Annotated in this window: 37 protein-coding genes and 1 tRNA gene; 10 read left to right on the top strand and 28 right to left on the bottom strand. The window is 59.8% G+C overall.

The window, feature by feature from the left end; genetic code table 11:
* The first annotated feature begins 331 nt into the window (after positions 1-331).
* Positions 332-3,457: a beta-galactosidase gene (locus HA46_RS16690; RefSeq protein WP_143807652.1), complete on the top strand. Its 3,126-nt coding sequence runs from the start codon at positions 332-334 to the stop codon at positions 3,455-3,457.
* On the opposite strand, the gene HA46_RS16685 is transcribed toward HA46_RS16690, so the two are convergent.
* Positions 3,342-4,613 (bottom strand): multidrug efflux MFS transporter, encoded by a 1,272-nt coding sequence (locus tag HA46_RS16685; RefSeq protein WP_084885488.1) that lies wholly within the window; start codon positions 4,611-4,613, stop codon positions 3,342-3,344. The genes HA46_RS16690 and HA46_RS16685 overlap by 116 nt on opposite strands.
* A 404-nt stretch (positions 4,614-5,017) precedes the next feature.
* Between HA46_RS16685 and HA46_RS16680 the strand changes: the two genes are divergently transcribed.
* On the top strand, positions 5,018-5,266 hold the full coding sequence (locus HA46_RS16680) for a biofilm development regulator YmgB/AriR family protein (RefSeq protein ID WP_033752774.1): 249 nt from the start codon (positions 5,018-5,020) through the stop codon (positions 5,264-5,266).
* Between the two features lie 144 nt (positions 5,267-5,410).
* Here HA46_RS16680 and HA46_RS16675 read toward each other — a convergent pair whose 3' ends face one another.
* On the bottom strand, positions 5,411-5,707 hold the full coding sequence (locus HA46_RS16675) for an I78 family peptidase inhibitor (RefSeq protein ID WP_084885485.1): 297 nt from the start codon (positions 5,705-5,707) through the stop codon (positions 5,411-5,413).
* A 265-nt stretch (positions 5,708-5,972) separates the two neighbouring features.
* Positions 5,973-8,567 carry a bifunctional diguanylate cyclase/phosphodiesterase gene (locus HA46_RS16670; protein WP_084885483.1) on the bottom strand — a complete coding sequence of 865 codons (2,595 nt, stop codon included), beginning with the start codon at positions 8,565-8,567 and terminating at the stop codon, positions 5,973-5,975.
* Between the two features lie 217 nt (positions 8,568-8,784).
* Between HA46_RS16670 and HA46_RS16665 the strand changes: the two genes are divergently transcribed.
* From HA46_RS16665 to HA46_RS16660, 3 genes are all read left to right on the top strand, one after another.
* Entirely contained in the window at positions 8,785-9,432 is a 648-nt protein-coding gene (locus HA46_RS16665; protein WP_033788745.1) for a CPBP family intramembrane glutamic endopeptidase, read from the top strand.
* Between the two features lie 118 nt (positions 9,433-9,550).
* Positions 9,551-9,721 (top strand): hypothetical protein, encoded by a 171-nt coding sequence (locus tag HA46_RS21170; RefSeq protein ID WP_094078501.1) that lies wholly within the window; start codon positions 9,551-9,553, stop codon positions 9,719-9,721.
* A gap of 109 nt (positions 9,722-9,830) precedes the next feature.
* Positions 9,831-10,070: a hypothetical protein gene (locus tag HA46_RS16660; RefSeq protein WP_033752778.1), complete on the top strand. Its 240-nt coding sequence runs from the start codon at positions 9,831-9,833 to the stop codon at positions 10,068-10,070.
* Positions 10,071-10,186: 116 nt separating this feature from the next.
* On the opposite strand, the gene yniD is transcribed toward HA46_RS16660, so the two are convergent.
* The 5 genes from yniD to HA46_RS16640 form a co-directional block, all read right to left on the bottom strand.
* A complete protein-coding gene (yniD, locus tag HA46_RS21365) occupies positions 10,187-10,294 on the bottom strand; it encodes a small membrane protein YniD (protein ID WP_096072666.1) in 108 nt (35 codons plus the stop codon).
* Between the two features lie 115 nt (positions 10,295-10,409).
* The gene (locus HA46_RS16655) at positions 10,410-10,838 is read right to left on the bottom strand and encodes an OsmC family protein (RefSeq protein WP_033752779.1); all 429 of its coding nucleotides are present in this window, start codon (positions 10,836-10,838) and stop codon (positions 10,410-10,412) included.
* 44 nt (positions 10,839-10,882) lie between these two features.
* On the bottom strand, positions 10,883-12,070 hold the full coding sequence (lldD, locus tag HA46_RS16650; protein WP_084885481.1) for an FMN-dependent L-lactate dehydrogenase LldD: 1,188 nt from the start codon (positions 12,068-12,070) through the stop codon (positions 10,883-10,885).
* A gap of 18 nt (positions 12,071-12,088) precedes the next feature.
* A complete protein-coding gene (lldR, locus tag HA46_RS16645) occupies positions 12,089-12,856 on the bottom strand; it encodes a transcriptional regulator LldR (RefSeq protein ID WP_084885479.1) in 768 nt (255 codons plus the stop codon).
* Positions 12,857-13,097: 241 nt separating this feature from the next.
* On the bottom strand, positions 13,098-13,310 hold the full coding sequence (locus HA46_RS16640) for a hypothetical protein (protein WP_033752782.1): 213 nt from the start codon (positions 13,308-13,310) through the stop codon (positions 13,098-13,100).
* Positions 13,311-13,717: 407 nt separating this feature from the next.
* Between HA46_RS16640 and dbpA the strand changes: the two genes are divergently transcribed.
* Entirely contained in the window at positions 13,718-15,100 is a 1,383-nt protein-coding gene (gene dbpA, locus HA46_RS16635) for an ATP-dependent RNA helicase DbpA (RefSeq protein WP_084885477.1), read from the top strand.
* A gap of 63 nt (positions 15,101-15,163) precedes the next feature.
* Here the strand turns inward: dbpA and HA46_RS16630 are convergent, their stop codons facing one another.
* A complete protein-coding gene (locus tag HA46_RS16630; RefSeq protein WP_033788741.1) occupies positions 15,164-15,556 on the bottom strand; it encodes a YgiW/YdeI family stress tolerance OB fold protein in 393 nt (130 codons plus the stop codon).
* A gap of 177 nt (positions 15,557-15,733) precedes the next feature.
* On the opposite strand from HA46_RS16630, the gene HA46_RS16625 reads away from it, so the two are divergent.
* Together HA46_RS16625 and HA46_RS16620 are read left to right on the top strand one after the other, a co-directional pair.
* The gene (locus HA46_RS16625; protein ID WP_033788740.1) at positions 15,734-16,696 is read left to right on the top strand and encodes a chemotaxis protein; all 963 of its coding nucleotides are present in this window, start codon (positions 15,734-15,736) and stop codon (positions 16,694-16,696) included.
* A 449-nt stretch (positions 16,697-17,145) separates the two neighbouring features.
* Positions 17,146-18,714 (top strand): methyl-accepting chemotaxis protein, encoded by a 1,569-nt coding sequence (locus HA46_RS16620; RefSeq protein WP_033788739.1) that lies wholly within the window; start codon positions 17,146-17,148, stop codon positions 18,712-18,714.
* A gap of 104 nt (positions 18,715-18,818) precedes the next feature.
* On the opposite strand, the gene HA46_RS16615 is transcribed toward HA46_RS16620, so the two are convergent.
* The 15 genes from HA46_RS16615 to proB all read right to left on the bottom strand — a co-directional run bounded on the left by HA46_RS16615 (position 18,819) and on the right by proB (position 32,395).
* Positions 18,819-19,814: a glycosyltransferase family 2 protein gene (locus HA46_RS16615; protein WP_084885474.1), complete on the bottom strand. Its 996-nt coding sequence runs from the start codon at positions 19,812-19,814 to the stop codon at positions 18,819-18,821.
* 16 nt (positions 19,815-19,830) lie between these two features.
* Complete coding sequence (locus HA46_RS16610; RefSeq protein WP_084885472.1) at positions 19,831-21,120, bottom strand: oligosaccharide flippase family protein; 1,290 nt, start codon at positions 21,118-21,120, stop codon at positions 19,831-19,833.
* 2 nt (positions 21,121-21,122) lie between these two features.
* Positions 21,123-22,112 (bottom strand): glycosyltransferase family 2 protein, encoded by a 990-nt coding sequence (locus HA46_RS16605; protein WP_084885470.1) that lies wholly within the window; start codon positions 22,110-22,112, stop codon positions 21,123-21,125.
* A gap of 725 nt (positions 22,113-22,837) precedes the next feature.
* Complete coding sequence (locus HA46_RS16600) at positions 22,838-23,227, bottom strand: acyl-CoA thioesterase (RefSeq protein WP_033788733.1); 390 nt, start codon at positions 23,225-23,227, stop codon at positions 22,838-22,840.
* A gap of 131 nt (positions 23,228-23,358) precedes the next feature.
* Positions 23,359-24,366 carry an alpha/beta hydrolase gene (locus HA46_RS16595; RefSeq protein ID WP_084885468.1) on the bottom strand — a complete coding sequence of 336 codons (1,008 nt, stop codon included), beginning with the start codon at positions 24,364-24,366 and terminating at the stop codon, positions 23,359-23,361.
* 355 nt (positions 24,367-24,721) lie between these two features.
* A tRNA-Thr gene (locus tag HA46_RS16590) sits at positions 24,722-24,797 on the bottom strand.
* A 186-nt stretch (positions 24,798-24,983) separates the two neighbouring features.
* Positions 24,984-26,732, bottom strand: coding sequence for an amylovoran biosynthesis protein AmsF (locus tag HA46_RS16585; RefSeq protein ID WP_084885466.1), 1,749 nt, complete (start codon positions 26,730-26,732; stop codon positions 24,984-24,986).
* 42 nt (positions 26,733-26,774) lie between these two features.
* Complete coding sequence (locus HA46_RS21460; protein WP_280174261.1) at positions 26,775-26,900, bottom strand: hypothetical protein; 126 nt, start codon at positions 26,898-26,900, stop codon at positions 26,775-26,777.
* A gap of 28 nt (positions 26,901-26,928) precedes the next feature.
* On the bottom strand, positions 26,929-27,222 hold the full coding sequence (locus HA46_RS16580) for a hypothetical protein (RefSeq protein WP_033788730.1): 294 nt from the start codon (positions 27,220-27,222) through the stop codon (positions 26,929-26,931).
* The gene (locus tag HA46_RS16575; RefSeq protein WP_033788729.1) at positions 27,219-27,566 is read right to left on the bottom strand and encodes a DUF7940 domain-containing protein; all 348 of its coding nucleotides are present in this window, start codon (positions 27,564-27,566) and stop codon (positions 27,219-27,221) included. The genes HA46_RS16580 and HA46_RS16575 overlap by 4 nt, the downstream gene beginning before the upstream one ends.
* Positions 27,563-28,030 carry a lysozyme family protein gene (locus HA46_RS16570; RefSeq protein ID WP_084885464.1) on the bottom strand — a complete coding sequence of 156 codons (468 nt, stop codon included), beginning with the start codon at positions 28,028-28,030 and terminating at the stop codon, positions 27,563-27,565. The genes HA46_RS16575 and HA46_RS16570 overlap by 4 nt, the downstream gene beginning before the upstream one ends.
* Positions 28,031-28,231: 201 nt before the next feature.
* The gene (locus tag HA46_RS16565; RefSeq protein ID WP_071997375.1) at positions 28,232-28,510 is read right to left on the bottom strand and encodes a transcriptional antitermination N peptide; all 279 of its coding nucleotides are present in this window, start codon (positions 28,508-28,510) and stop codon (positions 28,232-28,234) included.
* Between the two features lie 423 nt (positions 28,511-28,933).
* Positions 28,934-29,665, bottom strand: coding sequence for an XRE family transcriptional regulator (locus tag HA46_RS16560; protein ID WP_084885461.1), 732 nt, complete (start codon positions 29,663-29,665; stop codon positions 28,934-28,936).
* 361 nt (positions 29,666-30,026) lie between these two features.
* On the bottom strand, positions 30,027-31,280 hold the full coding sequence (proA, locus tag HA46_RS16555; RefSeq protein ID WP_033788726.1) for a glutamate-5-semialdehyde dehydrogenase: 1,254 nt from the start codon (positions 31,278-31,280) through the stop codon (positions 30,027-30,029).
* An 11-nt stretch (positions 31,281-31,291) separates the two neighbouring features.
* Positions 31,292-32,395 (bottom strand): glutamate 5-kinase, encoded by a 1,104-nt coding sequence (proB, locus tag HA46_RS16550; protein ID WP_033788725.1) that lies wholly within the window; start codon positions 32,393-32,395, stop codon positions 31,292-31,294.
* Positions 32,396-32,649: 254 nt separating this feature from the next.
* Between proB and ompC the strand changes: the two genes are divergently transcribed.
* The gene (gene ompC / locus HA46_RS16545; protein WP_033788724.1) at positions 32,650-33,762 is read left to right on the top strand and encodes a porin OmpC; all 1,113 of its coding nucleotides are present in this window, start codon (positions 32,650-32,652) and stop codon (positions 33,760-33,762) included.
* Between the two features lie 253 nt (positions 33,763-34,015).
* Here ompC and HA46_RS16540 read toward each other — a convergent pair whose 3' ends face one another.
* The 4 genes from HA46_RS16540 to gpt all read right to left on the bottom strand — a co-directional run bounded on the left by HA46_RS16540 (position 34,016) and on the right by gpt (position 42,896).
* On the bottom strand, positions 34,016-39,982 hold the full coding sequence (locus tag HA46_RS16540; protein ID WP_084885459.1) for an autotransporter outer membrane beta-barrel domain-containing protein: 5,967 nt from the start codon (positions 39,980-39,982) through the stop codon (positions 34,016-34,018).
* A 487-nt stretch (positions 39,983-40,469) separates the two neighbouring features.
* On the bottom strand, positions 40,470-40,868 hold the full coding sequence (gene crl, locus HA46_RS16535) for a sigma factor-binding protein Crl (RefSeq protein ID WP_033788722.1): 399 nt from the start codon (positions 40,866-40,868) through the stop codon (positions 40,470-40,472).
* 58 nt (positions 40,869-40,926) lie between these two features.
* The gene (gene frsA / locus HA46_RS16530; RefSeq protein WP_084885457.1) at positions 40,927-42,174 is read right to left on the bottom strand and encodes an esterase FrsA; all 1,248 of its coding nucleotides are present in this window, start codon (positions 42,172-42,174) and stop codon (positions 40,927-40,929) included.
* Between the two features lie 260 nt (positions 42,175-42,434).
* On the bottom strand, positions 42,435-42,896 hold the full coding sequence (gene gpt / locus HA46_RS16525) for a xanthine phosphoribosyltransferase (protein ID WP_033752804.1): 462 nt from the start codon (positions 42,894-42,896) through the stop codon (positions 42,435-42,437).
* Positions 42,897-43,149: 253 nt separating this feature from the next.
* Here gpt and pepD point away from each other — a divergent pair.
* Positions 43,150-44,409, top strand: a 1,260-nt coding sequence (gene pepD / locus HA46_RS16515; RefSeq protein ID WP_084885490.1) for a beta-Ala-His dipeptidase, incomplete at its 3' end; no start/stop codon positions are given.

The following is a 44,409-nucleotide window of genomic DNA, read 5'->3' as shown; positions in this document are numbered from 1 at the left end:
GGGAAAATACAGCCGCTCAGCGCGGTCGCCAGCGCCACGACTGCGGCAAGTTTAACAATGCGTACCATAACAACCTCAGGATGGATGAAATCGGGCTGAGTGTATGAGCGGCAAACCGGGGCGACAAGAGAGAATTCTCTGACTCAGGGCGGTATTAACCCTTGTATACCAGGCTTAACAATTTACTGGCACGAAAGTGACACAAAACCGGCGTCCGGGCCGTTTACCCTGCCAGGACCGTTAAAAAATTGCTCCCTTCGTTAGCGTGTCGCTCTTTACAGTCCGCGGGAAACACTTCATTGTGAGCGCAATACAATTTAAGGATACTTCTATGCCGACGCCGCCGATTTCGCTGAGTCAACTTCTTGCCCGCCGTGACTGGGAGAACCCGGTCATCACCAGTCTGCATCGCCTTGACGCCCATCCGCCTTTCGCCAGCTGGCGCAGCGAAGAGCCGGCGCGCGACGAGCACCCCTCTGCCGCGCAGCGCAGCCTGAACGGCGCATGGAACTTTAGCTATTTTAACCGCCCTGAAGCGGTGCCTGAGAGCTGGCTGCAGCAGGATCTGCCCAACGCCGCTACGCTGCCGGTCCCGGCCAACTGGCAGATGCACGGTTATGACGCGCCCATTTATACCAATGTCCAGTATCCCATCGCGGCAACGCCCCCTTTCGTGCCGGAAGAGAATCCCACGGGATGTTATTCGCTCACATTCAACCTGGACGACCGCTGGCCTGAAACGGGGCAGACGCGCGTCATTTTCGACGGCGTCAGCTCCGCCTTTTACCTGTGGTGCAACGGCCGGTTTATCGGCTACTCCCAGGATAGCCGCCTGCCCGCCGAATTCGACCTTAGCGCGGCGCTGGTGCGCGGCACGAACCGACTGGCGGTGATGGTGCTGCGCTGGAGCGACGGCACCTGGCTGGAGGATCAGGATATGTGGCGCATGAGCGGCATTTTCCGCGATGTCTCGCTGCTGCATAAGCCGACGCCGCACCTGGCGGATATCCAGCTGGAGACGCAGCTGAGCCCGGAATACCGCAGCGCGGATCTGGTGGCGCGAGTACGCGTCACCGCTCAGGACGCCGCATTGCGTTTGCGGCTGACGCTGTGGCGAGAAGGCAAGCGGACGGGCGTCATCGAGCAGCCGCTCGGCAGCGCGATTATCGACGAGCGCGGCCACTATGCCGATCGCGCCGAGCTGCGCCTGCGCGTCGAGGCACCAGCGCTGTGGAGCGCCGAAACCCCGACGCTCTACCGCGCCACCCTGGCGCTGCTCGACGCGCAGGGCGAAACAGTTGAGGTCGAGGCGTATGATGTCGGCTTTCGGCGCGTCGCCATCGAAAACGGCCTACTCTGCCTGAACGGCCAGCCGCTGCTGATACGCGGCGTAAACCGTCACGAACATCACGCGGAGAGTGGCCAGGCGGTGGACGAAGCATTGATGCGGCGCGACATCGAACTGATGAAGCAGCATAATTTCAACGCGGTGCGCTGTTCGCACTACCCTAACCATCCGCTCTGGTATCGGCTGTGCGACCGCTACGGCCTCTACGTGGTCGACGAGGCCAATATCGAAACCCACGGCATGCAGCCGATGAGCCGCCTGGCAGAGGATCCCCGCTGGTTCGCCGCCTTTAGCGAACGCGTCACGCGCATGGTGCAGCGCGACCGCAACCACTGCAGCATTATTATCTGGTCCCTGGGCAATGAGTCGGGGCACGGCAGCACGCACGATGCGCTCTATCGCTGGGTGAAAAGCGCCGATCCGACGCGCCCCGTACAGTATGAAGGCGGCGGCGCCAACAGCGCGGCGACCGATATTCTCTGCCCGATGTACGCACGCGTCGATGAAGATCAGCCCTTCCCCGCCGTGCCGAAATGGTCGCTGAAAAAGTGGATCGGCCTGCCGGGCGAAAACCGGCCGCTGATCCTGTGCGAGTATGCGCACGCCATGGGCAACAGCCTCGGCGGTTTTGCAAAATACTGGCAGGCGTTTCGTCAGTTTCCTCGCCTGCAGGGCGGCTTCGTCTGGGACTGGGTCGATCAGAGCCTGACGCGCTACGATGAAAACGGGCAGCCCTGGCAGGCCTACGGCGGCGACTTCGGCGACAAGCCTAACGACCGCCAGTTCTGCATGAACGGGCTGGTGTTCGCCGACCGCACGCCGCATCCGGCGCTGTTTGAAGCGCAGCGCGCGCAGCAGTTCTTCCACTTTGCTCCGGACGCCAGCGCTCCCTTTAGCTTTACCGTCAGCAGCGACTACCTGTTTCGCCGCAGCGATAACGAGGTGCTGCGCTGGCGCGTCGAGCAGCAGGGCGAGGTGGTCGCGCAGGGCGAAACCGCGCTGGATATCGCTCCGCGGGGCATGCAGCGCATCTGCGTTCCGCCGGTGGCCAATCTTACCGGCGAGTGCTGGCTAAACGTCGCCGTACACCAGCGCGCCGCCACCGCCTGGTCTGACGCCGACTGGCGCGTCGCCTGGCATCAGTGGCCGCTACCCGCCGCGCTGGCGCTGCCGCCGCAGCCGAGTCCGGGCGAGCCGCCGACGCTCAGCATTGAGGAGGCAGCTATCGCCGTCACGCACCGCAACCAGCGCTGGCAGTTTAACCGCAAAAGCGGCGAGCTGACGCAGTGGCTGGTCGACGAGCAGGCGAGGCTGCTGTCGCCGCTGCAGGACTGCTTTATCCGCGCGCCGCTCGATAACGATATCGGCACTAGCGAAGCGGAGCGCGTCGATCCCAACGCCTGGTCGGAGCGCTGGAAAGCGGCCGGCTTCGACGCCATGACCAGCCGCGTAGAGCGAACAGAGGCGGAAAGGCTGTCGGACGCAGTACAGATCAGCGTGCTGCACGGCTGGTACGCCCAGGGCCGGCTCGCCTTTCTCAGCCACAAACGCTACCGGTTCGACGCGCAGGGCGACATGCATCTGGAGGTTGAGGTAGAGCAAGCCCCCGACGCGCCCGCGCCGGCGCGCATCGGCCTGCGCTGTCAACTCGCCGCCGCGCCGCAGCAGGTTGCCTGGCTGGGGCTGGGACCCCATGAAAACTATCCGGACCGCCAGCTGGCGGCGCAGTTCTCGCGCTGGCAGCTGCCTCTCGACGCGCTGCATACCCCTTACGTCTTTCCAGGCGAAAACGGCCTGCGCGGCGGCACGCGATGGCTGGAAGCCGAAGGCTGGCGCGTCAGCGGCGACTTCAGCTTCTCGCTGAGCCGCTACAGCCTTGAGCAGCTGCGCGACGCGTCGCACCGCCATCTGCTGCGCGCGGAGCCGGGATGCTGGCTGCATCTGGACGCCGCGCATATGGGCGTGGGCGGCGACGACTCTTGGAGCCCGAGCGTCAGCGCCGAGTATCTGTTGACTCAGCGTCGCTGGCGCTATGCGCTGCGCTTTTCCCCTTCGGCTCCAGCACCGTGCGCGGACGACGGTAAAAGCGCTTCAGCAGCAGCACGTTAACCAGCACCACCAGCGCGGTGGCGAAGAAGACCCAGCGGTAGCCGGTCAGCGCCGACACCGCCGCGCCGAGCAGCGGGCCGGCGACGTTGCCGAGATACATAAAGGACTGGTTGTAGCCGAAGATACGGCCGGTAATGTTGTCGCGCGAGTGGCGCACCAGCAGTGTCTGCACCGCCGGCATCATCGCGCCGTCGGCAAAGCCGAGCAGAAAGCGCAGCACGCCGAGCTGGGTGGCGCTGGTGACGAAAGACATGGCGACGAGCAGCAGCAGCGACGCCACCATGGTCGCCAGCAGAATTCGCTGGGTGCCGATACGGTCGCCCAGCCTGCCCAGGCGCGGCGCGGCAATCAGCGCCGAGATGCCCGGCAGCGCGGCGATCACCCCGCTGAGAAAGGCGATGTTATCCGCGGTCGGCGCCAGTTCGCGCACGAACAGCGTCAGAATCGGGTTAACCGAGCCGTTACACATCTGGATCACCATGGTGGTGACAAACAGGCAAAGCATGAGCCTGGGATTGTCGAGCGAAGCGAACACCTCGCGCCCGCTCAGCTTGTCCTTTTTACTCACCGGCGTATAGCCGGTCTCTTTGATCAGAAACAGCGTCACCAGGAAACTCACCAGCAGCAGCGCGGCGGTAACGATAAAGACCATGCGCAGGCCGACCCAGTCCGCCAGCAGTCCGCCGAGCATCGGCCCGAGGATCACCCCGCCGATCTGGCCGGTCGAGACGCAGCTCAGCGCCCAGCCGCTGCGGTCGCGCGGCACCTGCGCCGCCACCAGCGCCATGGCGTTGGGAATATAGCCCGAGGTCAGCCCCATCAGCGCGCGCAGCAGCAGCAATTGCCAGGCCTGGGTAACGAAGGCCTGCAGCAGGATCACCACGCCCATGCCGAAAGCCGCGCGCAGCAGCATCAGCTTGCGTCCTTTGCGATCGGCGAGACTGCCCCACAGCGGCGCGACGGCGGCCGAAATCACAAAGGTGATGCTGAAGGTGAGCCCTGACCAGAGGCTAAGCGCATCGCCGCCTTTGATGCCGAGCTGTTCGATATAGAGCGGCAGAAAAGGAATGATCTGACTGATGGCAAGGCCGGTGAAAAAACAGCCGAACCAGACTGAGATAAGATTGATTTTCCAGGATTCAATTGTGCGTGGCATGAGCAAACGGGCGCTGACAGAGGGAGGTCACAGTCTATCAACGGCGCTCTGTCGCTGAGCGACAAATGATGGCACGAAAAGAAAAAAACCGTTTTTTGCTGCGTCAGGCCTTTTTCACTGCCGTATATAGGCTGTTAGCGCTTTTTTGCAGTGAATGTCGATGGCGCAGCTGGCTGTGTGTCAGCAGAGATGAAAAAATATGTCAGCCTGTTACTGACAAGTTCTGACGTCGGTTGTATGTTTAAAAAAACGCCAGTTTCTCTGGCGCAGGTGCGGCTTTCCGGCTGCGCTAACGCCTCCGCCACTTCCCGTCGCGGCGAGGTCCACCGTTATCCATCACGTTGACTATCACGCTGCGCTGCGCAGACCGTGGCAGACGCGCCGTCGCCTTAGCGGAGGTGAATATGAGAGTTCAAAACAGTGCCAGCCGTGCGATTGTGGACTATTTCAACAGCCCCGCCTGGAGCGCCCCACAGGAGTCCGATCTGCTGGCGGTGATCCTGCGCGAGCTAATGGAAGCTGGCGAGCCCGCCACCAATAAAGCGGTGATCGCGCGGGTTATAGAACGGCTGGAGGTAGAAGGCGACGCGCGCCGTCTGGAAAATTATCGTCAACTGCTGGCGCAGTTAATGGAAACCGGTTCGTCGGAATAAGCGAAAAAAATTCCCGCCGAAGCGGGAATAAACAAGACGAGCATTGCATATTGAGAGTGACGAGGAAATCTCTGTTATCCGCGATCCATCCTCGCCCCCCTTGATGACCAGCACATGACAATGCGACGCTTTTTTTATGACGCCTTAGCCGCAGTAGACCTGGCTGATAACGTCGTTTTTGTCCGCAAGGAAGTTGAGGCGATGCAGATTGAAGTCCATCGTGACCGCGCTGTTCCAGCGAATGGCCCGCACCGGCGTCTCCAGACGCAGGCTGCTGGCGGCGCTAATCGGCTTGCCGACGTAGCTCTGATACTGCGAAGCGCCGCAGGTGTCGCTTGCCGCATCCGCGTTTGCTGCGGTGTTATCAGGTTTATTCGCTGACTGGCAGGCGGTTAAGGCGAACATGCCCAGCGCCAGCAGCGCTTTTCCATAATATTTCACGTTTTCTCCTCATGAACGTGGGGAACTCGCCCCAGAGAGTAGCAAAGGCGAGCGGCAGGCTTAAGCCTCAGGCGCTAAAAAGATTGCCGCAAACAGCCGGTTTACGGCGTTGCGCGCCGGATTTTTCGGATAAATCGCACTTACGGAACAAAACCTCCACGCTGGAGCGCTAAAATTATTAGGACTTTTCTGAGGAGGATCGTATGGAACTGGCAATTTTCGTGGGCTTTGCCGTTCTGATGACCACCGTGGCGGTCAAAGTGCGTTAAGCCCGAATCGGTTGAGATGGGGTTTCCAGAAGCGCAGCAAAGTCCGCCAGCGGCACGGGGCGTCCCAAAAAGTAGCCCTGCCCCTCTTCGCAAGAGAGCCGTTTTAGCTGGTCGAGCTGCGCTTCTGTCTCAATCCCTTCCGCCGTAATCGTCAGCGCAAAAGCGTGCGCCAGCGCGATAATGCCTGCCACCACGGACTCCGCCTGCTGCGACTCTGGAAAATCCTTCATCCAGGAGCGATCGATCTTCAGGCCGTTAAACGGAAAGGTCTTCAGATAACCCAGCGCCGCATAGCCGGTGCCGAAATCGTCTACCGTCAGCCTGACGCCGAGCGCGCGCAGCCCCTGCATCACTTCCAGCGCCTGCTGCGGATGCTCGAACGTTACGTTTTCCGTGATCTCCAGCTCCAGCCGTGTGGCGGGTAGCCCGCTGCTCGCCAGCGCGAGCGCGACGCGCTGCACCAAATCCTTCGTGCGAAATTCTACCGGCGAGATATTGACTGACACATAGCGATCCGCGCCCCAGGCGCTGGCGTCGCGGCAGGCGCGCCCCAGCACCCAGTCGCTGATGGCAACGATCAGGCCATTCTCCTCCGCCAGCGGAATAAAGCGATCGGGCGTAATCGGCGGCCCCTCCTCGGGCTGCCAGCGAATCAGCGCCTCCGCTCCCGCCAGCCTGCCGCTTTGCAGCTGATAGCGCGGCTGGTAATGCAGGCAAAACTCGTTATTGAGCAACGCCTGCTCGATGCGTTTCGCCATCTCGCGCTTATGCTCGCGCTGGCTGGCCATATTACTCGCGTACCAGACCCAGCGGTTGCGCCCCGCGGCGCGCGCTTCGTTCAGGGCGATATCCGACATGCGCAGCAGCGCCTCGGGGTGGCTGGCGTCCTGCGGCGCGCAGGCGATGCCGATGCTGGCGGTGAGATAGTGCGCATGCTGCCCGGTGTAGATTGGTTGCTGCACCTCCTGCAGCAGCCGGGCGCAGCGGTGCGCCACCACTTCGGCGTCGCCCTCCTGCAGCACCAGCACGAACTCGTCGCTGCCCAGCCGCGCCGCCAGCTCGTGCGCGTTGACGCCGCGCTGCAGCCGCTGCGCCAGCTGATTCAGCACCTGATCGCCCGCCGCGTGCCCCCAGTTATCGTTCAGCGGCCTGAACTGGTCGAGATCGAGGCTGACGATCGCCAGCGGCGACGCCAGCTGTGGCGGCTCCAGGTGGCGCGTCAGGAACTCCTGCAGCTGAATGCGGTTGGCGAGTCCGGTCAGCGCGTCGTGGCGCGACAGAAACTGAATGCGCGCCTCCGCCTCCATCCCCTGAGTGATATCCGACACCGTGCCGCGAAAGCCGGCGCGGCGCCCCTCGTGCCAGATGGTTTTCGCCACCAGATGCCCGATGCGGCGCTCACCCTGCGCGCTCATAAACTGGCAGCGCAGCGGCGTAGAGGAGCCGCTATCTTCCTGACGCATCAGCCAGGCCACCAGCGAGTGGCTGGAGTGCGTCAGCAGACGATCGATATGCTCGCCCGTCCAGTCGGCAATCTGATGGCCTGTCAGGCGATGGAAGCGGGAAGAGAGATAGATCAGCCGTCCATGCTCATCGGTTTCCCAGATCCAGTCTGAAGCCGCTTCTGCCAGGTCGCGGAAGCGCGCTTCGCTGTTGGCCAGCTCCTGCTGACTCAGGGTGAGCATGGCGAAACGCCGATCGGAGAGCAGAGCGTGATGCAACGCGTGGCGACTGACGCGGCGCGTAATCCAGCCGGTGAGCAGCGCCACTGCCGCCAGTATCGGCAGCAGCAGCATCAGCAGGCGCGTGCCCGGCATCTTGGGCTGCCAGCGCAGCGCCACGGTCCCGCCGTCTATCGCCTCCAGCGTCACGATCGGGCGCTGAGGCGCGTCGTTGTCCGCCGTGCCGCGCGGCGCCCAGACGTCGAGCATTTTGCCCAGCGCCTCTAATTTGGCCGGCGTGAACAGGTTGACGAAGACGAGCACCGAGGGGGCGCCCGGCTGCTCAGGGAGACCCGCCGCTTTGCCCCTTGAAATGGGCGCCGCCACGACAATGGCGGGCTGTCGCTCAATCACGGCGTTGCGCGCCAGCGCCGCGTTCTGCAGCCCCCGTGCGTCGCGCAGCAGCGAGGCGCTGTGCGCGCCGAGCCAGGCCTCCAGCGGCAGATCGGCGAGTTTTCCGTTAATCACCGCATAGCGCGTGCGGCCCGCATTATCTACCACGAACACCCCTTCGTAGTGATACTCGTTGTAGAGATCCGGCCCGATATTCTCCTCGTCCCATGCCCAGCGTTTGTTTAGCGTCTGATGCAGGTTGCGCCACGCTTCGCTCCAGAAGGCGTAGTCGCGCACGTCGGTCAGCATCGTCTCCTGTCGGGCGTCCCACGCCTGGCGCAGCCGCTGGCGATCGTGATCCGTCGCGTCGCGATTCTGCCGCTGGGCAATGGCGAGCACCATCAGCACGACGAGCAGCAGCACGCCGGAGAGCAGCAGCGAAAAGATGCGCAGACTGCGGCGCGTGCTGCGCAGAGTACGATCTTCAGCCACCGGCGCAGAGCGGTGCGACGGCGATTCCGGTGAGTCAAAAGTCATCAAGGGCGCTCACAGTAAAGCGATAAAAGAGGCCTGGGCAACAGCGCGCCGACGGCCGACGTCGCAGGCCCAAACAGGTTTAATCGGTTATCGGCGCGCGGCGTCGCGGTTTTAGCCTGAGGCGGCAATTTACTGCGTTAAGTTTGTACGCGCGCCTCCCTCGACAGGGATCGGACGCGTTGCTACTATGCGCTTTCCTTCAGTGGCTGGGTTGCCTATGAACACCAATCCCGACAGAGTGACGTTGACGCTGTTCTACGTCGGCAGCTTTGTGGTCTATTACCTCGTGACGATGCTGATTACGCTGTTTCCCAACTACGGCGTGCTGCGTAACGACGGTCTTCTGGTGCCGGTGCTCTGCCTGTTTGAATTTGCCGTGATCTATCCGCTTTACCGGTTTTATTGCCAGCGCCGCAGCGATCTGCCCCTGGGCGAGCTGCGCATTCGTCAAACGCTGCTGTTTATCCTTGCGCTGTTTGCGCTAATGGCAGCCCAGACGCAGTTTTTGCAGCCTGAAGGCTGGCTGGTAGAGCAAGCGCAGCAGGGCCGCAATTCGATGCTGATTCTGCTGCTGACCGCCGTGCTGCTGGCGCCGGTGTTCGAAGAAGTGCTGTTTCGCGGATTTCTGCTGCAGGGATTTCTGCTGTGGGCGCCGCGCAGCCGCTTCGCCTGCATGCTGCTGACGTCGCTGCTGTTCGCGGCGATGCATACCCAGTACGTGCACTGGGAAACCCTGGTGGCGCTGACGCTCTTTTCCCTGCTGCTCTGCTATGCACGCCTGCGCAGCAATAGCCTGGCATTGCCGATTTTCCTGCATACCTTCAACAACCTTATCGCCCTGCTGCCCGCCTGGTTTTTCTCCTGAGACGCAATACCGCTCAGGCTGATAATGCCGCGCCGTCACGTTTGTCTATACTGGATCGTAAAAAAGGAATCTAAGCATCACAGTCCGTACCAACGAGACCGTGTAAAGGAGTCGAGCCATGTTGATTGGATTTGTGTTGTTAGTGAGCGCCTGCGGCCATGACGCCTGCGATGCCCTGCCGGTGTCGGAGCGCATTTACCCGACCAAAGCAGCCTGTGAAACCATGGCCGATCGCATCCATAAAGTGCGACCTGGCGTGGTCCTGCTGTGTGGCGAAGTGCATCGCTAATTAAGGCCGCTGTAGGATGTGAGGAAAAAAGAAGCGGTTTAAACGTTGCAGCCTGCGGCAACAGCGTTCAAAATATAAGCTGTTTTAACCTATTATCGTTGTGATCCCCATGAAAACACCACGCCCCCGTCGTCCGACTGGACGCTGGGTTTATTACATTTTGTATGACGGCATTATCTGGCCCTGCCCGGTGCGCTGGGAGTGGGAAAGCGGCTTCGGCGGCTGGCTGCCGTTTTACTATTCGCCGACCTTCGAATTCGTCGCCGGCGATCCCGGCAAGGCGTATCGTATCGCCCGCAGCGACGTGCGCGCTAAACGGCGCGAGCAGGAGGAGCGTGAATATGTTTGATGCGGCTCAGCGGGAGTTCCAGGGCAGCCAGGATGAGGTCAACAGAAAATGAATCAGCTCCAGCGCCAGCACGATCATCACTAATACGCCCAGCTTGTGGCGACAAACCCACGCCTTCAGGCCCATATCATCGCCGCCCAGCGGATCAGCATCAACGCGCCGCAAATACAGAGCAGCACCAGCACCATTTTCCAGTGTCTTTTTGCCGGCAGATATTTCGCCACGCTTCCTCTCCTTCCGCAGAAAGAAAAGATGCGCCCCAGGGCGCATCCATCGCGGTTCATCAGAACCCGTGTCAGCCAGCATAGCGCGGTCGCCGACTGAGGGCGACCTGCTGGATCAATTATTCAGGGTATAATCGAGGGTGATCTCGGCATTCAGCACCTGCGAAACCGGGCAGCCCGCCTTCGCCTTTTGAATGATTTCGTCAAACGCCGCGCTGTCGATGCCCGGCAGGCTGATGGTGCTGTTCAGCGCCACTTTGGTGATGGCGAAGCCTTCACCTTTTTTATCCAGCGAGACGTCAGCGGTGGTGTCGATGCTCTGCGGCTTATGGCCGGCATTGCCCAGCATCAGCGACAGCGCCATGGAGAAACAGGCGGCGTGCGCCGCGCCGATCAGCTCTTCCGGGTTGGTCCCCTTCTCGCCTTCGAAGCGGGTGTTGAAACCGTAAGGGGTCTGGCTCAGCACGCCGCTTTCGGTGCTGATGGTGCCTTTGCCTTTGATATCGCCTTCCCAGTGCGCCGAACCTTTCTTGTGAATAGTCATTTTATTCCTCCTGTTGATGAAGAGTGAGTAAGTATAGACAAGCCTCAGCTAACGGCACGCGGACGCGGCGCGACGGCTGCATTTGTGAGCGCCGCGCCGGCATCCACCAGCGCGTCGCGCGTGATCTCGGCGATCGATTTCGCGCCGGTCAGGGTCATCGCCACGCGCATCTCTTTTTCTACCAGCGAAAGCAGGTTTTCCACGCCGCGCTGGCCGTGCGTCGCCAGCGCATACAGCCAGGCGCGCCCCAGCAGCACGCTGTCGGCGCCAAGCGCGATCATGCGCACCACGTCCAGTCCGTTGCGAATGCCGCTATCGGCAAGAATGGTGATATCGCCTTTCACCGCATCGGCGATAGCGGGCAGCGCGCGCGCCGAGGAGAGCACACCGTCCAGCTGGCGGCCGCCGTGGTTCGATACCACGATGCCGTCCGCGCCGAAACGCACGGCATCGCGCGCGTCTTCAGGATCGAGAATGCCTTTGATCACCATCGGGCCGTCCCAGAATTCGCGGATCCACTCCAGATCGCGCCAGGAAATAGAGGGGTCGAAGTTGTTCGCCAGCCAGCCGATATAATCTTCCAGCCCGGTCGGCTTGCCGAGATAGGTCGAGATATTGCCGAGATCGTGCGGGCGGCCGTGCAGGCCGACGTCCCACGCCCATTGCGGGTGCGTCGCCGCCTGCCAGTAGCGGCGCAGCGCGGCGTGCTGCCCGCTCATGCCGGAGTGCGCATCGCGATAGCGCGCGCCGGGCGTCGGCATATCCACGGTAAACACCAGCGTCGAGCAGCCGGCGGCTTTGGCGCGCTCCAGCGCGTTGCGCATAAAACCGCGGTCGCGCAGCACGTAGAGCTGGAACCACATCGGGCGGTTGATGGCGGGCGCCACCTCTTCAATCGGACAGACCGAGACCGTCGACAGGGTAAAAGGGATGCCTTTCAGCGCCGCAGCGCGCGCCGCCTGCACCTCGCCGCGACGCGCGTACATGCCGCAAAGCCCGACCGGCGCCAGCGCCACCGGCATCGCCAGCGTTTCGTTGAACAGGCGAGTTTCCAGGCTGAGATCGGACATATTCTTCAGCACGCGCTGGCGCAGCGCCACGTCGGCCAAATCCTCGACGTTGCGCTTCAGCGTGCGTTCGTTATAGGCGCCCCCGTCGATGTAGTGGAAAAGAAACGGCGGCAGAATACGCTGCGCGGCGGCGCGATAATCGGAAGCGGCAGAGATAATCACAGGTCAGTTTCCTTGCGGTTAAAAGGGGTCATTGCCTGGCAGACGCGTGATGCGCGCCTGGCGCGCTTCATCTTCATGCAGGCTTTTCAGGGTGGCGTGGACAAAGCCGAGATGATCCATCGCCGCACGGCGCGCCGCCTCGGCCTCGCCGGCGAGAATGGCGTCGAGCAGGCGCTGATGCTGTTCGGTGAGACGGGCGAAAATCGGCGGCTGGCTGTACATGCGCTGTCGGCTTTGCAGAACCGAGGATTGCAGCAGCGCAAAGAACCCGCGCATAGTCTGCAGCAGCACCACATTGTGCGACGCTTCGGCGATAGCGAGGTGAAAGCGCACGTCGGCCTGCGCGGCGAGATCGGGATCGTCGCTCTCTTTCAGCTTCAGCGTGGCGTCGAAAGCGAGCCGCAGCCGCTCTTTATCCGCCTCGGTGGCGCGCTGCGCCGCATACCAGGCGGTGCTCGCCTCGATGGCATGGCGCGCTTCGAGAATGTCGTAGCGATAGTCGGGGTCGTCCTGCAACAGCGCGCGCACCGGCGCGACGATGCGCTGTTCCGCCCAGGGGGCCAGCTGCTGACGCAGCCAGGTGCCGCCGCCGCGACGGCTGATCAGCAGGCCGCTGCTGATCAGCTGTTGCAGCGCTTCGCGCAGCGACGATCGCGACACGCCCAGCTCGGCGGCAAGCTGGCGTTCAGCGGGCAGCCTCATGCCCGGCTCCAGCTTTTGCTCCTCAATATAGCGCCGCAGCCGCACCACAAGATGCTCTGCGGCCGTCGATGTCGATTCACTCATGGCGTTATCCCAAAGCGGCGCGCCTTTTTGGTCGGACCAAAGGCGCGCTGCGCGACAATAAGAGTTCGAATGGTTAATCTTTTGTTAACCAGAGACAACCTCAAGGGCGGGATTTTTCCGCTTCTGTGACTAGTGCTAAAAAGCAGGCTGAAATTGGTAGGACCAATAAGGCGGTTCGAAGAAAGAGAGAGGCGTAAAAAAAGCCTCCGACTGGAGGCTTGGTTCAACCGAGACGATGATGTCAGGCGCTCTTCGCCCATTTCTGGGCCGTCATCATTTCCATCGCCAGCGCGAACAGCTGCTGCTGGTTCTGTTCCGCGCTTTCGGCATAGCAGCCGATCATTGAGACAACCTTGTCAGCAGATAAGCTTTCACCATGGACATGCAGCGTAAGCACCGCGCGGCCAACGATTTTCAGCACTTCTTCATGTGATCCCTGGGCAATATTACTCAATGGAGAACCCTCAAACTGTCGTTGTAATAGAAGTATGGCGCGCTAAATATAAAGCAATTGCGGTGATTATTTTATCGGCTGCATTGGTGACTTTATTTAATGATTAATTCTTTTTCTGGAGTAAAAAAAAGGGAATTATCTGATACAAAAAGAAATTAATTTTCTTATTCGTATAGTTATAAAGTTTCAAATGGCCTTGAAAAGCCACACGATATGCACAAACAGACTGCCGACGGGTAAAATCATTAGAAGATAACATCCATTCTCACCGATCTTCGGGTTATTCCTAAACGCCTGCAAAGCGAAGCAGTCATACAGGTTATCCTTTTCGCAGGTTGCCGCGCGACGCACATTCTGCCAGACTTGCCGCGCTATTTTTCGACCACCTTTTGCCGCCGAGGCCGCCCGTGACCGCATTTACTACCCTTACCGATCTTCCCGCCAGCCAGATCGCCAATCTGGCCGATATGGGCTACACCGAGATGACGCCTGTTCAGGCCGCCACGCTGCCTGCTATCCTGGCGCGACGCGACGTGCGGGCGCAGGCCAAAACCGGCAGCGGCAAAACGGCGGCGTTCGGCATTGGCCTGCTGCAGCATATCGACAGCAGCCGCTACGTTACTCAGGCGCTGGTGCTCTGCCCGACGCGCGAGCTGGCGGATCAGGTCAGCAACGTGCTGCGTCAGCTGGCGCGCTTTACCCGCAATATTAAAATCCTCACCCTGTGCGGCGGCCAGCCCATCAGCGCGCAGCGCGACTCGCTGGTGCATGCGCCCCACATCGTGGTCGGCACGCCGGGCCGTATCCTCGATCACCTGAAGCGCGAGACGCTAAAGCTCGATCAACTCGACACGCTGGTGCTCGACGAGGCGGATCGCATGCTGGAGATGGGGTTCCGCGACGATATGGAAGCGGTGGCTGCGCTTACGCCCGTCAGCCGCCAGACGCTGCTCTTTTCTGCCACCTGGCCGGAGAGCATCGCCTCGCTCAGCGCGCGCTTTCAGCGCGACGCGCTGCATGTCGCCACCGAAGAGGTGAGCGAGCTGCCGGCGATCGAACAGGAATTTATCGAAGCGAGCCCGAGCGAAAAGCTGCCGCTGCTGCAGGCGCTGCTGGCGCAGCGTCAGCCGGCCTCATGCGTGGTGTTCTGCAATACCAAACGCGAGTGCGACGATATCGCCGCCGCGCTCAACCAGCAGAACATCAGCGCGCTGGCGCTGCATGGCGATCTGGAGCAGCGCGATCGCGAACGCGTGCTGATCCGCTTCGCCAACGGCAGCGGACGCGTATTAGTGGCGACCGACGTGGCGGCGCGCGGACTGGATATTAAAGCGCTGGCGATGGTGGTGAATTATCAGCTGGCGTGGGATCCCGAAGTGCATGTGCACCGCATCGGCCGCACCGGGCGCGCCGGCGAACAGGGCAGCGCGGTAAGCTTTGTCGCGGCGGACGAAATGGCGCGCGCGCATGCGCTGGAAGATTTTCTCCAGCAGCCGCTTCGCTGGCTGGCGGCAAGCGCGCTGAAAAAAGGCGCGCGGCAGCCGCTACCCGCTGCCATGATGACGCTCTGCATCGACGGCGGCCGTAAAGCGAAAATCCGTCCAGGAGATATCCTTGGCGCGCTGACCGGCGACGCGGGCTTCCGCGCCGACCAGATCGGCAAAATCGATATTACTCCTACTCACGCCTATGTCGCCGTGGCGGCAAGCGAAGCCAAAGCGGCGCTGGTCAGGCTGAAGCAGGGAAAAATGAAGGGCAAGAGCGTGCGGGCGATTCTGCTGCAGGACTGAGCGTCGCGCTGGAACGGCGCGGAGCCTTAACCTGCCCGCGCCGGGAATAAAAGAGTCGGAGGGTTACGGCAGATCGATCTGCGTAACGTGCAGCACCGTTTTCTCGCCTTTGCCGTGTACGCGGCCGCTGACGCGCACCTGCTCGTCCGCTTTAAAGGTTTTGCCGTCGAAGGTTTTCTCCGGCGCGATAATGGTGATGGTGCCGGTGCTGTCACGGAACTGGTAGTTATCGCCCTGCAGCTTCTTCAGGATATAGCCTTCAAGCGTGACGTAACCGTCCTGACGAAAATCGCGGATCTGGTTGATGTGGGTCTGGCCGGTATCCTCTGAACCTTTATAACCTGCATCCTGTTTTTTCTGCGGCGGCGGCGTCGCGCCCGCTTCAAAACCGCCCTTCTCAGCCAGCGCTGGCAGACTCAAAACGGCCAACAGCGTAAACGTCATGACTTTTTTCATGGTGCGCTCCTTTAGTGAAATTTTTCCGTTGTTACCCACTAAGCCTGGCACAAGAATAGCTAACTGCTCGCGCGATCAAATTTGCGCGCCCGCCTCTCACTTTTTAGCCAACCGTGCCGATAACGCTCTTATCATTCACTTTCGCCGCGTCACAGGCGGCAGCAAGGCAGAGCAACGATGGATAATTTTCAAAAAGAGATAGATGAAAGAGCGAATCTGGCGTTATCGAACCGTTTTGAACTGCTGCTGTTCCGTCTCGGCACCGATCAGGCCAAAGGCAAATCGGAACTGTTCGGCATTAACGTCTTCAAGCTGCGCGAAATTGTGCCGATGCAGCCCATCACCCGCGCGGCCGGCATGCGCTCGCCGCTGCTGGGCATGACCAATATTCGCGGCCAGTTTATCCCGGTAATCGATCTGCCGGCGGTCGCGGGCTGTACGCCGGAAACCGGCCTGAACCTGCTGCTGGTCACCGAGTATGCGCGCAACACCCAGGCCTTCGCCGTGGAGTCGGTGGATAACATCGTGCGCCTCGACTGGAGCCAGGTGCATACCGCCGAGAAAGGGATCGGCGGCCGCAATATCACCAGCATCGCCTGCCTCGACGATGAAAAAGGCAGCAACAGCCTGGCGATGGTGCTCGACGTCGAGCAGATCCTCTATGACGTTATCCCTTCGGTGCGCGGCGTTGAGCCGGCGCCGGAGACCGTGCGCAGCTTTAAACTCAAGCCCGGCGCGGTCGCCATCGTGGCGGAAGATTCAAAAGTGGCGCGTCAGCTGCTGGAGCAGGGCCTGAAGAGCATGGGCATTCCTGCGCTGATGCACAACACCGGGCTTGAGGCCTGGCTGAAGATTAAAGAGATGAACGAGGCTGCGCAGGCGGCGGGCGAGTCGATCCACGACAAAATCGCGCTGGTGCTGACCGATCTCGAAATGCCGGAAATGGACGGCTTTACCCTGACGCGCAACATCAAGCGCGAAGAGACGCTGAAGCGCATTCCGGTGGTGATCCACTCTTCGCTCTCCGGCAGCGCCAACGAAGATCATGTGCGTAAAGTCGGCGCCGATGGCTACGTCGCCAAATTTGAAATCAACGAACTATCCGCCGTGATCCACAGCGTGCTGGAAAAAGCGCCCTGATAGACCCGGAACGCGCGACGCCCCGTCGCGCGTTCCTTTTCTGCCCCAGCTTTATCTTCTTTCTTGTCGCGTCCCCTCGCTCCTTTTCACCCTTTGTTCGCCCACGCCGATCGCCTCGCGGCGCGCTGCCGATCTCGGCCAAGCCCGCCCTTCGCTGCTTCTTACGCTGCCCGCCTTCATTTGATTGCTTAGCGTGCTTAATATTATCGCGCTCGCCCGCTGGGCGGCCGCTTGTGCCACTAATCATTGCTGTTCACCGCCATCCTTATCCCTGCTTTTTGTGCAGAAATAGCCCGGAAAAAATTAAAGTCAAAACAGAAACATCCGATAACCTGTGCGCCAGCTCTCATTTTTAACCGCTATCAGGCGGCCCGGGCTGGTCACGCACAGGCGTTAAAAAACTTAACTATTGCAGCAGCAACATATGATGTCATCGCGGGAGAACAGAGATGTGGAGTTTAAAAAATATGAAGGTCGGCGCCCGGCTCGGCGTCGCCTTCGGCATTGTGGTGGTGCTGATGGTAATCATCGGTTTCACTACCGTCAGCAAAATCCAGAGCATTAACAGCGGTATTTCCGCCATCATCGACGACCGCTATGTCAAAGTGCGCCTCGCCTTCGACGTGCGCGACGGCGTCAACGATCAGATTAAATACCTGCGCGGCCTGGTGATCGACACTGCGCATCCCGACCGAAACCTCAAGCGTTACGGCCAGCTGGAGGAGGCGACCCAGCGCACCAATACCGCGATGAACCGCATTGCCGCCATTCAGGTTACCGCCGTCGGCAAAAAGAAAATTCAGGGACTGATTGAGGCGGGTCAGCAGTTTGAAACCGCAAAAAACGCGCTGATCGCGCTGATCAAAGCCGGCGATTTTGAAAGTGCGGGCGTCTACGCGCTAAAAACCATGACGCCCAGCCAGAACGCCTTCCTTGAGGGCGCGGAGAAATTCGCCAACTCGCAGGATTCACAGCTGCGCGGCGAAGGCCAGAGCATTGTCAGCGCCGCCAGCACGGCGATTATGATTACGCTGGTGTGCGCCGCGCTGGCGATCCTTGCCTCAATCCTGCTGGGCGTTTATCTGACCCGCTCCATTGTGCGTCCGTTGACCGAAGCGGTCGGCGTCGCCGAACGCGTCGCCGCCGGCGATCTGAGCTCGAAAATCACCATCGACAGCCGCGACGAAACCGGCGTGCTGATGCGCGCGCTGCAGCAGATGAACGACAACCTGCTGAGCATTGTGACCGAAGTGCGCACCGGCTCCGACACCATCGCCGTCGCCTCGAATCAGATCTCCAGCGGCAACCTGGATCTCTCCACCCGCACCGAGCAGCAGGCCAGCTCGCTGGAGGAGACCGCCTCGGCGATGGAGCAGATGACCTCTACCGTGAAGCACAACGCTGACAACGCGCGCGAGGCCAATCAGCTGGTCGCGAGCACCTCAGCGGTAGCGCGCGAAGGCGGCGTGGTGATGGAGCAGGTGATTGAGAAGATGGAGGCGATTGCCCTCTCGTCGAAGAAAATCGTCGATATCATCAGCGTCATCGACTCTATCGCCTTCCAGACCAACATCCTGTCGCTCAACGCCGCCGTCGAAGCGGCACGCGCGGGCGAACAGGGACGCGGATTCGCCGTGGTGGCGAGCGAAGTGCGCAATCTGGCGCAGCGCTCGGCCTCAGCGGCGAAAGAGATCAAACTGCTGATTGAAGATTCGGTGGCCAAAGTAGAGGAAGGCAGCAAGCTGGTTTCTCATGCCGGCTCCACCATCGGCGAGGTCGTCAACAGCGTGAAAAGCGTGGCCGGCATTATGAGTGAAATCACTATTGCCAGCAGCGAGCAGAGCACCGGCATCAGCGAGATCAATATGGCGATTACCCAGATGGAAGCGGTAACGCAGCAGAACGCCGCGCTGGTGCAGGAAGCCTCCGCCGCGTCGCAGGCGCTGCAGGATCAGGCAGAGCGCATGGCGCAGGCGATGAGCGTGTTTAAAACCGGCGCGCTGCGTCCGGCGCAGTAAGCCGTTCAGCATCGGGCGCCCCGTAAGGGCCGCCCGATGTGATTAGCGCGGGTAAACCACAGAAACGTCAAACCTGTTCGTGTGTAGCGGATGAAACACATCCATTAAAATGCACGCGCCTTATACAGGGCGTAAAGGCAGTAGTAAGCCGCAAAGCTATTGAAATTCATAATAATATATTTCAGCTTTTCATTTCGGTTCAGCAGACTAAAAATCCCTTTCGAATATTTTCCGCGCTTGATCTCGTTGATTTCGCGCGAGATTTCGTTGTGCGTAAAAGAGTCGTGGTACATCGACGTCACAATCTGCATATCCAGCGCCAGCACCCTTTTCGACACCCCTTTGAGGAAGTAGTCGAGATCGCGATGCGTATATTTACTCATAATGGTGTCGTAAAGCCCGGTCAGAAACTGCTTGCGCGCCTTGAGCTCGTTGTACTGTACGCGCTTTTTTGACAGCGAATCCATCACATTTTCATAGTGATAGGCGGCGCTGTCGATCACCAGACAGTTGCTGATGTTATAGAAATATTTGAGATTGAAGAGCAGATCCTCGCTCATGGAAATCCCCTCGAGGAAATAGAGATTATTCACCTCAATCACCCGTCGGCTGTAACACTTATTGTGCAGATAGCCGATATTGTCGCTCATCTCTAGCTCGCCCAGCAGATAAGGCATCTCCTGCGTCGCAAAATAGCCATATTTACGAATGCTGCCGATTCGGTCGTCCACCAGGTTGCCGACAATTAAATCCACCGGTCGGCCGTGACTGTTATCCAGCGACTGCTGAAAGCTGGCGAGGAAAGACTCCTCCACCCAGTCATCAGCGTCGAGGAAAATAATAAAATCCCCTTGCGCCTGCTTCAGCGCGCGATTGCGCGCCGCGCTGACGCCGCCGTTCGGCTGGTTGATAACGCGGATCGTCGGCTGATAGCTAAACTCCTCCAGCAGCGCGGCGGTGCCGTCGGTGCTGCCGTCATTAACTACGATCACTTCATAATCATCGCAGGTTTGCTGCAGCACACTGATCAAGGTTCTTCTCAATGTTTTTTGCGCATTCCACGCGGGAATAATAATGCTGAACTTTGGTGCTGGAATCATTTTTCATTCCTCTTAACTATCTGAGGGTCTTGGCGTCGTTTAATAAAAACCATATTTTTTTGGGACTGAAAAAAGAGCGATGAATAGTGAACATCGGTTGAGCGGCAAAAAAGTAATTCAACAGCGTAAATGAGAGCAGCTCGGTCAAAATAACGCTAAAGGCAGCGCCGGTTAGCCCATAGAGCGGCACCAGCACGGCGGAAGAAACCAGGCAAATCAGCAGTACGAAGAAGGTTTTTTTCACCAGATAGGCGTAGCCGTTGTACTTGATAATAAAGCGATCCATTACGCTGCTCAGCAGGCCGAACATCGCGCCCAGGCAGAGCCAGACCGTGGGCGCGACCGCATCCTGGTAGGCCGGGCCGTAAAAGTAGTGAATAAAAGGCGGCGCCAGCAGCGCGACGGCGGCAATGACCAGCGCCGAAACGCCGACCACCAGCAGATGCAGCTGCTGAATCTTGACGATGGCGCGTTTAGGATCGCGCTCCGAGAAAAAGGCCGGATAGAAGGACGCCAGCAGCGCATTGGGCAAAAAAACCCAGGCGCCGGAGAGGGTTAAGGCCACGGAAAATACGCCCGCCTCTTTTACGCCAAGAAAATAGCTGACGCTGAACTGGTTGAGGCGCGTATAGAGCGCCACGGCGATCACCGAGAAGATTAATGTGCCGCCGGAGGCCAGCATATAGCGTGAGTAGGCTTTAAGCTGCTTACGGTTGGGCCTGTGCACCGCTCCTTCGTAGCGGCGGAAAAGCGCCAGCTTAATCACGAAGGGAATAAAGGTCGCCAGTACGATCGGCAGCGCCAGCCAGGCGGGGTCAAGCCCCCAGCTGGAGATAACGAAGCGTATCGTCAAACTGATGGTTAAGCCGATGACGTTGGCAATAACGTTCAGCTTCGCATTCAGCATCGCCTCGTTGAACACGTTCACCAGATCGATGGCGGAAAAGAGACAGGCGATGGCCGCAGCGACAATGAAGATCTGCGCCTGCGAGCTCATCTCTTCGTGCATGATGGCCATCCCGACCGACGCCAGCGCAAGGTAGAGCGTGAAGATCAGCACCGAGGCGGAGATCATCAGCCTGATGCCGGACCCTTTATTCTGCGACAGCCGTTTCAGCAGGATGACATCGCTGCCCATATAGGCCACGGTCTGCAAAAACTGAAATACCAGCAGGGAAATGGAAATAATGCCGAAGGTGGTCGGGCCGACATATTTCGCCACAAAAGAGGTGACGAAAATCAGGCCGAAAACCGCGATGATCTTTTCGGCGATCATCCACATCGAGTTCTTCAGTTTATCTTTCATGGTTATCCTTCGCGCCCCACGTTTTGCGCCAGCTTGCGCAGTTGCGAAACCAGGCGCGGCGAGCAGAAAAAGAGCGTGAAGTAGAGACTCCAGCCGTTAACGATGACGCCGGAAGAGAGATAGGCTTTAAAGGCCTTCCGATAGCGCCGAATATGGTCGTTGATAAAGGCGGCGTTAAATTCGCCGGAGGCGATGGCCTTGTATAAATAGGCTGAAGAGACTTTTAGCAGCAGAAAATAGAAAAACTTGTCGTTGCTGCGCGACAGCAGCCGCTGCATTTCGCTAAATGAACGGGCAAAGGAGAAGTGCTTTTCGCGCACCGACGAGCGCGTCGCCGAGTTCTCTGACTCAACGTAGTGATAAATCACGCTGTTGATGCAGATAACCCGCTGCGTACTGAGCAGACTGAGATACTGCATCACAAACAGCAGATCCTCGAAATTGGCGATCTGTTCGTTAAACCGCAGCTGATGCGCGCGAATCAGCTCGCCGTTAAAGAGTTTGTCGCAGATGCCGTGGCGCGGATGGAAATAGAGCAGATCGTTGACCGCGTCGCTGGCGCTGAGCACGCGCTGCGCCTCGGGCGGAAAGGCGCGCGCAATCGGCTGCCCCTGCGGCGTAAAGTGCTGTGACTCGCCGACAATCAGACCAACCTCGTCATTCATCAGCGCCAGGCAGAGGCTTAGCGCGTCGGCGGGCAGAAAATCATCCGCATCGACGAAGCACAAATAGGTGCCGCGCGAGGCGGCAATGCCGGCGTTGCGCGCCGACGAAACGCCGGCATTGCGCTGGGTGATCACGCGCACCTGAGGATGGTCGCTCCAGCTCTCCAGTATCAGCGGTGAACTGTCGGTTGAACCGTCATCCACCAGAATCAGCTCGACGCGCGGCGCCCGCTGCGCCAGCACGCTTTCAACGCAGCGAATAATCGAGTTTTCGGCATTATAGACCGGCACAATTACGCTAATTAACGGGTTGTTAAGCGTCACCATAGATCCTCTGGGAAAATTTTTACTTCCACGCTAAAAAGCGCGGCAATAACCGCAATGAAGTTTTCGTGCCGGGCTCACATCAGCGTTTTTATTTTTTCCCGGATAAGTGTTGTGCGACTACAGAAAAAAACAGGATTGAATGAGGAGATATTACGTGGCGCTTTTATTGCGTCAATGGGGCGAGCGCTAAACCGGATTTTCCGCACAGGAGCTCTGCTTATCCATCAGAATTAATGGATAAGCGGGCATTACGCTTATCTGTGAGATCTATCGCCTGTCAGAACAGGAACCATTAAAAGGCGGAAAACCCTAGAATAAAAATCGCGCTTCGGCGACGCCAGAAAACGCTTATCCATTAGGAATTATCCTAGTAGAAAAAAATAAAAACCGCAGTGCTTTCATGGCATCACAAAATTAAGCGTGCAATTTTGTTAATCGGGCTTAATAATTTTTATTTCTCGACAGCGCCGCTATTTATCAGCAGTCAATTATGCTCTCTTAAGGATAATAACAATATGCATTTAAAGCATAGCGCCGGGTTAAACAACGCTGATGTGAAAAAAGCGGGGGAAAAGAGGGGAAAAATTAAGGCGGTTAACGTGACGCAGGTCGCGTAAATTTTGCCGGTCGGACTAAGAATTGAGCGAGGCGTCAGGGCAGCGGAAAACAAGGCGCTGACGCCGCGCACTGCGTGAAGGGCTGGCTTTCGCCCTTCACGCAGAGGATTAAAGCGCATTCAGCGCGTTCATTACCGCATCCGGCATGCTGGGCCTGCCGTTGCTGAGACAGGTGCAGACGAAGGTCGCTTCGGCACAGGTGACGCCATCGACTCTGATCTGCTGAACGAAGTTTACGCGGTTGCGCTTGTCATTTTTCTCCAGCGCGCAGGTCACCTCCAGGCGGTCGCCTTTTTGCAGGCTTTTACGAAAGCGCAGGGAATATTCCAGTACCATATAAAGGCGTCCCTGCTTGAACTCCTCTTCGATGTCGATGCCCAGCGCTTCGCGCATGTAGGCATGGCGCGTCCATTCCATATAAAACGGATAATAGAGGCCGTCGACGATGCCCTGGAAATCGATATGCTTTTCATCAACATCATAATGCTTTGCAAACATGTCCGTATCCTGCAGTAGTAAGTAGATTAAGAGTATGATTTTACTAATCTAACCCAGGCCGGTCACGGATTCCTTGCATTTTTTGTGCTGCGGCAAAGGAAAAAAAGCCAGGCGTTTCGCCTGGCGCAGCATCACTTCAGGTGCGTTTTCAGCCCATCGGCCGCCTGGCGCAGCGCGGTACGCACCGCCGGCACGTCGCTCAGCCCGTTCAGCAAACCGTAGTCGTGGATCAGGCCATTGTAGCGCGTGACCGTGACGTCGACGCCTGCCGCGTCCAGCTTGCGGCCAAAGGCCTCGCCTTCATCGCGCAGCACGTCAAGCTCGGCGGTCTGAATTAAGGTTGGCGGCAATCCCTGCAGCTGTTCGCGAGTTGCGCGCAGCGGCGACGCCAGAATATTGTTACGGTCGCCTGCTTTGGTGGTGTAGTTATCCCAGAACCATTTCATCATATTGCGCGTCAGGAAGTAGCCTTTCTGGAACTGCTGATAGGAGCCGGTATCGAAGCGCGCGTTGGTCACCGGCCACAGCATCACCTCGTAGCGAATCGCCGGGGCATGCTGCTGCTTCGCCTGCAGCGCCACCGCCGCCACCATGTTACCGCCGACGCTGTTGCCCGCCAGCGCCAGACGCTTGCCGTCTACGCCAATATCGGCGCCGTGCTCCGCTACCCAGCGGGTAGCGGCGTAGGCCTGGTTGATGGCGACGGGATAGTGCGCTTCCGGCGACGGCGTATAGTTAACGAAGACCGCGGCGGCGCCCGACTCGACCACCAGGTCGCGCACCAGGCGTTCATGGGTCTGAAAATCCCCTAACACCCAGCCGCCGCCGTGAAAGAACATAAATACCGGCAGCGTGCCCTGCGCCCCTTTGGGCTTAACGATATTCAGCTTTAAAGGCTGGCCGTTCACCTCAATGGTTTTTTCCGTCACTTCGGCCTCAGGCAGTGTCGCCCCCTTTTGCGCGCCGATCAGCACCTCGCGCGCCGCCTGCGGCGAGAGCTGCTCAATAGGTTTACCGCCGCTGCTGTTCAGCGCGTTCAAAAAAGCCTGTACGTGGCGCTCCGGCTGTGGCGCGTCGGCGAAGCTGTTGGCAGACGCGGCGATCAGCGCCAGCGCTAAAACGGTATGTTTAATGCTCATCAGATGACTCCTTCAAGTATTTCGCTATTAAATCGCACGCTATTTAAATGTGCAGCTTTCGCAGCGGCGCATTCGGGATGGGCTGAATATATATAGCGCGCTATTTAATAGCAAACAAAAAAACACCGCGCTATGCCTGTAAGAAATTAACTATCTGATATTGCAGTAATTTAATTTTATCAGCCGGCACGTAACGTTAAGCGTTTGCAACAGGGATGACAGACAGGCTAACGATAAGGATGAGCAGGTAATCTTGAGTGGCCTGAGAGGAGCTGGACGGTACTGCTGCTGTCTCAACGCTCTCCCACCGCATCAGGGAAAAGAGAGAGAGATCAGAGTACAGGCTTGAAATGACTGGTGCCGGAAACAGGAGTCGAACCTGCGACCTTCGCATTACGAATGCGCTGCTCTACCAACTGAGCTACACCGGCATAGAGGTGAGAACTACGGAGCAATAAGTTAGAAAAAAGCGTCACTTCCGTCAAGAGCCGCAGCGCGCGGATGCTGCTTTTCTCGTCATCTGGCAAGGAAAACAGCACGCTCCTCTCCTTCCCGCACGTTTCAGACGCCAGAAACAAAAAAAGGCGAGGCCGCAGCCTCGCCAAAAGTGCCTTTCATCAATCGTAATAAGGAACCTTGCGGTCGGTACCATTGATATTGATCAGCACAAAGCCCGAAGGCGTGGTTTTATTTGTCGGCGTACCCGCGGTCGTCGCGAGCGTGACTACGCCTTTCTCGTTGGCGCCGATACCCGCCACTCCATTGTGCAGGCCAAAGCGCGCCGCCGGCTTCAGCGTCCCCATTTTGGTGGTATCCGTTACCATCGACAGATCAGACTGGAACAGCGAGCATGAACCGGCATCGAAGCGCGTCGGGCCGGTACATTTCAGGTTGAACATGGTGTCCCCACTGTTTGCCGCCAGCTTTACCCAGACCACCGCGTAGGTGGTGCCGACGCGGTTGTAGCGGATATCCAACACCGCCGGCTGCCCCATATGGTGGGCGTCGGCCCAGACGGTTTCCAGCCGCTGCAGGTTAATGATGGTTTTACCGGTGCCCACCATATTCACCGGCGAAGCGGCGGTGGTGGATGGCGAGGTGGCGTCGCCTTTGCCGATCATCTCGATAACCCACTGCTGGTTAGCGTTGGGGAAAAAGAACTGGCCGAGGCGATACCAGTTATCGGTAGCGGTATTGTTGGTCACCTTATAACCGCTGAAGTACCCTACCCGCAGCGAGCCGGTCATAAAGGTGCCGTGGTTTTCATCGCGGCGATAGCCATACTCGAAGGTAGAGAGCCAGCGGCCGCTGGCGGCGTCCTGAGAGATCCTCGCCCCGGACTGCAGGCCGATCTGACGCATCACCACGCGAGCATTGTTCAGATTGAACGGGCTGCCGCAATCTTCAATGTTCAGCGTGTCGATGGTCCAGCCGCCGTCGGAGAGATCGCCCGGGTTGCGCGTATGCTCAATCCAGACGTTGCGCAGAATCCCCTGGGTGACGCGCGGCATATAGAGCGTGGCGTCGCCGTAGCCGGTCTGGAAGTTGGCGTTGCTCAGCTCGATCGCCGTCGAGTGGTCCCAGACGCCGCGCGGTGAGTTTGACCAGCCTACATCGAATACGCGCGAATAGGTGTAGAGGGTGTAGATCTGGTCGAACTTACTGTCGAGCGTGTCCAGCAGCTTGAACACCGTGCCGCCGGTATTCTGCGCGCGGAAGCAGTGAATATTCACCGTTTCCCCCTCGATACAGGTGTTTTCGAAGAACGGCTGCTTGTTGCTCACCATATCTGCGGTGATGGTGCCGGTATTGGCAACGGTATCGGCGCTGGCCTGACCGTTCCACGCCATGCCGGCAATCACCGTGCGGCGCGCTTTCACCTTGAACACCGGCGTATCGCTCTTATCGGAGATGATGGTGGTGCGCGGCAGCGAGCCCAGCGGCGAATCGTCGCCGAGCAGACCAAAAAAGGTCGCGTCGGTGGCGCTGAGATCGATCGGCTTGATCAGGAATTTCCCGCCGGGAAAACGCACGGGCAGCGCGACGCAGTTGGCGTTCCAGGTTTTGGTCCAGTTGTACATGCGCATAAAGGCTTCCGTATCGTCGGCGTAGCCATCGCCTTTCGCCCCGAAGTGCAGCACGTTCAGCTCTGCGGGATCGTTGATGGTGCGCTTCCAGTAGAAACCGTCGCCAACCGCGATGGTGCCGCCGTCATCTTTGAGCGTGGTGGTGCCGAGATAGCCGACAAAATCGCCGCCGCCGCGGAAGGTGGAATCCTTATCGTAGTAACGGTTCAGACTGGCGACCTGGCCTGCTGTGGCGGGTTTGGTGGTACGCAGCTCGGCAAAAGAGTTCACTTCAATCATGGTATCCTCCTCAGGATTTAGGGTACTTAAGCACGTCGTTAATCAGGGTTTGGTCGGATGGCCGCAAAGCCGATCCCACATGTCGTTGTGGGTATTGATGGCGCGAACCGTGCGAACGTCCATGCGTTGCGCGTCGTCGCCGTGGGTGTAAATCGGTGAAAAAAGCACGCAGGCCGAATCGGTGACGGCCGTAGGCTCAGGGTTTGTTGTATTTCGACTGCTGCAGCTTGTCGCGAGCAGCAGCGTCATCAAGATTGCTGTTCTCGGTGGTAACACGGGTCGCCTCCTCGCGATGCTGTTGTTGTTTTTGCGCGACGGCAGCGGTTTGCGCCGCCTCTTTCTGCGCGCTTTTGGTATCGGCTTCGGCCTGCTGCTGCACCTTGCCGATCTTTTTGCCGCCGAAGTAGCTGGCGCCCAGCGCGGCGATCAGCGCGCCGATGACGGCGAGCCAGTGCCAGCCGCCGCTAAGCAGTGCGGTAAATAAACTCATGATTTTTTCGCCTCAAGCTGCTGCTTCTGCAGCACCAGGTTCTTTTGCCGCACAAACTGCGCGATCACGCCCATCGCCACCATAAAGGCGCCGATCAGGCCGAGGTAGTTGTGGGGCAGAATGGATTTCACGTCTTCCGGCAGGGCGTTCCAGGCGTCCAGCGAGGCGGAGGGAAAAGATTGCACCCAGGCGCTAAGCATCGACCCGAGCGACGCCAGCCAGACCGACCAGGTTTTGAATAGCAGGCGCGCATGCGCCACGAACTCCAGCGTGGTAAAGCGCTGCATGATCAGCAGCACGATCACCACCATCAGCACGGCGATGATAAAAAAGAGCCATCTCATAGCAGCCCCCTGTAGACGTCGTAGGTGCCGCTGCGCATCACTTCGGCATGACGACGGGCGCGTCCCGGCGTCTGACGCGCCCACAGGCTATTGAGCATGGCGTTGGCCGCGCTGTCGTAATCCTCGGCCGCCACCGCGGTCATCATGTTTTTAAACAGAGAGAGTCCATCGACGCCGAGCTGATAGGCCATGCTGTAGAGCACATCGCTGCGCGCGTCGTTGCACTTCGCCAGCGCCTGCTGCAGCAGCGGCAGGCCCTGCATCTGCTGGGCTTTGCCTTCGATAATGCACTTCTTCCAGACGTCGCCGACCTGGCGCGGCACGCGAAACACGTAGTTATTGAGCGACGCGCCTTTCGGGCCGATGCGTATGCCCCCCGCTACGGTGGGAAAACCCTGCGTGTCGAGATAAGGCGCTTCGACGTAACCCTCTTCAAAATTGAGAATCTCAATAATCTGGCTCATGACCATTCCTCTTTTCCGGGCATGGGAAGACGTTCTCCATGCGACAGCAACAGTTAAATTGCACTGATCAGTGCCAGGCATAACCCCAGCAAACCCGCAGGTGAAACCAGCAGCGTGACTAAACAGTGCGTTGAGAATTCCCGTCCAGACAAAACGGGAGAAAAGGTGAGATACAGCGGTACAGGCGGATAGAGAGCAGATTTAGCGCACGGCGTAGAGATGCACATGCGGCAAACAGCAGTTATCGAAACTGGCGGTTTCAGCACGGTTAACGGGCGTTGGGGCAATCGCCCGCTCAACACGTGAGGTCACCGGACGCTGAGCGATGCGTTCGGCGTGACGTAACGGGGGACTTTCGGGTTCGCAGCCCAGCGCCTGATCGATGCTGAGCTTAAGTCGACTGAGCGGCTGGCGCCGCCGATGCCTGCGGGTGCGTGCATTACCTACGAAGACGCTTTTGCCATAGTGTATTATCGCCATAACTCCTCCTGTGAATGAGTCTTTGGCGATGGGGTGGCAGGCATGGGTTTTCGGCAAGCCGAACCGTCCCGGATGCCGCGTTTTCCGCTCACGGCGCAATGCCCCGGCTGTAATAACAGCCAGGCTAAGCGCGAGTTGGGAGAAAAAGGCGGCATCTTACGACGCTGCATGTGCGCATCCACCCCATCCCAAAGTTCACTGACTTTGGATGGTTTGATTCGCGCTTGTGCAGCGCCTCGATTGTTTAAGAGCGGCTCATTCCGTGAGAGAAGGGCTTCGTTGGTCCACGCTCAAATTATTAACCTGTTCTTATGCTTTATCAAACACCAACAGTTAATTTTTATTTACCATTGGTTAAATTTTTGAATTCTGCTGAATTATTTTTTTTCAGCAGGTTGCAAATGGATGAATTTTAGCCAGCGGTTAACCCAGCAGCTGGTAGTGCCGCGCCTGACTCAGGATCACCTTGGCCATGACCTGCATGCTATCGACGTCCTCCCGATTAAGATACCAGGTTTCGTAACGCTTATTATCTGAAATAACAGCAATTTTCTTATGCTGGAGCTGCAAACGCTTGAGGTACAGCTGGTTATCAAGGGTAAAAATATAGATGCCGTCCCCGTCGAAAAACTTCACGCTGATGTCCACGAACAGCTGATCGCGCGGCGCGAAAGTCTCCACCATCGAATCGCTGTTGATCGCTATCAAACGGATATTTTCCGCCGGCCGACCGTTGAACAGCACGCGCGCCTCATCCACGCCATATTCAATGGCATGGATGGTCTCAACAAACTCATCGCGCGCGTGCAGCCCCGAGGCTGACTTCTGCCCAATATCGAGGCTTTCGATACGGAAAACGTTGCGCTGCGCCTTCAGGCTGTCAATCGTCAGCGATTGGGCGGGCTTTTCCATCCCGTACTGCAGCCACTCAACCCGTACGCCCAGCAGGCGGCTTAGCGCCAGCAAATTGTTATCATCAGGCACGGACTGTGCGTTGAACCACTTCCACACGCCCGGCGTCGATATTTTGCACCCCAGCTGCTGTAACGCTTTGGCAACCTGTTTATTTCGTCCATGTCCGACAATTCCCGCACTTTCGCACGCGGCAATCAGCCTGGCAGTGAAAGCTTGTCTCGTACTCTCTTTTTTAACCATTAGTTAATAATCTGCCATAGAGGAGATACTGGATGTTATTTTCATTATTGCTACCAGTTCATTTTATATTACCGTCCGTTTGCTACCCAATTGCTTTTGTAAAGCAACGCTAATTATCATTATCCTCCTCATACTCTGGGCAACCAGTCTCGATCGCGCCGCGCCCCGTTGCAGCGGGGCTTTCAGGAATGTTCCGTAGAAAAACGGGCAAAAAACAGACAGCCACCTTGTCGAAAAAAAAGTGGCGTCCAGAGGTGTCGAATGTCGCACCTGAAAACTCCAAAATTAACTGGATCGAAAAACAGGGGTTAAAAAAAAGGGCGCCCGCTCTGGGCACCCTTTTTGTTAAATAAAGTCGCAATCAGGGGCGCAGTGTATCGTCGCCCCACGCGACCCATTTGTAGGTCGTTAGCGCCTCCAGCCCCATCGGGCCGCGCGCATGCAGCTTCTGAGTGCTCACCGCCACTTCCGCGCCGAGACCGAACTGGCCGCCGTCGGTGAAACGCGTGCTGGCGTTGACGTACACCGCCGAGGAGTCGACCTGCTTCACAAAGCGGCTGGCGTTCTGCGTGCTGCGCGTCAGGATGGCGTCGGAATGCTGGGTGCCGTGCGTGCGGATATGGTCGATAGCCGCGTCCATGTCGTCCACCAGCTTCACGTTAAGATCGAGCGACAGCCACTCATCATCGTAGTCGCCCTGCCTGACTGGCGTCACGCTGGCCGGGCTATCCTGCAGCTGCGCCAGCAGGTTTTCGTCGGCGTGCAGCGGGATCCCCTCCTGCGCCATACGCGCCGTAAACGCCGGCAGGAAACGGTCGGCGGCGGCGCGATGGATCAGCAGGGTTTCCAGCGAGTTGCAGGCGCTGGGGCGCTGTTTTTTCGCATTGACGATCACCTCCAGCGCCGGCGCGACCTCCATAGTTTCATCAAGATAGATATGGCAGACGCCGATGCCGCCGGTGATCACCGGAATAGTGGAGTTTTCGCGGCACAGTTTGTGCAGGCCGGCGCCGCCGCGCGGGATCAGCATATCGACGTAGCGATCGAGCTTCAGCAGCTGATTCACCAGCTCGCGATCCGGATTTTCAATCGCCTGCACCGCCGCCGCCGGCAGCCCAAACGCCTGCAGCGCGTTCTGGATCACGCGCACCGTAGCGGCGTTGGTGCGCCACGTCTCTTTTCCGCCGCGCAGAATCGACGCGTTGCCGGTTTTCAGGCACAGGCTGGCGACATCCACCGTGACGTTGGGGCGCGCTTCGTAGATCACCCCGACCACGCCGAGCGGAACGCGGCGACGCTCGATGCGCAGCCCGCTGTCGAGCAGGCCGCCGTCAATCAGCTGGCCGACGGGATCGGCGAGCTGGCACACCTTGCGGACGTCGTCGGCGATGGCGCTCAGGCGCTGCGGATTGAGCATCAGGCGATCGAGCAGCGCGGCGCTCATGCCGCTGGCGCGCGCATCGGCGAGATCCTGCTCGTTAGCCGCCAGAATCGCCTCGCGTTCCGCGTCGAGACGATCGGCGATCGCCAGCAGCACCTGGTTTTTCTCAGCGGTCGACAGATCGGCCAGCTTATATGCGGCGGCGCGCGCCGCTTTTCCCATTTCTTCAAGCATTTGACCGCTCCTTAACTGACGATCATGTCGTCGCGATGCACGGCCACCGGGCCGTATTCGTAGCCGAGGATCTCCCCGATCTGCTGGCTGTGATGGCCGGCGATGATGCGCAGCGCATCGCTGTTGTAGCGTGAGACGCCGTGCGCGATATCGCGGCCCTGCAGGCTGCGAATACGGATTACCTCGCCGCGCGAAAAGTTGCCGCGCACCTCGCGGATGCCTTTCGGCAGCAGCGAGCTGCCGCGTTCCAGCATCGCCGCCAGCGCGCCATCGTCCACGGTGATCTCGCCAGCCGGCGGCGCGCCGAAGATCCAGCGCTTGCGGTTCTCCAGCGGCGACTGCATAGCGTGAAAGCGCGTGCCGACCGGCTTGCCGGCGATCACGTCGGCGATCACGCCGGGACGGCTGCCCGCGGCGATAATAGTGTCGATGCCGGCGCGACAGGCGACGTCCGCCGCCTGCAGCTTGGTGGACATGCCGCCGGTGCCCAGGCCGGAGACGCTGTCGCCCGCCAGCGCGCGCAGCGCATCGTCGATTTCATGCACGTCGGCGATCAGCTCCGCCTGCGGATTGCTGCGCGGATCGGCCGTATAGAGCCCCTGCTGATCGGTGAGCAGCAGCAGCTTGTCGGCGCCGCCCAGCATCGCCGCCAGCGCCGAGAGATTATCGTTGTCGCCGACTTTAATCTCCGCCGTGGCCACCGCGTCGTTTTCGTTGATCACCGGCACGATATGGTTGTCCAGCAGCGCCCGCAGGGTGTCGCGGGCGTTAAGGAAACGTTCGCGATCTTCCATATCCGCGCGGGTCAGCAGCATCTGGCCGATATGGATGCCGTAGATAGAGAACAGCTGCTCCCACAGCTGAATTAAACGGCTCTGCCCCACCGCAGCCAGCAGCTGCTTTGAGGCGATGGTAGGGGGCAGTTCCGGGTAACCCAGGTGCTCGCGCCCGGCGGCCATCGCGCCGGAGGTGACGATCACGATGCGATGGCCGGCCGCGTGCTGCTGCGCGCACTGACGAACCAGCTCCACCATATGCGCCCGATTCAACCGGCGCGAACCGCCGGTAAGGACGCTGGTCCCTAATTTGACCACCAGGGTCTGACTGCCGCTCATATTTCCTGCCGTTTAAGTAAAAAAAGAAAAAATTTCTGCGAAGGAACTTTTTATCAGGAGTCAGAAGCGAAGCCAACTCTCCGCCGGGGAAAAGCACGAAAAACCCGAGACAAGCGGGTAGACCAAAAGTTCGCACATCACAAGAAATCAGAAAAAATGTCATAAAACGTTCATCTCCAGACGGTAAAACGTCCCCTGTTTTATAAGCCCTTTTCAGGGGCATAACACATTTTACTCATCGGGATTGATAGCAAATGAAGAAAAGTACACTGGCACTCGTCGTCTCTGCTCTGGCGCTGACTTCTGCTGCTCACGCGGCGGAAGTGTATAACAAAGACGGCAATAAGCTGGACTTCTACGGCAAAGTAAAAGCGATGCACTATCTGAGCGACGCGGACAGCCAGGACGGGGATAAGTCCTATGTACGTATCGGCTTCAAAGGCCAGACCCAGATCAACGACCTGATGACCGGTTACGGCCAGTGGGAATATCAGTACAACGTCAATAACTCTGAAGGCTCCGACGCCAACAACGGCAACAAAACCCGTCTGGGCTTTGCCGGTCTGAAATTTGGCCAGTACGGCTCTTTCGACTACGGCCGCAACTACGGCGTGCTCTATGACGTCGAGGCCTGGACCGACGTGTTCCCGGAATTCGGCGGCGACGGCACCGCGCGTTCTGATAACTTTATGACGCAGCGCGCCACCGGCGTAGCCACCTATCGCAACAACAATTTCTTCGGCCTGGTTGACGGCCTGCGCTTCGCGCTGCAGTACCAGGGCCGCAACGACGCCAACGGCGCCAACTCGCGTTCCGATATCAACCGCCAGAACGGCGACGGCTACGGCGCGTCGCTGGGCTACACCATCGGCGATACCGGCATCAGCGTGATGTCGGCGATTACCTCTTCCGACCGCACCAACCAGCAGCAGGCGCGCGTTTACGGTCAGGGCGACCGCGCGGACTCCTGGGGTGCAGGCGTGAAATATGATGCCAACAGCGTCTATTTGGCGGCTATCTATACCGAAACCCGCAACATGACGCCGTTCAGCGGCACCGACCGCGCAACGGGCCTGCCGGCCGCGGGCGCGGCGAACAAGGCGCAGAACATCGAGCTGGTGGCGCAGTATCAGTTTGATTTCGGCCTGCGTCCGTCACTCGGCTATGTGCAGACCAAAGGCAAAGATATCGAAAACGGTATCGGCGATGCGGATCTGGTGAAATATATCGACGTGGGCGCCACCTACTACTTCAACAAAAACATGTCGGCGTTCGTGGATTACAAAATCAACCAGCTGGACGACGACAACCGTCTGAGCCTGAACAACGACGACGTGGTTGCGCTGGGCATGACTTACCAGTTCTAAAAATCTGGCGCCGCCGCGAAGCGACGCGCGACGGCATCAGTGTTTTCCCCTCAATGTGTCTGATAAACAAGGGCCGCCTCATCAGCGGCCCTTTCTTTTTCTTCTGCGGGCACGGCGCGGGTGGGACGGCCCGATCGCAAAGTCGCTCAAGGCTTCCCTGCGCGCTCGGCCCGCGACATCCCTGTCGCGGGACGCTTTGCTCTTCGTCCCGCCCCACCCGCGCTTTAACATCCGTGCGGTTTGCCATTCGCACTCAGAACGTCCAGCGTACCCCGGCGTTATAGCGCCACCCCTTCGCGCCGTTGCCGTCGATCTCCTTGCGGTAGTCCGCTTCGGCGTAGAGCGACACGTCGTTGCGGAAGCGTGTCGTGCCGCCGACGCCGACGTCCCACATCTGCCCGAACCTGCCGCTGTTGAAATCCTGGCCGATGTCGCTCCCCGCCGCGCCGACTTTTACCTTCGAGCCGCCGCCCCAGCCGCGGGAGTAGTTGGCGCGCAGGTAAGGCGTATATTCGCGCTGCGCGTCGTCCTGCCAGGTGCGATCCAGCCGCGCGCCGAGACGGCCGATGGTTTGATCGTCGTCGTTGAAATTCACGGTGGTGCCATCCTTATCGGTGGCGCCATCGAACTTCAGGCGCATCCAGGTCAGCTGCGCCTGCGGCTCAAGGCGCAGGCCGTTGGCGAAAACAAAGGGATACCCCGACTCCAGCGAGGCGCTCCAGCCGTCGGCCTTCAGCTTCGCCACCTCTTTTTGCCGCGCGATATCGGTGTCGCCGCGGTGCCAGCTCCAGCTCAGCGAGCCGTCCAGATAGAAGCCGCTGTCGCGCTGCCAGGTACCGTAGAACGAGACGCTGTCGCTGTCGAAGGTGGTTGAGCTAAAGCCGTCGGCCGCGTGCGGACGAATGCGCGTATTGCCGCGCGTATAGGCGACGCCGCCGCGCAGGCTGTCGCTCGTGCCGTCCAGCTGCAGCAGGTTGCCGCCGAGCTGCACCGCGCTGTAGTCGATGTCGGCGTCAAAGCCGTAGTCGCTAAAGTCGCGGTTGCTCTGGTAGGTCAGATTCGAGCCGAGATAGCGCAGGAACAGCTCGCCGCCCGCGCCGCTGCGCTGGCCGTCGCGCAGTTCGCCGAGACGCTTGTGCAGATCGTCGGTAATCGCCTGGGTGTAGTAGGCCAGGCCGACCGGCGCAGAGAGATAAGAAGGCACCTGCGGCGCCAGCGCCGGACGCGCCGCGCGCGATGCGGCACGCCCCGCCTGCGGCTGGCAGAGTGCCCCGTCCTCGCATATATAGCGGTTAGCGAGCCGGTAGTCCCAGCCCGCGCCGCGGCCGTCGGGCGCAAACGCATACAGCCCGTACTGCCAGGGCCCGGCGGCGAGGTAGCCGTTCTGCAGCACGAAGCTGTCGGCGCTGGCGTTGCCGGAAACCTGCGCCAGCGAGACCCCTTCACGGCCGTCGATCTGCCCGTCGCCGCTGGCGTCGCTCTGCGTCGCGGCGCTGCCTGCGAGAATGCGGTCGTCAATCAGCGTAGTGCCCGCGACGTCGCCGTTCACCCGCAGCGCGTCGCTCTGGCCGCCTGCGCCGCTCAGCCGCGTCGCCAGCCGCAGCGTGCCGCCGAGCGACGCCAGCGTGCCGTCGATGGTCAGCAGATTGTTGGCTGCGCCGCCGTTGCTCAGATCGAGCGTACCGGCGTTGTTCACCACCAGCGAGTCGTCGGTGGCGCCCGCCAGCAGCGGGTTGACGTTATTCCCGGCAAACAGCGTAGAGTCGCGGTCGATATTGATGGTGCTGTGCGCCAGCTTCAGGTCGTCGGTCAGCGTCCACTGGGTTTTGGTGAAGTTGAGCGTGCTCCAGCCCGCGCCGAGGTTAACCCCTTTGCTGAGGTCGTCGCTGCTAAGCGAGCCGCCGCTGGCGTCGATGTTGCGGAAGCTGAGGGTGCTGCCGACGCCGCCCGCGGTGGTGATATGGCGGGTATTCGCCAGGCTGACGTTCTCGATCAGCGCCTGGTTGTTTGCGCCGCTGCCCATGGTCAGGCTGCCATTCAGGGTGCCGCCGGTGACGGCAAGCGTGTCGCTGCCGTTGCCGGTATCGACCTCGCCGATGACGCTGCCGCCGATAAAGGCGAGCTGGTCATTGGTCGCGCCGCCCGCCACGATCGGCGTTTCCGGGTATTCCGCGCTGATATCGCCCTGGTTGATAAACACCGTCTGGCCGCCGCGCAGATCGATCACCGGCGCGACGCGGCTGTAGGAGACGATGGTGCCGCGGTTTATCACCTCGCTGGCGCTGCGGGTGACAATCGCCGATCCGCCCGTTTCGCTGCCCACGGCGATAAAGCCGTCGGCGAAGACGCGGCCGGTGGTATGGGCGCGAATGCCGTCACCGCTGCCGTTGACGATAATCGCGTAGCCTGGCGGCACCACCAAATCGTTAGCGGTGGCGGAGCCATCCTCGTTCTGGAACAGATAGCCGACGCCGCTGCCCTGCACGTCAATCGTCGCCTTGCCGCCGTAGTCGAACGACGTGGCGGAGCGGATGCCTGGGCCGTCGGTGGGAATGAGGTAGGCGTTATCCAGCGCAATATTCGCGGTTTCGGCGCGGTTGTTGATGGCGCTGCCGCCGCCTTCGGCGCTGAGGATAATCTCGCTCGCCTGCAGCCCCGCCGCGCCGCGATCCAGCAATACCGCGTCCGCCCCGCCTTTGACCCAGATACCGCTGCGGAACAGCTGATCGCCCTCAATGTTGAGGGTGGCGCTTTCCCCCACGCGCGCGCCGGCAATGCCGCCGTCGACCTGCACCGTGCCGTTGTAGGGCTGATAAAGGCTTGCTCCTTCGCTGGCGTCAATCCCGATGCCAGACGCTACGTGGATCCAGAGGTTGTTGATCAGGCGGCCGCCGTCCAGCAGCCGCACGCCGGTGCTGTTCTCGCCGTCAAGGATAATGGTGCCGTTGTTCATCACCGTCGCGCCGCCGGACGCCTGCAGCGCGGTAACGTTTTTGCCGCTGCCGATGATGTTGCGGTTGCTGAACACCGCGCCGTCGCCGTTTTCGCTGATTGCGCCAATGGTCTCGTCGCCGTTCAGCCACACGTCGCCCAGATCGCCGTAGGCGCCGCTGGAGGCGCGCAGCGCCACCGCGCCCTTGCCGTTAACGAAGTAGGTTTCATTGTCATAGAGCGTGGCGCTGCCGGACATTTTCACCCCGGTGGTGTTGGCGCCGCTCAGAGTGATCTCACCCAGCCGCTGCAGCGAGAGGATTGCGCCGTCGCCCAGCTGGTAGAGCGTCGAGCCGTCGGTAGAGACATCCTGATTGCTGCCGTACGCATAGATAGTGCCGCCTCCTTCCACCACCCGGTAAGCGGTCTGGTTGGGATCGTGAAACACCACCCTGCTCTGCTGACCGAGCACCAGCGCGCCGCCATAAAGCGCCTCGCCCGCCAGCGCGTTGCCGCCATAAAGGTTGATAACGCCATTCTGCTCAATGCGCGCCGCATCGCCTGTGGCGTACAAACCGGTGGTGGGGAAAAAGCCGTCCGCGCTGCCCGCCGTCACGTTGAGCGTGCCGCTGCTGGTGATGGTGCTGCTTTGTGGATCGGCAAAGGCGTAGCCTGAGGCAAAGAGCGCCACCGCGCCGTCGCTGACGCTGATATTGCCGCTGCTGGTGGCCTGACCGCCGACCAGCGCCTGGATGCCGTAGCTCTGTTCGCCGCGCAGGCTGATGTCGCCGGTGTTGGTCAACGCGCCGCCGTACTGGGCGATCAAACCAACCTGCAGGCCACTCTGACCGTTGATATTCGCGTGGTTGATCAGCGTCGAAGCGAAAGGCTGGTCGAAGCTGTTGGTGATGTAGCGCGTCAGGTTGTAGTAGTTGCCGTCTACCACCGCCGCCGTCGCGCCGCCGACGTTGAGGTTAAGCTGCGTCGCCGCGTCGATGGTGCCCTGCGCGCCGCCCTCGATGCGCAGCCCGGTGGAGGTGTTGCCGATGTTGAAGGTGGCGCCGTGGGTGTTGACCACCGAGCCTTCGCCCACCGCTTCGATGCCGGTGGAGAAAGCCGCGCCCGGTGCGATAGTCAGGCCCGCGCCGTCAAAGTCCGCGCCGTCCTGATAGCGAAAAATCGTGGCGTACCAGTCGTCAGACCCGGTGGCGTAGTTGCCCGCCTGCGGCAGGTTGATTCTGGCATTGGGTCCGATGGCGAGGAAGCCCATCTGATACTCGCCGCTGCCGCCGAGCTGCGGCACCGCGTCGGCGGTGAGATCGACCGTAGCGTTTCCCTCGGCGCGGATGCCGACCGCGCCGTTGCCCTGCAGCACGATGGGCCCGCTCAGGGTGGCAGACGCCTTGCCGCCGCCCTGTCCGTTAACCCACACCGCCGTGTTGAAGCTGCCGTTCAGGGTATCGGCGCGGCCGGTGACGTTGATCGCCCCGCTGGAGAAGGCGCTAGCGCGCTGGCCGTCGCGGGCGATGACTTTGATGCCGGTGCCGCCGTCGCCGTTAAGATTGATAGTGCCGTTGTTGCCCACCAGCCCGCCGCTGCCGGAATCGATCGCCAGCAGGCCGACGCTTTCCGCCGGGCGAAACTGCGCGCGGCCGTTGAGATCGATGGTGCCGTTGTTAAGCGCGATCGCTTCCGGGCCGTTCTCGACGCGCATGGCTGCGGCGTTCTGCACCTTGCTGCCGAGCACGATGCGACCGTCGTTGATCGCGGTGGCGTTAAACTGCTGCGCAATGGCGCTGACGCCGCCGCTCTGGTTTATCGCCACCTCCTCCACGACGTCGCTTTTCGCATTCTGCGGCGCGCGGCCGACGTAGATCTCGCCGCCCGCGGTGTTAATAAAGCTGGCGCCGCTGGTGTCGAGCAAGACGCCCGCGCTGCTGTGGCTGCCGCTCGACTCCGCTACGCCGAGGTTAATCGCGCCGTTGTTGATCCCCTGGGCATCGCTTAGCCGCAGCGCGCTGCCTGGTTGCGTAGTAGCGTAATTGAGCACGCCGTTGTTGACGAAACGGCTGCCGCCGGTCGCCAGCACCGTGGTGCCGCTGTAGCCGAGCGTCGCCGCATCCACGCCGCTGCCGTCTGCGTTGTTGAAGAAGCCGCCGTTGATGACGCCGTTATTGACGCCGCTGGCGCCCGCCAGCCGCAGCGCGGTGTTTTCATGGGCCGCCGATCCGCTGGCGGCCAGCTTGCCGTCGATGGTGGCCTTCGCGCCGTTGGTGGCGCGCACCGCGCCGCCGTCCGAGTCGACCACCTCCAGCGTGGCGCCCTTCTGCACCGAGACGCTGGCACCCGGCCCGTCCGCGCTCAGCACCGACCGCTCGCCCACCGGCAGCGTCACCTCGTCATCATACTCATCGGCGCCGATCACATAGGCGATGGGCGCGCTGTAGAGCGACAGCGCCTTATTGAATTCGCCGTTGTAGCTGCCGGCGCTGAGGTTGCCGCTCTGCAGCTGCTCAATCAGCCAGTCGTTGTACTGCCGCAGATCGTTCAGGCTGCCGACGTTGAATTCGCGGCTGTTGCCGTCCAGCGTGGTGACGCTGAAGGGGCCGCTGTACTGGGCGACGTTATCTACCCAGTGGGCCAGGCTGTAAGTGTATTCGGTATAGGATCCGGTAAAGGCGATGCGGTTGGCCGACTGCCAGTTCATCGCCCCGCTGCCGCTGGCGGTAAACAGCTGGCTCTGCTTCGCCGCCATGCTCCAGCCGTTGGTGGCCGCGGTGGTGGCCGCGCCGTCGACGCCGATATCGACGTTAATGGTGCCGTTGCTTACCTGCGCCACGCGGGCATCAATATATTGCTGCCCGTTGACGTTGTAGTAGTCTGGCAGTTCGCTGGCGGACGTCACCGAGGCGAGCGCGCTGATATTCGCCGAATTAAACACCGCCAGCTGATTATTGCCGCTGCCGTTGACGCCGGGCACGCTAATCAGATAATCCTGCGCGCCGAACGTGAGACGATCCGCGCCGATAACATTGTCATCGGAAATAATTCTGCCGCTTGATAACAATTCGCCGACGGTAATCGGGCGACCACCCTCTAAGCCCGGCTGAAAGCGTTGAATACCGCTCAGGGTTTGCGTCGATCCATTACAGACGCAAAATACGCCTGCCTTATTGTCATTTAATAAGGGGGAAAAGGGTTTTAACGTAGCGGCCTGACTACAGGTAATCGGAAAAAGCAGCCCGGGCGCAGCGGCCAGGCTTAATAACAGCGGATTTAATTTAAACAAAGGGTTTTCCTCCAGAGAGACAGCACAGGACCACCCGGACTTTTAGATATCCGGGTTGGCATTCTTTTTTTTGCCGATAACAAACGGAGAAAAGCCGCGACAATTGCAGTCGCGCTGGCCGGTATCACACCATTTCGTCAGGAAAACGTCTACCAATCGTCAGTGCGATCCGCCTCAATAAAATAAGAATAGGAATTATACCGTGCTGCTCTCTGATTTAGCTGGACCGGTTATTTCAACGGGCAACGTTGATTACTCAGCTTTTATAAAGCGGCTTTAGTTAATATCCATAATCAAATAAGCCGTGGAAATAGTTCATATCTGCGAGGAGGAAGTAAATAAAAGCGGGAATAAAGGGATCCAAAAGGCGCGGCGGGAAATATGACTAAAGCGGAGGAAAATATAAACGCAGCGCCAGCGCAGCAATTAATGAAGAACAGGCATAGCCGAAGCGAATCGAACTATGCCTGCCGTTCAGGGGTCGGGATTACGCGCTGAGATCGACCGGCTCTTTAAAGCCGCTGGCGGGCGCCAGTCCCAGATCCAGCTCCTGCAGCATCGCTTTCAGGCGGGTATGGAAGTTACGCAGCGTCTCTTCCACCTTCTGAGCGTTCTCTTTTCCCTTGATGTTCGCCACGGACCAGTCGCCATCTTTATCGAACAGGCCAATATGATAAACGTAGGTAAAATGGTCTTGCTGCGCGTCCAGCTCCATCCACCAGCCCCAGAACTCACGGCTTTCCGGCGCGGGTTTGACATTGACGCAGGCGGCCAGGCAGTCGAAAAAGAACCGCGTTTCTTCACATTTCCCTTCGCGGATATACGGTCCCAGCTCGGTGAAGCGCTTAAGCAGGCGACTACGGGGATGACCACTCGGTAACGTCATGCTAATTCTCCATAAGTTTGACCGTTAGTATTAAAGCAAACCGCTGTGAATTTGCCAGCTACTGTTGTAACCGCTTTGCCAGCCAGTCGCAAACCTCATTCAGCGCGCGCTCGAAATTCTCCAGCGCCGGCCTGGCGGCGATCGGCAGCAGTTTGCCGTCGGCAGAGGAGCTGGCGATCAGCCGCGCGTCTTCTTCCGGGCCGAAGGGATCATCCGGCCAATAGCCCGCCAACATCGGCGTCGGGGTGCGGCGGCCTAGCAGCCCCTGCACTTTGAGCGAGTAGCGATTCAGTTCGGTGCGCAGCGCGCTGTCGCTGGTAAAAGCCATGCCAAGGCGGCTGGCGAGCATATCCATATACATATCCGGAATGGCGTCCTGCTGCTGCGCGCTGGTCAGCAGGCTGTGCACCATCGGGCCGAGCGTCGCGACGGCGCGCAGACGCGGCGCTTCCAGGTAGGCGAGCCGCACCGCGACGTTGGCGCCGAAGCGATAGCCGAACGCCGCCACGCGCCGGTGATCGATCCAGGGCACGTTCGCCAGATCGCGCAGCACCTGCTGGTGCAGAAAGCTGGTGTCCTGATTGAGCCGCCATTTCACGGAGAAGCCCACCGACGGCATATCCAGCGTCAGCATGGCGATGCCGCGCGGCGCCAGATAGTCATGGAACAGGCGATAGTGATCGCTTTGCAGCGAGTCGAGGCCGCCGCACAGCAGCACGGTGGGATACGGCGCCGAGGCGTTGGGCGGCATATGCAGAAAGCCGGTGATCGGGCTGCCGCCTTCAATATTAAAGCTCAGCGCCTTGAGTTCGCCGGGCAGTCGGCGCGTCGCCTCTTCGTAGGCGCGATTCGCCAGCGTCTGCGCCTGGTCCGCCAGCTCGTCGCCTTTGATATAGGGATAGGCGGCCATGCTAAAGAGGTGCGAGGCGCGCAGCCAGTATTCCCCAGCCAGACTGTCGTCGCGCTCTTCCTGCGCGCGCGCCTGCCAGAGGCCCGCCTGCTTCGACCACTCAAACGCCCAGTTGCCGCTGCGAAAACCGATCACGGTGTCGAGCAGCGTGTCGTCGGTATGGCGCTGATCGCTGTTGGCGATACGCGCCAGCACTTCGATGATCTCCTGCGGCGGCACGCCGCGCCACGTCCACATCAGTTTGTTGAGCATGCGATACCAGCCGTTCTGGCTGCTGCCGTCCAGCGTCGCTTCGACGTTGACATGGGCATGGTGCTGGCGACGCACCAGCGAGGAGGTTTCAGGGTAGTTGTAGTGCGGCTTAAATAGCTCTTCGCTGAGATTTTTGCTCGACATGCTCGGTTCTCCTGACGGCTCTGGCAGAGGCTAAGTGTACTGCAGGGTCAGGAGCGGCGCGAGGTGCAAAAGAGCGCTGCGCGCGGCGGGTGACATGGCCTGTCCGCAAAGACGCTAAAGATGGCATCCTTGCCCGCTCGGCCTGCGCCATCCCTGGCGCAGGACGCTTTGCTCTACAGGCCATGCTACCCGCCGTCTATCGGATGCCAGCGGCAGAAAGCACAACGCCCGGCAAGCCGGGCGTTGTTAACACGAAACGATCAGGCGCCTTTAACGATAGGCGGAATGTAAACCACGCCCATGTCCCACGGCTGCTCAATCCAGGTGTTTTGCGGGATATCCACTACATAGTCGTCTACCAGCGGGCGGCCTGCAGGCTTAGCGAAGATAGTGACGAAGTGCGCTTTGGGATACATCTCGCGGATCGCCTGCGCGGTGCCGCCGGTGTCGACCAGGTCGTCAATGACGATAAAGCCTTCGCCGTCACCTTCCGCGCGCTTAAGCACGGTCATCTCGCGCTGATGGTCGTGGTCGTAGCTGGAGATGCAGACGGTGTCGACATAGCGAATGCCGAGCTCGCGCGCCAGCAGAGAAGCCGGCACCAGGCCGCCGCGGCTGACCGCGATAATGCCCTTCCACTGTTCGACAGGCAGCAGGCGCTGAGCCAGTTTGCGGGCATGAATCTGCAGCATGTCCCAGGTAACGACGTATTTTTCACTCATGAATAGCGATCCCAGCCAGTTTAATCGGCTTAAAAATGTGCAACGGGAAAAAGGTTGCGCGAGATTATAAGGATCCTCAGCGCTAAAAACCAGCATCCGAACCACTGGTTGCGGCTTTTTAGCGCGCCTGAGTACGCACCCGGCGATAACAGTGATATTCTCAGCCCCATCACGTCAGATCCGCTGACGGCGACCATTCACTGGAAACTCGCGCACACCGGCCTGGCCGGCGCACTGACACAGGAGACCTGTCGTGTCTGAATTGTCTCAGCTTTCTCCCCAACCGCTGTGGGATATCTTCGCCAAAATTTGCTCCATTCCGCACCCCTCTTTTCATGAAGAAGCGCTGGCCACCTATATTGTCGGCTGGGCGAAAGAGCAAGGTTTTTGGGTCGAGCGCGACGCGGTCGGCAATATCCTGATCCGCAAACCGGCAACCGCCGGGATGGAAAACCGCACGCCGGTGGCGCTGCAGGCGCACCTTGATATGGTGCCGCAGAAAAACAACGACACCGCCCATGACTTTACTAAAGACCCGATTCAGCCCTGGATCGACGGCGAGTGGGTGAAGGCGCGCGGCACTACGCTGGGCGCCGACAACGGCATCGGCATGGCGTCCGCGCTGGCGGTGCTGGCCGACGACAGCCTGACCCACGGCCCGCTGGAAGTGCTGCTCACCATGACCGAAGAGACCGGCATGGACGGCGCGTTCGGTCTGCAGCCGAACTGGCTGCAGGCTGAAATCCTGATCAACACCGACTCGGAAGAGGAAGGCGAGATCTACATGGGTTGCGCGGGCGGCATCGACTTTATCACTACCCTTCCGCTGACGCGCGAAGCGGTTCCGGCTAATTTCGACACCCTGAAGCTGACCCTGAAAGGGCTGCGCGGCGGCCACTCCGGCGCGGATATCCATATGGGTCTCGGCAACGCCAACAAACTGCTGGCGCGCTTCCTCGCCGCGCACGCCGCCGAACTCGACCTGCGTCTGATTGACTTTACCGGCGGCACGCTGCGCAACGCTATCCCGCGCGAAGCCTTCGCCACGCTGGCGGTCGAGAGCCATAAGGTCGACGCGCTGAAATCAGCGGCGGCGCACTTCCTGCTGGCGCTGCAAAACGAGCACGGCGTGAAAGAGAAGAACATCAACGTCGTTACCGAGCCGCTGGCGCATCAGGGCGAGGCGCTGAGCGCAGAGAGCCGCGACCGCTTCCTGAACCTGCTGAACAGCACGCCGAACGGCGTTATCCGCAACTCCGACGTGGCGAAAGGCGTGGTGGAAACCTCCCTTAACGTCGGCGTCGTCACCATGGATCACGATAAGGCGGAGATTAACTGCCTGATCCGTTCGCTGATCGATACCGGCCGCGACTACGTGGTGCAGATGCTGACCTCCCTCGGCCAGCTGGCTGGCGCGCAGACCAAGCCGAAAGGCGGCTATCCGGGCTGGCAGCCGGACGCTAACTCGCCGATTATGGCGCTGACCCGTCAGACCTATATCGCGCTGTTCGAC

The sequence above is a fragment of the Pantoea septica genome, from assembly GCF_002095575.1.
GTDB lineage: Bacteria > Pseudomonadota > Gammaproteobacteria > Enterobacterales > Enterobacteriaceae > Pantoea > Pantoea septica.
This window is presented reverse-complemented; position numbering and strand designations above follow the sequence as displayed.

Bases quoted from the DNA above. Each gene is read 5' to 3' on its own strand.
- HA46_RS16690 (WP_143807652.1), top strand. From the start codon at position 332: ATGCCGACGCCGCCGATTTCGCTGAGTCAACTTCTTGCCCGCCGTGAC.
- HA46_RS16685 (WP_084885488.1), bottom strand. From the start codon at position 4,613: ATGCCACGCACAATTGAATCCTGGAAAATCAATCTTATCTCAGTCTGG.
- HA46_RS16680 (WP_033752774.1), top strand. From the start codon at position 5,018: ATGAGAGTTCAAAACAGTGCCAGCCGTGCGATTGTGGACTATTTCAAC.
- HA46_RS16670 (WP_084885483.1), bottom strand. From the start codon at position 8,567: ATGACTTTTGACTCACCGGAATCGCCGTCGCACCGCTCTGCGCCGGTG.
- HA46_RS16665 (WP_033788745.1), top strand. From the start codon at position 8,785: ATGAACACCAATCCCGACAGAGTGACGTTGACGCTGTTCTACGTCGGC.
- HA46_RS21170 (WP_094078501.1), top strand. From the start codon at position 9,551: ATGTTGATTGGATTTGTGTTGTTAGTGAGCGCCTGCGGCCATGACGCC.
- HA46_RS16660 (WP_033752778.1), top strand. From the start codon at position 9,831: ATGAAAACACCACGCCCCCGTCGTCCGACTGGACGCTGGGTTTATTAC.
- HA46_RS16655 (WP_033752779.1), bottom strand. From the start codon at position 10,838: ATGACTATTCACAAGAAAGGTTCGGCGCACTGGGAAGGCGATATCAAA.
- lldR (WP_084885479.1), bottom strand. From the start codon at position 12,856: ATGAGTGAATCGACATCGACGGCCGCAGAGCATCTTGTGGTGCGGCTG.
- HA46_RS16630 (WP_033788741.1), bottom strand. From the start codon at position 15,556: ATGAAAAAAGTCATGACGTTTACGCTGTTGGCCGTTTTGAGTCTGCCA.
- HA46_RS16625 (WP_033788740.1), top strand. From the start codon at position 15,734: ATGGATAATTTTCAAAAAGAGATAGATGAAAGAGCGAATCTGGCGTTA.
- HA46_RS16620 (WP_033788739.1), top strand. From the start codon at position 17,146: ATGTGGAGTTTAAAAAATATGAAGGTCGGCGCCCGGCTCGGCGTCGCC.
- HA46_RS16615 (WP_084885474.1), bottom strand. From the start codon at position 19,814: ATGATTCCAGCACCAAAGTTCAGCATTATTATTCCCGCGTGGAATGCG.
- HA46_RS16610 (WP_084885472.1), bottom strand. From the start codon at position 21,120: ATGAAAGATAAACTGAAGAACTCGATGTGGATGATCGCCGAAAAGATC.
- HA46_RS16605 (WP_084885470.1), bottom strand. From the start codon at position 22,112: ATGGTGACGCTTAACAACCCGTTAATTAGCGTAATTGTGCCGGTCTAT.
- HA46_RS16600 (WP_033788733.1), bottom strand. From the start codon at position 23,227: ATGTTTGCAAAGCATTATGATGTTGATGAAAAGCATATCGATTTCCAG.
- HA46_RS16595 (WP_084885468.1), bottom strand. From the start codon at position 24,366: ATGAGCATTAAACATACCGTTTTAGCGCTGGCGCTGATCGCCGCGTCT.
- HA46_RS16585 (WP_084885466.1), bottom strand. From the start codon at position 26,732: ATGATTGAAGTGAACTCTTTTGCCGAGCTGCGTACCACCAAACCCGCC.
- HA46_RS16580 (WP_033788730.1), bottom strand. From the start codon at position 27,222: ATGAGTTTATTTACCGCACTGCTTAGCGGCGGCTGGCACTGGCTCGCC.
- HA46_RS16575 (WP_033788729.1), bottom strand. From the start codon at position 27,566: ATGAGATGGCTCTTTTTTATCATCGCCGTGCTGATGGTGGTGATCGTG.
- HA46_RS16570 (WP_084885464.1), bottom strand. From the start codon at position 28,030: ATGAGCCAGATTATTGAGATTCTCAATTTTGAAGAGGGTTACGTCGAA.
- HA46_RS16565 (WP_071997375.1), bottom strand. From the start codon at position 28,510: ATGGCGATAATACACTATGGCAAAAGCGTCTTCGTAGGTAATGCACGC.
- HA46_RS16560 (WP_084885461.1), bottom strand. From the start codon at position 29,665: ATGGTTAAAAAAGAGAGTACGAGACAAGCTTTCACTGCCAGGCTGATT.
- proA (WP_033788726.1), bottom strand. From the start codon at position 31,280: ATGCTTGAAGAAATGGGAAAAGCGGCGCGCGCCGCCGCATATAAGCTG.
- proB (WP_033788725.1), bottom strand. From the start codon at position 32,395: ATGAGCGGCAGTCAGACCCTGGTGGTCAAATTAGGGACCAGCGTCCTT.
- ompC (WP_033788724.1), top strand. From the start codon at position 32,650: ATGAAGAAAAGTACACTGGCACTCGTCGTCTCTGCTCTGGCGCTGACT.
- crl (WP_033788722.1), bottom strand. From the start codon at position 40,868: ATGACGTTACCGAGTGGTCATCCCCGTAGTCGCCTGCTTAAGCGCTTC.
- frsA (WP_084885457.1), bottom strand. From the start codon at position 42,174: ATGTCGAGCAAAAATCTCAGCGAAGAGCTATTTAAGCCGCACTACAAC.
- gpt (WP_033752804.1), bottom strand. From the start codon at position 42,896: ATGAGTGAAAAATACGTCGTTACCTGGGACATGCTGCAGATTCATGCC.